This window comes from Nonomuraea sp. NPDC004702, from assembly GCF_053601695.1.
In genome coordinates, this window is the sequence record NZ_JBSGCE010000039.1 from 1 (window position 1) to 56824 (window position 56824).

Genomic DNA, 56824 nt, shown 5'->3' on the forward strand with positions numbered 1-56824 from the left:
CGTACATCTGGAAGGTGGTGTTGCAGGCCCGCATGACCTGTGACGGGGTGCCGTGGCGGTCCTCGGCGGCCGCGGCGAAGCGCTCGTTGACCGAACGGTAGGTCTCCCACATCTCCCGCTCGAACACCGGCGGCGCCACCACGTCGTGGTAGAGCGGCCACAGCGTGGCGTTGGAGAAACCCTCGTAGTAGAGCTCGACCTCGCGGGCCGACAGCGGGATGGGGATGAGGCTCATGCCGTCCTGCTCGAACGGTTCGAGCTTCTCGTCCGGCGCGCCGTGCCAACCGGCCCAGGCGCCGTGGCGGCGCTTCATCACGGGCGCTATGGCCGTCACGAGCCCCCCCGGGCTCCTGCGCCACGAGGCCGTTCCGTCTGGCTCGATCGTGCGATCGACCGGCAAGCGGTTCGCGACGATCAGAAACGAGCTACGGCCGGTCACGCAGTCCTCCTAGGGCTCAGGTCGAGGAGAGCCGCAGGCGCGGCTCACGGCGGCCGCGACCTCGTCCGGCCCCCCGCGGGGAATGATCGCGGCGATGTGGGCATCTGGCCTGATCACCCATGCTTCATCCGGCCGCGCACCGAGTCTTTCGGCGAGCGAGCCGGTCGCATCCATCTCCGTGAGCTCGCGGACGGCGAGCGGTGCCGTAATGACCTTGCCCAGGACCTGCACAAACAAACTCGAATCGCACATATCACCCAACAGAATGAGGAAACCGTCCCGGCAGAACTCGCGCAGTCTGCCCTTCGCCAGCGGCACGTCCGGCAGGATCACTCCGGGGGCCGGATCGCACAGCGCGCCCTTCGGCGGACGCCCCCCGAACGGCCGGCCCGGCTCGGGCGTGGTGAGCGGCGAGTCCACGTACCAGTAGGGCTCGGCGAAGCGCCCGGAGTCCACCTCGGCGACCAGGCCGGCCTCCAGCACCTCCCGCCGCCTGGCCCGGTCCCGGTCCGTCCGCGGCGCGAGGAAGCGCATGGTGGCGGCGGTCACCTCCAGGTTCTCCCGCGCCGCCGCGTGCCGCTCGGCGTGGTACGACTCCAGCAGCTCGGGCCCGGCCCAGCCGTTGAGCGCGAAGGCGAGCTTCCAGGCCGCGTTCTCGGCGTCGGGCACGCCGGAGTTGAGCCCCCGGGCCCCGAAGGGCGCCACCAGATGGGCGCAGTCGCCGGCCAGCAGCACCCGTCCGACCCGCATGCGCGAGGCGATGCGCGAGTGGAACCGGTACGTGCTGTGCCAGATCAGCTCGTACGGCCGATCCCCGATGATTTGCTGGATTTTCTGCGAAATATCGTCTCTTGTTGGGATGAAGTCCGGCGCGATCTGCCAGTCGATCCGGTACGTCCCGTTGGGGCAGGGATGGATGAGGACCTGCCGGCCCGGGTTCCACACGGGGTCGAAGTAGAAGCGCCGCTCGTTCTCCCAGCCGGGCAGATCCGCCCGGATGTCGCAGATCAGGAACTGGTCGTCGAACGCCTCGCCGTCGAAGGAGACGCCGAGCGACCGGCGTACCTGCTGGGCCCGCGCGCCCGCGCAGACCAGCACGTAGGGGGCGCGCAGCAGCCGCTGCCCGCACTGGACCTCCACCCCCGCCGGGTCCTGGACCAGCCCGGTGACCTCGTGGCCCCAGCGCACCTCGATGAGCGGCTGGTCGGCGATGACCTCGTCGAGCAGCTGCTCGGTGCGGGCCTGGGAGATGTTCACGCACGGCGGCAGCGGGCCCTGGCCGTCGAAGGACCAGGAGAACAGCTCGCGGTCGCGGTAGTACGTGCGGGCGGTGGTCCAGGCCAGCCCCTCCTCCGCCACCCGGCCCGCGCCCACCGCGGCCCAGATGTCGAGCACGTCGCGCTGCTGGCAGATCGACTTCGAGCCGCCGCCGTCGCGGGCCTGCCTCCGGTCCAGCACCAGCACCCGGATGCCCCAGCGGGCCAGCAGCAACGCGGCGGTCTGGCCGACCGGTCCCGCGCCGACGACGATGACCTGCGGCACGGACTCCGCGGGCCTCATGACTGGAGCTCGTCCCACACTTCGCGGTCGCGCTCGGCGGTCCAGACGCGCGGCCGTTCGACGCCGTGGAGCTCGTCCCAGAGGCGGGAGACGTTGAAGGGCAGGCAGTGCTCGAAGATGGGCCAGCCGCCGTAGCGCGGCCGCAGGGCCCGGTGGGTGCGCTCGAACGCCTCCTTCAGCCCGCTCGCCGCGCCGACCTCGCGCAGCATCACGGTGAGGAAGTCGCGGCTCTGGGCGATGGCCGCCTCGACCTCGGCCTTGCCGTGGGCCACCGCTCCCCTGCCGCCGACCAGCGTCTCGGCCCCGAACGAGGCGACGCGGTCGAGCGTGCCGGAGGCCCATTCGCGGTGGAAGGCGTCGCCGGTGTAGAGCGCGGCCTGCGACTCGACCAGGTCGCCGGCGAACAGGATGCGCCGGTCGGGCAGCCAGGCCACCAGGTCGCCCTCGGTGTGGCCGCGTCCGCAGTGGGCCAGCACCAGGTCGCCCCTGCCGCCGCCGAGGTCGATGGTGAAGGTGTCGCTGAAGGTGGCGGTGGGCCAGGTCAGGCCGGGGATCGAGCCGGGATCCTTGAACAGGCGGGGCATGCGGGCGTACTCGCTGGCCCAGTCCTGCTCGCCGCGCTCGGCGATCAGCTCGCGGGTCTTGTCGTGGGCCACGACGACGTCCGCGCCGAACGCCGAGGCGCCCAGCACGCGGACCGCGTGGTAGTGCGAGAGCACGAGGTACCTGACCGGTTTGCCGGTGTGCTCGCGCAGCCTGGCCAGCCAGTCGCCGGCGGCCGTGGGCGTGGCCAGGGCCTCGAAGCAGACCAGGAAGTCCTCGCCCTCGATCGCGCCCACGTTGGGGTCGCCCTCGGCGGTGAGCGCGTAGACGCCTTCCGCCAGCACCTCAAGGGACTGCCGCTTCTCACCGAGATCCGCCGACGAGGCGAACGGCTTGATCATCGTCTCTCCTCACGCGCTGAGGCCGACCCGCTGACGAACCAGGACATACCCCACAGACGGCCCTTGCAGCTGCGCTGCGCCGGCCCTCCCTTGACAGTGCTCGGCAGGACGGGGAAGTGTTTACCGAACATTCGGTCAGTAAGCAAGGGAGACCAGTTGGAGAGCGCGCGTCGCATGCTGGACGCCGACACCGCCTCCGCCGCCCTGGGCATCGAGCTGGTGGAGCTGGCCGAGGGGCGCGCGGTGTGCCGGATGGCCGTGACCGGCCAGATGATCAACGGACACGCCATCTGCCACGGCGGCTACGTCTTCCTCCTGGCCGACACCGCCTTCGCCTGCGCGTGCAACACCCGGGGCCCGGTGACCGTGGCGGCCGGGGCCGAGATCACCTTCGTCGCCCCCGCCCACGAGGGCGACGTGCTGGTGGCCGAGGCGGCCGAGCGCACCACCTACGGCCGCAGCGGCATCTACGACATCACCGTGCGCGGGGCCGGCGGCCGGGTGGTCGCGGAGTTCCGCGGGCGCAGCAGGGAGCTGAGATGAGGCCCTTCCCGCCGCCGTCCCCCGAGGAGCTCGACCCGGTCGAGCGCGTCTCCAGGGACGAGCTCATGGCCCTGCAACTGCAGCGCCTGCGCTGGACGCTGTCCCACGCCTACGACAACGTGCCGCTCTACCGGCGCAAGTTCGACGAGCACGGCGTCCGTCCCGGCGACTGCCGGAGCCTGGACGACCTCGCGCTCTTCCCGTTCACCACCAAGGAGGACCTGCGCGAGTCGTACCCGTTCGGCATGTTCGCCGTGCCGCGCGAGCGGGTGGCGCGCGTCCACGCCTCCTCGGGCACGACGGGCAAGCCCACGGTCGTCGGGTACACCAAGGCCGACCTCGACGTCTGGGCGCAGGTGATGGCCCGGTCGATCCGGGCGTCCGGCGGGCGTCCAGGCGACGTGGTGCACGTGGCGTACGGCTACGGGCTGTTCACCGGCGGTCTCGGCGCCCACTACGGGGCCGAGCGGCTGGGCTGCACGGTGGTGCCGGTCTCCGGCGGCATGACGGCCCGGCAGGTCCAGCTCATCACCGACCTGCGGCCCAGGGTCATCATGGTCACGCCGTCGTACCTGCTGGCGCTGCTCGACGAGTTCGCCGCCCAGGGCCTCGACCCGCGCGAGAGCTCGCTGGAGATCGGCATCTTCGGCGCCGAGCCCTGGACCGAGCGCATGCGCGCCGAGATCGAGGAGCGCTTCGACCTGCACGCCGTCGACATCTACGGGCTGTCGGAGGTCATGGGCCCCGGCGTGGCCAACGAGTGCGTCGAGACCAAGGACGGCCTGCACGTCTGGGAGGACCACTTCTATCCCGAGACCGTCGACCCGTTCACCGGCGAGCCCGCCCCCGACGGCGGCGAGCTGGTGTTCACCAGCCTCACCAAGGAGGCCATGCCGGTCATCCGCTACCGGACCCGCGACCTGACCCGGTTGCTGCCCGGCACGGCCAGGCCCGCCTTCCGCCGCATGGAGAAGGTCACCGGCCGCACCGACGACATGATCATCCTGCGCGGCGTGAACGTGTTCCCGACCCAGATCGAGGAGCTCGTGCTGCGCGTGCCCGGCCTGTCGCCGCACTTCCAGCTGCACCTGACCCGGCCGGACCGGCTCGACGTGCTCACCGTCAGGGTCGAGGCGCGGCCGGGCGCGACCGGCCGCGAGGAGGCCGGGCGCGCGCTGCGGCACGCGGTCAAGGCGGGCGTCGGCGTGAGCGTCGAGGTCGAGGTGGTGGACCCCGAGACGCTGGAGCGGTCGGTGGGCAAGCTCAAGCGCGTGGTGGACAGCCGGGACGTCTGACCTCGCGGCCGCCTGGCTACGGCGTCAGCTCGTCACGAGGGTCGGGCGGCGGCAACGACGGGCCCTTGAGGCGCAGGTCGGCGCGGATGGCCTTGCCGAGCTTGCCGGTCGCGCCGCGGTTGAGCGCGCCGCCGGCGACGGCTCCGGTGAGGAAGGGGCCGAACGTGGTCAGATGGCGCCCGAGCGTGCGCATGAGACGGTTGCGAAGAGCGGCCTTCGACGCGGCTCCGAGCGCGAGCGAGACGGACGCGGGGGCGAGGGGGTCGATCCCGCGCTGCTTGGCCCAGGCGGAGGCGAAGGCGAAGGCGCGCTGCGTGCCGTTGCCCTGGACGCGGACGCCGTAGACCTCGTGCAGCTCGGCCAGGAGCTTGACCTCGATCGCGGCGACGACGATAGTCTCCGCGACGAGCTGCGCGGGCGCGGAGAGCAGGAGGGGTGGTGCGGCGAACTGGGCCGCCGCCAGTGCTCCGCCGATGGCTCCGACCGTCATCGTGGCCTTCTGGGCGGTGCGCACCAGGTCGTCGGCGAGCTCCTCGCCGGTGAGGCCGTGATGATGCTCGGACAGCGTCGACAGGTCACGGATGGGGATGCGGGGCGCGATGTTGAGGAAGACGTCGGCCAGCCAGCGGCCGCGGCCGGCGCCGCTCTCGCGGGCCTTCTTCGCCCCTGCGGCCAGGGACCTGGCTAGTCGGCCGAGCAGTCTGCGCCGCTCGGCCGGCTCCAGCTCACCGGGCGCGGTGAGCCGCACAACGAGCTCGCCGACCTCCTTGTCGGGGTCGGCGATCCCGTCGTCCGTCTGTTGCTTGTCCTTCTCGGGCTCGGCCAACGCGATGCCTCCGTCCTCTTGGTCGCGACCGCTCAGGGTAGGCGGGCTCGGTCGTGCCTTGGGTCCCTCACCCTGAGCTCCTTCGCTCCAGCGGTCAGGCGGCGCACTCCCGGCAGATCTGCTGGCCGTTCTTCTCGGAGGCCAGCTGGCTGCGGTGGTGCACCAGGAAGCAGCGCGAGCAGGTGAACTCGTCGGCCTGACGGGGAATCACCCGCAGGGAGAGCTCTTCGTTCGACAGATCCGCGCCGGGCAGCTCCAGCGACTCGGCGAGGTCGGTCTCGTCGATGTCGATGCTGCCGGACGACTTGTCGGTACGCCGTGCCTGGAGTTCTTGGAGGCTGTCCTCCCCCAGGTCGTCGTCTGTCTTTCGCGGGCTGTCGTAGTCGGTAGCCATTGTGCTTACTCCATCCCCCTCATCTATATGTCTTCGCGCTCATCGCGCGTCTTCTAACGTCCGGGAGGCCCATCTTGTGCCCGTTCCGTCGGGGAGATTTTCCATCGGTACCCCGCGCGAACGGACAACGAACCTCCCAACACGACAGGGCCTGCTGCCGACGGCAATGGTTAGCCAAATATGGCGAAACCCACAGCCTTGGCGTCATGCACGACCGTGTTCGACGGCACATCCAACCACATGTACGGCGAGAACGAGACGCCCCCACTACATCAACACGCGGACGAACACCCCTGAACGTCACCCGTCGGCGCCCCATGGACCACTCAAGGACGCTCGGTCAACGCGTCGGAAGCCGAATCGTCACCACAAGTCCTCCGCCATCACGCGGCACCGCGGTCACGTTTCCACCGTGTGCCTGCACCACCGCACGGACGATGGACAGCCCCAGACCCGATCCCTTGGCCGATTCCACGCGGTCGGCGTGGAGCCTCCTGAACGGCTCGAACAGGCTGTTCACCTCGTACGCCGGGACGTGCTGCCCCGTGTTGGCCACCTGAACAACCAGCCCCCCGTCTGCCATTCCCGTCCGGATCCAGACTTTTCCGTTTTCAGGAAGGTTGTACTTCACGGCGTTCTCCAGCAGGTTGCTGACCGACCGCTCCAGAAGCACCGGGTCGCCCACGGTAGGCGCGCTGACCAGTTCGGCCACAACGGTCACGCCGTGTTCGGCGGCGAAGGGCGCGAGCTGTTCCACCGCCGTCTGCGCGACTTCCTGAACGTCGAGCGGTTTGCGCACCGCGAGTTCTCGTTCGCTCCTGGCGAGCAACAGCAGTCCCTCGATGAGCTTCTCGTTACGCGCGTTGACTTCCAGCAGCGTGCGGCCGAGCGCTTTGAGGTCCTCGGACGCCTCCGGATCCGACAACGCGATCTCCAGGACCGTCCGGTTAATCGTCAACGGCGTGCGCAATTCGTGGGAGGCGTTGGCCACGAATCTGCGCTGGGTGTCGAAGGCGATGTTGAGCCGGGTGAGCATGGCGTCGAAGGTGTCGGCCAGCTCCTTCAGCTCGTCGTTGGGGCCGCGCAGGGCGATGCGCTGGTGGGCGAGCGTGCTCTCCGAGAGCTTGCGGGCCGCGCTGGTCATCTGGGTGACCGGCCGCAGCGCCCGGTCGGCCACGAAGTAGCCGATGATGAGCGCGAGGATGCCGACCCCGGCCAGCGCCATGAAGGAGCTGGTGAACAGCGCGTCGCGCGCGCTGCTGACGGCCCGCCCCTTGGCCAGGGTCCACCGGTTCTGCATGATGGCGGCGTCGAGCGGGTCGAGGTCGTCGGTGATCAGGTCGGGCCAGGCGTTCTCGATCGATTTGCCGACGATCGAGTAGACGACGAACAGCAGCACGGCCGCGGCGGCGAACACCAGAGCGCTGTAGGTGAGCGTGAGCCGCCACCGGATGCTCACCTTGGCCGGCAACCCCCTGACCCGTTCCAGGGTGCTGCGGGCGGGCGTCTCGGAGCCGGGCGGGGGCGGGCCGTCCCAGGCCGGCGGCCCGCTCGGGGGTGGCGCCTCCTGCACGCGCGTCGCCTTCCTGGCCGAATGGGGGCTGATCATCGGATGCGTCGGCCCCGCCCCGCGCTCTGGCCGTTCGCTCACAACTTGTACCCAACCCCGGGCACGGTCTCGATCACCTGAGGCTCGCCCAGCTTCTTCCGCAGCGTCATCATGGTCACCCGGACGACGTTGGTGAACGGGTCGATGTTCTCGTCCCACGCCTTGTCCAGCAGGTCCTCCTGGCTGACCACCGCGCCCTCGGCGCGCATCAGCTCCTCCAGGACCGCGAACTCCTTCTTGGTGAGCACGATCTCCTTGCCGTCGCGCTCGACCAGCCGCTTGCCCGGGTCGAGGCGGATCCCGGCCCGCTCCAGCACGGGCGGCAGGGCGGGCGCCGAACGCCGGCCGAGCGCGCGCACCCGGGCCACCAGCTCGATGAACACGAACGGCTTGGCCAGGTAGTCGTCGGCCCCGAGGCCGAGCCCCTCCACCTTGTCGTCCACGTCGCCGGAGGCGGTCAGCATGAGGATCCGCGAGGCCGAGCGCTGCTCGACCAGCCGGCGGCACACCTCGTCGCCGTGCACGACCGGCAGGTCGCGGTCGAGCACGATCACGTCGTAGTCGATGTAGGAGGTGCGCTCAAGGGCGCCGCCGCCGTCGTAAGCGACGTCGACGGCCATGGCCTCACGCCGCAGCCCGGTCGCGATCGCGTCGGCGAGCACCCGCTCATCCTCGACAACCAGCACTCGCACGCCTGGTACACCCTCTTTCCGGTTCCGGTGTCTCATTCTGCCTACAGGCTCGATAAGCGCACGGTAAGGCATGTCCAGGGGTGTGCCGGGCAGGGGCCGCACAAATTCATGTTTCAGAGGGCGATAACCCGGGGTATGCCGTCGGGACACCCATTGCCCGGACATCCAGTGGCAATGGTTCCCTTCGCCCCGCACGGATCGAACCCCTGAGAGAGTAGGTGAGATGGGCGAGTTCACCACCACGATCGAACGCCGCCTCGACCAGGCTTACAAGAGCCTCTCCGAGGCCCGCAGCACCGGCGACGACTACCTCGCCGACACCCTCACCGCCGAGATCGAGGACCTGCGCCGCCTGGCCGACGATCACGGCGTCCCGCTGCCGCGCTAGACATACGCGTGCGACGGCCGGGGCCCGCCGGGCCCCGGCCGTCCTGTCATGCCCGCGGCCCGGTCAGGAGTCGCGTTCGGGGTCCAGCGGCACGAGCAGGTCGTGCAGCTCCTCGAACAGGCCGGGAGCCGCGCACAGCGCGAACTCCGGGCCGACCGGCCGGCCGTGCAGGCCGCCGAGCCGGGCGCCCGCCTCGGTCGCCACCAGCCCTGCCGCGGCGTGGTCCCACGCGTTGGTGCCGCGCTCGTAGTACGCGTCCACCCGGCCCGCCGCCACCGAGCACAGGTCGATGGCGCACGAGCCGCCGCGCCGGATGTCGCGCACCCGCGGCAGCACCGCCGCCACGACCCGTCCCTGCACCTCGCGGCGCGGCGCCGAGTAGCCGAACCCGGTCGCGACCAGCGCCCGGGCCAGCGGCACCCCGCTGTTGCAGCGCAGCCGCGCGCCGCCCAGCCAGGCTCCCTCGCCGAGCGCGGCGCTGAACACCTCGCCCCGCGCCGGCACGTTGACGACCCCCGCCACGATTCGCCCGGCGACCTCGACGGCGATGGACACCGCCCAGTCGGGCAGGCCGTACAGGAAGTTGACGGTGCCGTCGACGGGATCGACGATCCACCGCACGTCGGACGCGCCCGGCGCCTCGCCGCCCTCCTCGCCCAGGAACCGGTCGTCCGGACGGACCGCCAGGACCCGCTCGCGGATCAGCTCCTCCGACGCCTTGTCCAGGATGGTGACGACGTCCGTGGGGCTGGACTTGGTCTCGACGTCCTCCGACATCGTGGGCCGCTTGGCCAGGAGCATGTCCCCGGCCTCGCGGGCGACGTCCTCGGCCAGCCGCAGGAAGTCGGTCATCAGGCCACCGAGTCCGGGCGCTTCCACTCCTCGCCGAGCACGTGCTGGGCGAGGAAGGCGAGCACGGTCTCGTACCAGGCGACGATGTTGCCCGGCTTGAGGATCCAGTGGTTCTCGTCGGGGAAGTACAGGAACTTCGACTCGACGTCGGTGCGCTGCAGGTCCCACCACAGGCGCAGGGACTCGCCGATCGGCACCCGGTAGTCCTTGTCACCGTGGATGACGAGCATCGGGGTGGTGATCTTGCCGAGCCCGAGGTGCGGCGAGAGCTGGTCGTAGCGCTCCGAGCCGGGCTCGCCGAACTCGCGCTGCCAGTACAGCGAGGAGTCGGTGGTGCCGGCGAACTGGTCGAGGTTCCACAGCGCGGCGTGGGTGACGATGGCCTGGTAGCGGTCGGTGTGCCCGGCCAGCCAGTTGGCCATGTAGCCGCCGAACGAGCCGCCCATCGCCGCCACGCGCTCGTCGTCGATGTCGTCCCTGGCCAGGGCGACGTCCACGATGGCGTCGAGGTCGGCCTGGGTGCGCGGGCCCCAGGCGCCCCAGCCGCGGTCGATCATCTCCTGGCCGTAGCCGGTGGACAGGCAGGGGTCGGGCATGAGGACGGCGTACCCGCGCTGCGCCATGATCCACGACTGCCAGCGCCACTGCCAGTCGTTCCAGGACGCGACCGGGCCGCCGTGGATCCACAGCAGGAACGGCGCCGGGTTGTCGGCCGAGGCGCCCTCGGGCAGCACGAGCCAGCCGCGCACGGTCGCGCCGTCGTCGGCGGTGGTCGAGATCTCGGTCAGCGTGCCCGGCACCTCGGGGCGCGGGGCCGGCGAGGGCAGGTCGGCGATCTCGCCGGTGGCCGCGTCGATCCTGGCGGGGGCGGGGGCGAGGGCGATGTTGCTGCGCAGGGCGTAGACGTACGCGCCGTCGGCGCTGGCGTTGACCCCGAGGTAGGCGGCGTCGTCGCCGGTGAGCCTGGTGTGCTCGCCGTCCAGCGGGACGCGGAAGACCGGGCGGCGGCCCTGGTGGTCGGCGACGAGGTAGAGGGCCGAGGAGTCGGGGGCCCAGGCGAGGTCCATCGGGAACAGGTCGGGGGCGTAGGCCCGGCCCTCGCCGGTGGCCAGGTCGGCGATCCACAGCTCCACGCGGACGGAGACGTCCCTGCTCGTGATGCGCTCGCGCGCGCAGGCCACCCGCGTGCCGTCGGGCGAGACGGCGATCGGGCCGCCGAAGTCGTGCGCCTCGTCGGTGAGCAGGGTGCGCCGCTCGCCGGTGGCCACGTCGATGGCGACCAGGTCCGTACGGCTGTCGCCGCCGGACAGGTACCTGCGCCAGGTGACGATCACGGTGGAGCCGTCGGGGGTGAGCTCGAAGGCGGCCTCGCGCAGCGCCTCGCCCGCGTCGGGGGTCAGCTCGCGCACGTCCTCCAGGCGGTCGGCGCCGAGCCGGCCGGTGAACAGCCGGGTGCGGGCCGGGCCGAGGTCGTGGTCCCAGTAGCGGACCGGGTAGCCCTCGTGCAGGATCGCGCTGGTCCCGGCGTCCTTGCGGGCCTTGCGCCGCTCCTCCTCGGTCGACTCGTCGCCGTCGAGCACGTCGGAGGCGAACACCACCACGTCGCCCGCCGTGCGCGCGGCGCCGATGCCGCCGGGGCGGGTGGCGATCTGGCGGGCCTCGCCGCCGGCGCGCGGCAGCAGCCACAGCGCGGGCACCTCGTCGGTCGCGTCCTTGACGGTGGTGTCGGGGCGCGCGGAGGTGAACAGCACGTCCCCGGCGTCGGTGAAGACGGCGGCCGTCTCGCCCTTGGCGGAACGGGTCAGACGGTACGGCTCACCGTCGAGGGGGATCGCCCAGAGCGCGGTGCCGTACGACTTGCCGTCCGGATTGAGGGCCTGCACGGCCGAGATCAGACGGGAGCCGTCAGGCGAGAGCTTCAGGGAGAGGACCCGGGGAATGGCCACATAGTCACGAATGTCATCGAATGCGCTCACTCGATCGAACCTACCTGGTCACCGGCGCTCCGCGGGCGACACCGCGCTCCGCGCCTCCGCACCCTCCCTCGGGCCGGACCGCCCGCTCTCCTGACTAGGCTTGACACGTGGCTGATTACGACGCTCTGCTCGTCCTGTCGTTCGGCGGCCCCGAGGGCCCCGACGACGTGCTGCCGTTCCTGGAGAACGTCGTGCGGGGGCGTGGCGTGCCGCGCGAGCGGCTGCTCGCGGTGGCCGAGCACTACCAGGGGTTCGGCGGCGTCAGCCCGATCAACCGGCAGAACCGCGAGCTGGTCGAGGCGCTGGGCCCGGTCGCGGGCGTGCCGGTCTACTGGGGCAACCGCAACTGGCACCCCTTCGGCGAGGACACCGTGCGGCGGATGGCGGCCGACGGCGTGCGCCGGGCCGCCGTCTTCGCCACCTCGGCGTTCGCCGGATATTCGAGCTGCCGCCAGTACTACGAGGACATCGCCAGGATCTCCGTCGAGGGCGGCCCCGAGCTGATCAAGATGCGGCACTTCGGCGACCATCCGGGGTTCGTCGCGGCGATGGCCGACCACACGCGCCAGGCGCTGGAGCGGCTGGGCCGCCAGGACGCCCGGCTGGTGTTCACCGCCCACAGCATCCCGGTGTCGATGGCCGAGACCGCCGGCCCCTCGGGCGGCCTGTACGAGTCCCAGCTCCGCCGCAGCGCCGAGCTGGTCAACCAGGCGCTGGGCCGCGACGAGCCCTGGCACCTGGTGTGGCAGTCGCGCAGCGGCCCCCCGCAGGTGCCGTGGCTGGAGCCCGACGTGTGCGACTTCCTACGCAAGACGGACGCCGGCTCGGTCGTGCTGGTGCCGATCGGGTTCGTCTCCGACCACATGGAGGTCGTCTACGACCTCGACACCGAGGCCCGGCAGGTGGCCGCCGAGCTGGGCCTGCCGATGGAGCGCGCGGCGACGGCCGGCACCCATCCGGCGTTCGTGCGCATGGTCAGAGAGCTGATGGACGAGCCGGAGCCCGTCGCGTGCCCGCTCACCTGCTGCCCGCGTCCGGTCCGGCCCGGCGGGCGGCCTCAGGCGTAGGTGCGGGCGTACGCCTCGGCGATGCCCATGACCTTGTCCACGTAGTCCCACGAGTGGTTGTAGAACCAGATCGACTTGCGCAGCTTCGCGCCGCCCTTGCCCGCGCCGTTGGCGCACAGGTAGTTGGCGGCGCCGGGCACCGCGTCGTAGGGGCTCCAGATGTCGGCCTTGCCGTCGCCGTCGCCGTCCACGCCGTAGTGCTTCCAGGTGGCGGGCATGAACTGCATCGGCCCCAGGGCGCCCGCGCTGGAGGGGCCGTTGTTGCGGCCGTGGCTGCTCTCGACCTGGCCGATGGCCGCCAGCACCGTCCAGGACAGGCCGGGGCAGCGGGTGGCGGCGGCCTTGTAGAGGTCGAGGTAGCTGTTCGGGCGGCCGACGGTGACCGGCTGCTGTTGTTGTCGCTGCGGTTGCTGCTGCTGTTGCCGCTGGGTGCGGCTGGCCGCGTCGAGCACGACGACCTGCGCGCCCTTGCCGAGCAGCCGCCGCACGCCGGCCTCGGCGATCGTGCCCGGCTTGCCGTGCAGCAGCACCGCGACGCCCTTCGCGAAGCCGAGCGACCGGCCCACTTCCAGGCTGACCAGGCCGTCCACGCCGGAGAGCCCGAGCGTGGCCGAGGCCGCGACCCGGAGTCTCGGGCCGCCGTCCACCTGGTACATCGCGCCGAGGATCATGCCGTACCTGCGCGTCGTGCCGGCCTCGGCGACCAGCTCGCCCCTGGCCAGCGCGCTCCAGACGGCGGGCTGGTCGGCGACGGGCTGGGGCGTCCAGGAGCGGAAGTCGGCCGGGTCGACGGCCAGCAGGTTGAGCGACGTGCCGGCGACCTTGACCGCGCCGGCGTCCACGACGGCGGCCTTCTGCACGTGCTTGAGCGCGCCCAGAGCGAGCCTCGTCCGCCGGGAGACCGTGGCGGGCGCGATCGCCAGCACGCGCGGCGGCGTCACGGTGACGCCCGGCCCGCCCTGGCCGAAATCCTTGACCGGCGCCGTCGTGGGTACGAGCTGGTCGAGGCGGGGAGCGGCCTCCGGAACCGCGCGGGTGATCGGCCTGCGCACCGGCTCCTGGGCCGTTCTGACCAGGTCATCGCCCATGAGCACGACGACTCCCCCGGCCACGGCGGTGACCACGAGCACGCCGAGGACCATGAGCAGGACCGCGCGGAGAGAGGGAAGACCGGACATCAGCCACACGTTAACCCACTCACCGGAAATATCACTTGCCATCCGGACAGACGGTGCGCCATCGTGGGGGCGCCAAGTAAGGGGGAAACAGCGTGGTCGGGCCTTACCGGGGATTGTTCAACGGGCCCGGAGTCAAAGGATTCGTGCTGGCCGGGTTCGTCGGCCGGATGCCGATGTCCATGCTCGGCATCGGCGTCGTGCTGCTGATCTCCACCGCCACCGGGTCCTTCGCCACCGCCGGCGCGGTCGGCGCCACCACCAACGTGGCCTTCGCGATCGCGGCGCCGCTGTCGGGGCGGCTGGTGGACAGGTTCGGCCAGAACCGGGTGATCGCCCCCTTCTCGGTGGTCAACGCGCTGGCGATGGCCGCGCTGATGCTCAGCGCCGCGCTCGGCCTGCCCGAGTGGACGCTGTACGTCTCCGGCCTGCTGATCGGCGCGTCCTCCCTGTCCATCGGGTCGATGGTGCGGGCCCGCTGGTCCACGATCCACGGCGGCACCGGGACGCTGCACACCGCCTTCGCCTTCGAGTCCGTGGCCGACGAGGTCGTCTTCGTCACCGGGCCCGCGCTCGTCACGGTGCTGGCCACCGCGATCAACCCGTACGCGGGGCTGCTGGTGGCGCTGGTGTGCATGCTCGGCGGCTGCCTGGCCCTGGCGGCGCAGCGGCGTACGCAGCCGCCCGTGCAACCGGTCAGGACGGCCGGCGGCACCCCCATCCTGATCCCCGGCATCGCCCTGCTGGCGTGCGTCTACCTCGGGCTCGGCGCGGTGTTCGGCTCGGTGGACCTGATCATGGTCGCCTTCGCCGAGGAGCACGGCGTGAAGGGCGCCTCGGGATTCCTGCTGGCGGCGTTCGCGGGCGGGTCGATGGTGTCGGGGCTGTGGTTCGGCTCGCGGGAGTGGCGGATCTCGCTGCGCGCCCGGTTCATCCGCGCGCTGGGCGTGTTCGTGGTGGGCCTGCTGCCGATCCTGCTCGTGGACGACCCGTGGGTCATGGCCGCCGTGGCGTTCGTGGCCGGTCTGGCCATCTCGCCGACGCTCATCACCGGGTTCTCGCTCACCGAGCGGCTGGTCCCGCCGTCCCTGCTCACCGAGGGCATGGCCTGGATCTCCACCTCGATCGGGTTCGGCGTGGCGATCGGCGCGTGGGCGGGCGGGCAGCTCACCGACGCCTTCGGCGCGTCCAGCGCGTTCGGCTTCGCGGTGTGCGCGGCGCTCCTGGCGGCGGTCGTGGGCGTCGGAGGTTCGGGTTTGCTGAGACTTCCGGAAGCGCCTTCACCCTTGCAGAGCTGATCCGCTACGGTCGGGAGTTATCCCTCGCAACACCCATCACACCGGAAGCTTTGCTATGTCCCGACAAATCACTTCACTTCTAGCTATCGCGGCAGTTTGCGTCACCCTGGCTCCCGCGCCCGCGTTCGCCCAGACGCCGAAGAAGGCCGAGGTCGATTGCGAGCAGGTCAAGTGCATCGCGCTGACCTTCGACGACGGGCCCGGCCAGTACGCGGGCACCCTGCTGGACACCCTCAAGAAGTACGGCGCCAAGGCGACCTTCTTCCTGGAGGGCCAGTACGTGAACAGCCGCCCGGCCTTCGTCAAGCGCATGGTCACCGAGGGCCACGAGGTGGGCAACCACAGCTACAAGCACCCCGACTTCACCAAGATCGACGCCGGGGTCATCAGGAGCGAGATCAAGAAGACCCAGGACGCGGTCAAGAAGGCGGCGGGCGTCGAGCCCAAGCTGCTGCGCCCGCCGTACGGGCTGGCCGACATCCAGGTGTCGGACGTCGCGACCGAGTTCGGCATGCCCATGATCCTGTGGACGGCCGGCTCGCACGACTGGGACACCAAGAACGTCGAGGCCATCAAGAAGAAGACCCTTGAGGTGGCCGAGCGCGACGGCATCATCCTCATGCACGACTGGGTCAAGCAGACCGTGGACGCCATGCCCTCGATCGTCAAGTCGCTGCAGGCCAAGGGGTACCAGCTGGTCACGGTCTCCGACGTGATCAAGCAGCAGAACCTGCAGCCCGGTCAGATTTTCCCGGTTCCCGAAGGCTGGGAGAAGTGAGTATCGTTCACGTTTAATCGGAACGACGCTCGGAGGGGCGCCTCATGGTCTTCACTAACTGGGCCGGGAATCAGACGGGCGCCCCTGCCGAGGTGCGCACCCCCGCGAGCGTGGCGGACGTCGTCCAGGCCGTGCGGGACGCCTCGGCCGCCGGGCGCCGCCTGCGCATGGTCGGCACGGGCCACTCCTTCACCGGGGTGGCCCTCACCGACGGGATCATGCTCCGCCCCGAGGGGCTGAGCGGCATCAGGTCCGCCGGCGACGACCGCGTCACGGTGCTGGCCGGCACGCCGCTCAAGGTGCTAAACGAGCTGCTCGACCAGCGCGGGCTGGCCCTGGCCAACATGGGCGACATCACCGAGCAGACCGTCGCCGGGGCGATCCAGACCGGCACCCACGGCACCGGGCGCGACAGCGGCGGCCTGGCCGACCAGGTCACCGAGCTGGAGCTGGTGCTCGCCGACGGCTCGGTCGCCACGGCCGTGCCCGGCGAGGACCTGTTCGACGCGGCCCGGGTCGGCCTCGGGGCGCTGGGCGTGCTGACGGCCGTGACGTTCCGGGTGGAGCCCGCGTTCCTGCTGCGCAACCGGCGGCGCAGGATGACGCTCACCGACATCCTCGCCTCGCTCGACTCGCTGACCTCGGCCAACGAGCACCTCGACTTCTTCTGGCTGCCGCACACCGACGCCTGCCTGGTCAAGACCAACAACAGGGACGCGGGCCCGGCCAGGCCGCCGAGCCCGTTCAAGCACTGGCTGGACAACGTGTTCCTGGAGAACACCGTCTTCGGCGCCGCCTGCGCCGTCGGCGGGCGGCGTCCGGCGCTGATCCCGCGGATCAACGCGATCAGCGCGGCGGCCCTCGGCGACTCGGAGGCGGTGGACACCTCGTACAAGGTGTTCACCGCCCGCCGGGACGTGCGGTTCCTGGAGATGGAGTACGCCGTGCCGCGCGAGCACCTGGCCCAGGCGCTGCGCGAGACCCGCGACCTGATCGACAGGATGGACTGGAAGATCACCTTCCCCGTCGAGGTGCGCGTCACGCCCCCCAGCGACGCCTGGCTGTCCACCGCGTACGGCCGCGACTCGGCGTACGTCGCCTGCCACATCTACCGGCCCACGCCCAACCCCGCCTACTTCGAGGGCGTGGAGGAGATCATGAACCGGCTGGACGGCCGGCCGCACTGGGGCAAGATGCACACCCGGGACGCCGCGTACCTGCGCAAGGTCTACCCCCGCTTCGACGACTTCGTCGCGCTGCGCGACCGGCTGGACCCGCGCCGGGTGTTCACCAACGACTACCTCGACGTGGTGCTCGGCTAGCGCCCCTCCTGCTGCGCCGGCGGCTCGTCCGGCTGGGTCGTGGCCGGGGGCGCGCTGGACTGCTGCTCGCCGGGGTCGGGACGCTCCTGCTCCTCCTCGCCGGGCCCGGGCGTCTCGGGGACGGGCTCGACCGTGTCCGTGGGCGTGGGCGTCGGCGTGCCGCTCGGACTCGGCTCGCCGGTCCCGGAGGGCGGCGGAGTGCGCGGCGTGTCCGTGGGCGTCGGGGTGGGGGTCGGGGTCGGCGACTGCGTCGGACCGATCGGCCGGTCGTCGCGGTCCTGGCGGTCGTGCCCCTGATCCTTGACGGGGGCGCGCTGCTGCTCCTTCACCGACGTCTGCCCGCCGGTGACCCGCTCGTGCAGCGTCCGGTGGTCGAATGCCTGGAAGGCGAGGATGCCGCCCATGCTGACCGCGAACACCAGCGCGGCCGCGACCGCCATCTTCAGCCACGGCAGCCCGCCGCGCCCGGCGGGCTCGACGACCGGCATGACCAGCGTGTCATGCCCCTGGCCGCCGCCTCCCCGGACGGCGTGCGCGGCGGTCTGCTCCCCTGCGGCCCCGGCGGCGGGCGCGGTGATCTGTTCCCCTGCGGCCCCGGCGGCGTGCGCGGCGGTCCCTTCCCTTGCGGCCCGGGCGGCGTGCGCGGCGGTCTCCTCGCCCGCGGCCGGGGTGGCGTTCGCGGCGGCGGCGAGCAGGCCTTGCCCCTCCTCCTGCTCCTCGCGCCACGCGGACAGCGTGTGCTGCTTGACCCGGTCGCCGGTGCGCTTGAGATAGTGCGTATAGACGGCACTGGCCACCGTGCTCGCGATGCTGACCACGGCGGCGCCGATCACGGTGCCCGCCACCCCGAGGTAGGAGGCGGCCACCGCGGCGGTGACGGCGGCGAGGGCGCTCCCGAGGATCTGTGGCACGCTCAGCTCGAACTTCCGCTGCTCGCCGGTCATCCCCCGGATCAGTCCCCTCTGGTCATGCGTACGGTAAAGAGCTTCCTCGTGAATAGACGCGAGCGCGTGTCCCGTTGTTCCTGTGACCTGCGCGACAGGCATCCTCGTAACTCGTGCCCCGACGATTCGGCCTACCCTCCGTCTACCTCGCCGCGGCCGTGGCGACGGCCGCGACGACCGCTGTCCCGCTCGCCATGACGCCCGCCTCCGGACTCGCCCTGCGCCCCTCGGCCTCCGAGCCCACCCGGCCCTACATCGTCACGGCCCGCAGCCGCGCGGACGCCCGGGACCTCGTCGCGGAGGTGAGATGGCGGGTACGGCGTTACTACACCGAGGCTCTGCCGGGTTTCGCCACCTTCCTCACCGTCGGCGAGCTGGCCGAGCTCAGATCCGATCGCCGGGTCCTGGCCGTCGAGCCCGACCGCGAGATCCACGCCATGCCCGGCGACGCCGCCGCCCCCGACACGGACTCCACCACGGACGCCGACTCGGGCGCGGGCACGACCGTGTTCGTCGTGGACACCGGCGTCGACGTCACCCGGGCCGAGTTCGGCGACCGGGCCTGGCGCGCCTTCGACGCCACCGGCGGCACCGGACGCGACTGCGGCGGGCACGGCACGCGCGTGGCCAGGGCCGTCGCCTCGCGGGCGCCGGAGGCCAGGATCGCCTCGGTGCGGGTGCTCGGCTGCGCGGGGTCGGGCTCGCTGGCCGACGTGCTGGCCGGGCTCGACTGGATCCGGCGGCACGCGCGCGGCCCGTCCGTCGTCACGCTCGCCGCCGACGGGGCCGACTCGCCCGCGCTCGGCGCGGCCGTACGGTCGCTGGTGCGCTCGGGGGTGTTCGTCGTGGGCGCGGCCGACTCGGGCTGGTGCCAGGTTTCCTCCGGCGGGCAGGCGTTCTCGGCGGGCGCCCCGTACCTCGCCGCCGCCGCGGCGCGTCTTCTCGAACGCCGTCCCGACGCCGCCCCCTCCCTTGTCGCGAGTTCGCTGAAGTGCACAACAGCACGCGCCGCGATTCGCCAGAATCCGTCGAGGAGCTCTAACCTCCTCATGCACAGCGGCGGGCGTTAGAGGAAATGGAATCCACAAATGTGACCGGCGTCACATCGCCCCCGGGGCTTCCCAGGAAGGCGATGTTCGGACATGCCGGGTACGGTGCTGGCAGGCAACCGGCACACGCGAGAGACTCAAGGGTCCGGGGGAAGAATGGCGACGCTGACGAAGGGACTCGCATGCAGGAGCTCCGACTCGTCGCGGTGAGTGAGGACGGCACCTATCTCGTGCTGGCTACTGCCGGGCGAGGTACGCGCTTCACCCTTCCCGTGGACGACCGGCTCCGTGCTGCCGTCCGCGGCAACTTCTCCCGTCTCGGCCAGTACGAGATCGAAGTGGAGAGCCCGTTGCGCCCCAAGGAGATCCAGGCACGCATCCGCGCCGGAGAGACAGCGGAAGAGATCGCCGCGACCGCCGGGATCCCGGTCGAACGAGTCCGCTGGTTCGAGGGCCCGGTGCTGCAGGAGCGGGAGTACGTCGCCCAGCAGGCGCAGCGCGTCGCCGTCCGCATGCCCGGGGAGACCGCGCCCGGTCCCACCCTCGGCGAGCTGGTGGCCGAGCGGCTGACCAGGCGCGGCGTGCCCACCGACGAGATCGACTGGGACTCCGCCAAGCGCGACGACGGCCTGTGGCGGGTCAAGCTCGGCTACGTCTGGAACGGTCACACGCGCCACGCCGAATGGCTCTTCGACCCGCGCAAGCGCCACGTCTCACCGCACGACGACGAGGCCATGCGCCTGTCGTCGGCCGACTTCGATCCCGAGCCCGCCGTGGTGGAGGACACCACGGTCACGCCGTTCGCGCCGCGGGTGGCCAAGCTGCAGCCGGTGCCGCCGCTCGCCTCCGACCCGCTGCCGTTCCCCTCGGTCGTGCGCCGCGAGCCGGAGGAACCGGCCGTCGGCTACACCCCGCCGCCCAGGCCCGCCGACACCGGCGGCTACGGCCGCGGCCCCGACCTGCCGGGGCGTGACCTCGCGGGACGTGACGTCTCCGGGCGTGACGTGCCGTTCGAGCGGCCGTCCCCGGGGCGGGAGAGCGCGTCGGACGGCTCGTCGTCCCTGCCCGAGACCAGCCGCGCCCCCTTCCGGGGCGAGGGCTTCCACCCGGACCCGTCCCGTGCCGAGGGGCAGCGCGGGGAGCGTGGGGAGCGCGCTGAGGGCCAGCGTGGGGAGACCGCGGGCCGCGAGACCGGCTTCGGCCGCTCTCCGGACGCCTCCTCCCGCCGCGGCGGCACGTCGCCGTGGCTGCCGGACTTCGGCTCGGGCCGCTCGGGGGAACGCGACGACTCCATCTACGCGCCCGCCACCCCGCCGCCCTCCCGCCCGCTCACCTCCCACCCGTCCCCCACCGAACCCACGACATCCACCCAGCCCCCCGCCGCCTCGGACCTCCGCCCGCAGCCGCCTGCCACCCCGGACCTCCGCCCGCAGCCGCCTGCTTCCTCGGACTTCGGTACGCCGCCACCTGCTGCTTCGGACTTCCGTACGCAGCCGCCTGCGACGCCTGCGCCTGGCACACAACTGCCGGCCGGCCCGTCGCTGGATGGGGAAGCGTCGGTCAGTCCGTCGCCGGGTGCGCAGCCGCCTGCCGCTCCGGAGGCCGGCGTCCAGTCGCCCGCCGCTCCGGAGGCGGGCGCTCAGTCGCCTGCCGCTTCGGAGGCTCTTGGTCGGCAGGCGGCGGTGTCCGCTCCCGGGGTCGCCGCCACGTCGGCGGCTCCTGAAGTCCTGCCGACGTCGGCCGGTCCTGAAGGGCCGGTGACGCCGCCGTCCTCGCCGACGGCCGCCGGGGAGCGCACGGCCCAGCCCGACGCTTCCGTCCCGGCCCAGCCGGCCACCTCGATGCCCGCCACCTCGATGCCCGCCGCCGCGGCGCCCGTCCAGCCGGAGCCCTCCGCCACGGCCGACGTGCAGGAGGCCGCGGCCACCACGGAGGCCCAGCCGACGGGCTCGGCCGTGGACGCTCAGCGCTCCGCGACGCCGGAGGCCGACACCACGTCCGTCTCCGCCACGCCCGAGACCGACACCACCGGTTCTCCCGCGCCCGAAGACGCCGCCACCACCTCCGACACCGGCGACGCCCAGGTCACCACGCCCGAGGCAAACGACTCCACCGCGCCCTCGTCGGACGCCTCGGCGGCCGGTGCGACGGACGTCCCGGACGCCGCTGCGGAGGCTTCCTCCGCCGCATCCACCGAAACGCCCACGGTGGCCACCACCGACTCCACGCCCGCCACCACCGAGGCGACCGCCTCGGACGTGACGTCAAGTGCGCCGACCGCCGCGGAGCCCGCGCCCAAGACGCCCGAACCCACCGAGCCGGAGGACGCGACGACCGCAGCCTCCCAGCCGGAGGACGCGGCAACCGCACCGCAGGCGCAGGCCACCACACCCACGCCGACCACCGAGAGCGCACCGGCAGCCGCCGAGGACGCCCCGGAACCCGCTACGACCGCCGAGTCGGACGCCACAACCGAGGCCGAGCCGGCTCCGACCGAGACGGCGACGCCCGACGCACCCGCCGCCGAGACTTCTGCCGCCCAGGACGCACCGGCCGACGAGCCCTCAGCCGCCACCCCGCAGGACGTGCCGGCCGCCGAGACCGACCAAGAGTCCTCGACCGCTCCGGAGCCGGCTGCCGCGAAGTCCCCGGACGCCGAGCAGGAGCGCCCGGCGACGGCACCGGAGCCCGCCGCCCAGGACGTGCCCGCCCAGGACGTGGCCGTGCCGGAAGCGTCCGAGGAGGTGGCGGAGAAGGTCGAGGAGAAGGCCGAGGTGGCCGAGAAGAAGGCGCCCGCGCCCAGGCCCAAGCCGGGCCCCGGCGCGCCCAAGGGCACCCCGCCGGTCCCGGCCGCGCGTCCCGGCAAGGACGACGCCAAGGGCCCCGGCAAGGACGACGTCCCGGTGCCCTCTCCACCGCCCGCTCCGGCCGCGCGTCAGGCGCGCAAGAACTCGCGTGGCCGCCGAGCCTCCGTGCCGACGTGGGACGAGATCATGTTCGGCGCCCGCCGCCAGGACTGACCCGCACCCGATCAAGCGACCGCAGGCCGCGCCCACCTCGGCAGGAGGGCGCGGCCTCGGTCGTTCAAGAAGGAAGTTCCGCGGTGTTCGGCGGAGGCGTTCAGTCCTGTGGCGGGACGGTGTGGGGCCGCATGAACGGGGCCAGCCACTCCGGCGTCACCTCGGCGGGGAACGCCGCGCCCTGAGCCTCCGAGACGTCCAGCGCGTCGTAGCCGCCCTTGCCCGCTCCGACCCCCGCGATCAGCGTCAGCACCCCGGCCCGCCGTTGGAACCAGGTCTGGCGCAGCCGCCAGCCCACCACGGCCCGGCGTTCGATCACCGCCTCGGCACGGCGCAACGAGCCCGAGCGGACCACCAGCCGGGCGCCGTCGTAGCCGTGCCCCAGGGAGGCGTACCGGTCGAGGCCCAGGAACACTCCAGCGCCCGCCAGGAGCAACGCCAGGACCGTCAGGATCCACCAGAGCATCATTCCTGTGGCCCACGCCCCGGCGGCGCTCAGCGTGGCCAGGAGGAGCCACGGGAAGACGGCGCGGAACAGACGGCGGTTGCGGGCGACCGGCGGATGGGCGCGCAGGGTGGAGCGGAAGGGGCCCACGGCGTCGGCGGTGACGCCGACGGCGACCTGGCGCGGCACGTCGGGCAGCAACTGCCCGCGCGTCTCGGAGTCGCCGAGCCCGGTCACGATCGCCCACACGCGTACGACCCCGGCAAGGCGTTCGGCCAGGCCGTCGACGATCTCGTAACCGCGGACCCGCCGGGACTCCAGCGACACGCTGCGCCGGTTGATCAGTCCGCGTTCGGCCACGAGGTAGCCGTCGCGGCGGGTGAGCCTGAAGTCCCAGTTGAAGACCGCGTACATCACGCCGCCGACGAACGGCATGGCGACGACCAGCAGCAGCGCCACGACGAGCAGCAGGTAGGGGTGCTCCCACAGCCACTCCCCCGCGTTCCAGGCGGCGTCCTGGCCGAAGCCCAGGTCGTCGCCCCACTGGAAGGCCAACCCCACCGCGCCGCCGGCGAGCGCGAACGGCGTGAGCAGGTACGCCCCGGACAACGGCCCGTACAGGAGCCACCGGCGCGGGACGGCGATGATCGGCCGGTTCACGGGCGCGGGGCCGGGCCCCGGGATGTGCTCGGCCTCCCTGACCTGGACGGCACGGCGCAGCAGCACCGCCTTGAGTCGTTCGGCCTCGCCCAGCGTGACGCCGTCGAGCGCGGCCTCCTCGTCGTCGCCGCTCGCGCCCGTGTCGACCTTGAGCACGGCCAGCCCGAGAATGCGGTGCATGGGCGGCGTGGACACGTCGACGCCGCGCACCCGTTCCAACGGGATGGTCCGGATCGAGCGGCTGATGAGCGACCGCTTGGTCTCCAGGCGGTCGCCGACGATCTCGTACGTGAAGGTGGCCCAGCGGATGACCGCGAACACGACGGTGCCGACGACGCCGAACGCCGCCCACGCGTAGGACCTGGCCGAGAAGCCGCCCACGAACAGCACGCCGACCAGGGGCAGCAGCAGCGAGGGCAGCATGCGTACCGGGTCGATGAGCAGCACTTTGGGGCTGAGCCGCCTGGGCGCGGGGGGCGGGGGCGGCGGAGGAGGAGGCAGAGAGGGCGGTGGTGGCGGCGGCTGGGTCACGTGGCGTCGTCCCTGAGCTCTTCGGCGCGGTGGGCGAGCCGTTCGGCGAGCCCGGCCGCCACCTCGAAGTCGAGGCCCTTGATCGTGGACGAGCCCGCGTGCGAGGCGGTGCGGATCTCCAGCGTGGCCAGGCCGAGCAGCCGTTCCATCCACCCCTGGCCCTTGTCGACCGTCTGGATGCGGCTCACCGGCACGAACACCCACTCCCTGGTCAGGAACCCCGACCTGGCGTAGACGACGTCGCCCGACAACTCCCAGCGATGGACGGCGTACCTGATGAACGGCTCCGCCGCCAGGAACGGCGTCAGCACCACCCCGACCACCAGCGGCAACAACCAGGAACGCGCGGCGAACCAGGACGGCACCCACGACCAGCCGCTGCCGCCCACCCACCCGGCCACCACGGCCGAACCGCCCACGAAGAGCACGAATCCGATCGCCGCCTGCAGCAACCACAGGCGGCGGGCCTTGGGCGAGACGCGGTGCGCGGGGTCACGCAGTGGGCCTTTTGACGTCACAAGAACCAGCTTAGGGCGCACGCCCCGAAAGACGATCTGACCCCGACCCCAAGATCTCTTCCATCCCCCGGCACGGCCGCCAAGGCCACCCACGAAAGGCATCCCCACAACCAGGGCCAGCCGGCCCTCGGGGGTCCGGAGCCCAGAACCGGTGGACGGACGAATCGCGGTGCCGGTCGGCAGACCCGAGCCAGGGAGCAGAAGCCAAGGGGCCCGCAAGTCCCGGCCCCGAGGTGCCAAGGGCCGGGGACCAGGGACCCGGAGCCGGGGACCGGGAGCCGGGGGCCGAAGGGCCGGGGGCCGGGGGCCGAGGGGCCGGGGGCCGAAGGGCTGGGGGGCCGGGGGCTGGGGGGCCGGGAACCCGGGGGGCCGGGAACCAGGCTGGGGGGCCGGGCGGCCGGGAACCCGGGGGGGCCGAGAGGCTTCCTCTGCTCGGGGCTTGGGAGCGCAGGGCCCGCACCCGCTGAGAGCACGAGGGCATAGACGACGCTCAGGCTGCTCGGAGGGTCATAGGCCAAGAGCCGAAGGGAGTCCGGCCCGGCCGAGGAGCGCCAGCGCCTGCCACGACGGGCATTGCGCAGGACCCCGCGTGCCCCACGCGGCGGCAGGTAAAGATCGGACGGGCGGCGCGGCGTGTCGGACGGCCGGCCGGGGGCGACGGGTGCATGCTCGGTGGCGGCCGGCCGCAGGCTGTCGTGCTGGGCCACGTCGGCGGCGCCACGTTCGTGCCATCCAGGCCCGGCGGCGCGTTACCGCACCACGCGCGAAACGCCCTCACGAAGCGTGGCAGCCGCCGTCCGCCCCGCAAGCCACAGCAACGTGCCAGCCGCCGTCCGCCCACAAGCCAAAGCGGACGTGCCAGCCGCCGTCCGCCCACAAGCCCGCGCGACGCGGCAGCCACCCCCGCCCCGCAAGCCATAGGCAGCCGCCACCTCCCGCAAGGCGCAGAGACGCTGGGCAGCCGCACCCCGTGCAAAGCACATCTGCCTCGTCCGGCGCATCTGAATTTTGCGTGCCGGGCGCCGTCCGAAACCGTGCCCGTTTTGTCCTGTGAGCTCGCGCGCCGCGATCGCGCCGCCCGCCCCGGGGAACGGGCAGGCCAGGAAGGTCATCAGATGGCCACCCCCGGGCCTCCGCCGACGGCGTCCCTGTGGCCAACTTCACCCCCAGGATCCCCGCATTCTGGCCGGTTTCGGCTCCTTTACCGACGACCGACCATCGGGAAACGGTCTGCGCACCGCCGAGAGCCGCGTAGCATCATCCGGCATGGGGCTGTGTAACACGGCATCACGTGTGAGGCGGGCCGCTGTCAGTGTGACAGTGGTGGCTTTCGCGCTCACCCTGTCAGGTTGCGCCGCCCTGGGCATCGGAAGATCCCAGGCCAAGGAGATCGCGGAGATCAACGTCTCGAGCCCCGAGTTGCGCGACGGCATGCCGCTGCCGAGCGAGTTCTCCTGCCGAGGCCGCCAGGGCAGCCCGCCGCTGCGCTGGTCCAGCGAACCCTTGCCGAAGGCGAAGTCGATCGCGATCGTGGTCGATTCCCATACTCCCTCCGAATCGGCCGTTCACTGGGTGCTCTACAACATCCCGGCGACCACGACCGAGCTGGGGCCGGGCGCCGCCGAGAGTCCTCCCGAGGGCTCCGGCCAGGCCACGGTGACCAGTGGGAAGGCGGGCTACGAACCGCCCTGCAACACTCCGGGCAGCTACCGGTTCACCGTCTACACGCTGAACGACAAGGTCGAGGCGAAGGAGGGCGGCCTCCCCGAGATCTTGAAGGAGATCGCCGACCACACGATCGCCCGGGGCCGGCTGACGGCGGTGAACATCCAGTGACAGGTCGATCACCGCAGGTAGACCGGATGAACCAATTCTTTGCGTAGGGTGTGACAACTCTCATAGTGGTCCGACAGAATCAGATCCAATTGTTAGGCATTGGTGATCAAAGGGGGCAGATCGCGTCGATGGCCGCGCGATCTCACCGATGCCACAGGGAGGCCATGGCTTTGAGGGTGGTGCAATGATCGCGGTCGTCGTGAGCTTGGTCGCTGTCGTGCTCCTCGTGCTCGTCGTCGTGGCACTGGGCATGCGTTCCATGAACCGCCGGGAGAGCTCTCTCCCTCCGGAACGGCTGAAGGAGATGGCCGAGAAGGAGGAGATGACGCACGCCCGGTCCACCGACGAGTTCGCCGCGCACGAACCGCGCATGGCCAATTTCAGCCCTGACTTCTCCCCGATCGACGAGGTGAAGCCGAAGCCCGTGCGCACCGGCCAGCGCGGCAGGCGTGGCGTCGACGAGTGGGGCAACCCGACCACCGACCACGAGGACGAGGAGTTCTGGGCGAACATCCGCAGCGACGCCGAGGAGGGCGGTTTCGGCGCCGGCGGCACCGTGGCGGCCCGGAAGGGCGCCTCCCGTCCCGTCGAGCGTGAGCAGCCCGCCGAGCGCCGTGAGCGTCCCGCGAAGCCCAAGCCCGTGGCCGCCGCGGCCGACCCCAACGCCGCGACCGTCCAGGCCCCGCTGCCCCAGCGCCAGCCCGCCGCAGCCGCGGCCAACCTCGCCGACCTGGTGGAGCCCGCCAAGCGGCCCACCCCCTCCGCCTCCGACATGGCCGACCAGCGCACGGTGACGTTCGCGGCGCCCACGCCCGATGTGCTCAGCCTCCTCGGCGGCGCCCAGCCGGTCGTGCCGGCCTCCCGCCCCGAGCCCCTGCCCGCGAGCGGCGCCCACCCGGCCGTCCCGGCAGCGGGGGGCTCGTTCCCCGCCAACCCGGCCGCCGGCGGCGGCTCCTACGCGGGCGTCACCTCCAGCGGGTCCTTCCCGGTCGCGCCCGTCGCGCCGATCCACGGCGCGCCGACCAGCGACCCGTTCCCCGCGTACAACAACGCCGCCAACAACGCGGCGGACGCTCTTGAGACCACCTGGACGGGCGCGCCCGCCGCGGCCACCTCCGGCTCCTGGCCCGCCGCCTCGCCCGACATCCTCGACGACCCCTCCCCCGCCTCCTACGGCGGCCCGGCGAGCTCCTGGCCCGCCTTCGTGGAGCAGCCCACCGCCACCGCCTCGCCGGCCGCCGCGTTCCCGGCCTCGTACGAGGTGCGCGCCGGCTGGGCCGTGGCCGACGACTCCGGCTCGCCCATCACGGGCCCCTCTCCGGCCACCGGCACGCCGACCGTCCCCGCCCGCGCGGTCTCGGCCTACGACGACGTCCTGTCGGCTCCGCCGGCGCCGCCCGCGCCGTCCTCCATCGCGTACGAGACCGGCGACTTCACCGCCGGGTCCGGCCCTGCCTGGCCCGAGCCGCCGTCCGGCACGGCGAACTGGCCGACGTACGGCGGGCAGTCGCAGGGCGCTGCCGCTCCCGGCCAGGCCGACAACGGCGGCGGCCGTCGCCGGGCCCCCGAGCAGGACTACAACGACTACTACCGGTGATCTCCGGCCCCTTACCGAATGAGTAAAACCCCCGCGACGACCCCCTAAAGCGGGGGTGGCGCACCACTAGGGTTTCCGACATGATCGGCGATACCCTCAGTAGCTGGTTGCGTACGCTACGGCATGATCTACCCGCTTCGCTCGTGGTCTTCCTCGTCGCAGTCCCGTTCTCCCTGGGCATCGCGGCGGCCTCGGGCGCCCCGCCGGCGGCCGGGCTCATCGCCGCCGTCGTGGGCGGGGTCGTGGCCGGGTCGCTGGGCGGGTCGGCCGTTCAGGTGAGCGGGCCCGCGGCAGGGGTGTCCGTGGTGGTCGTCGAGCTGGTGCGGATCCACGGCTGGCGGGCCACGTGCATGATCACACTACTGGCGGGGGTCGTCCAGCTCGTGCTCGGCGTGGTCAAGGCCGCCCGGGTCGTCCCGGCCCTCTCCCCCGCGGTCCTGCGCGGCCTGCTGGCCGCGGTCGGCGTGATCCTCGCGCTCTCCCAGCTCCACGTGGTGCTCGGCGGACAGCCCCAGCTGTCGGCCCTGGCCAACCTCGCCGAGCTGCCCGGCCAGATCGCAGGCCTGCACGGGCACAAGGTCGCGCTGGGCCTGTTCACGATCATGGTGCTGGCGTCGTGGACGCGGCTGCCGGCCCGCGTCAGGGTGGTGCCCGCGCCGCTGGTCGCGCTGCCGGCCACGGCGGGCGTCGCCTGGCTGGCCGGCTGGGACGTCACCCACATCGACCTGGCGGGCAGCTTCTCCGGGTGGGGATTCCCCGTGCTGCCGTCCGCCGACTGGCACACGATCGTGGGCGCGGTGCTGCTCGTCGCGCTGCTGGGCAGCGTCGAGTCGCTGCTGTGCGCGTCCGCCGCCGACGGGACGCACCCCGGCCGCCGCGCCGACCTCGACCAGGAGCTGACCGGCCAGGGCGTGGCCAACATGGTGTCGGGCGCGCTGGGCGGGCTGCCGATCGCCGGCGGCGTCGTCCGTACGGAGGCGAACGTGCGGGCGGGCGGGCGCACCCGGTCGGCGGCGATCCTGCACGGGGTGTGGGTGCTGGGCTTCGCGGTGGGTCTCGGCTGGTCGGTGCGGCTGATCCCGCTGGAGGCGCTGGCGGCGCTGCTGGTGTTCACCGGCGTGCGGATGGTGGGGCTGGCGCGCGTCAGGAAGGGGCGCGGGCACGGCGAGGTGCCGGTCTACGTGGTGACGGCGGCGACCGTGATCGTGCTGGGCCTGGCCGAGGGGGTGCTGGCGGGGGCGGCGCTGGCCGCGCTGCTGGCGCTGCGCCGGCTGACCTGGGTGAGCGTGCGCAGGCGCGAGGAGCCGGACGGCCGGCTGCACGTGACGATCAGCGGCTCGCTGACGTTCCTCGGCGTGCCCAGGCTGACGCACGAGCTGCGGTCGATCCCCGCGGGCACGCCGGTCGACCTCGACCTCACCATCGACTTCATGGACAACGCGGCCTTCGAGGCCATCCACTCCTGGCGGCTGGACCACGAGCAGGCGGGCGGCACGGTCGACCTCGACGAGCCGCACGACGAGTGGTACACGCTGGCGGCCGGCGGGGCCCGCGCGTACCCCGGCAGGTCGCCGGACCGGCGATGGGTGCCGTGGGCGCAGCGGCGGGCCCGCCCGCAGCGCCGCGCCATCCCCGACGACGGCGGCTCGACCCCGGCGACCTGCACCGAGGGGGCGCGCGACTTCCACCGCACCACGGCGCCGCTGGTCCGGCCGATCTTCACCGAGCTCGCGCACAAGCGGCAGCCGACCCACCTGTTCATCACGTGCGCCGACTCCAGGATCGTGCCCAGCCTGATCACGGCGAGCGGTCCCGGCGACCTGTTCACCGTGCGCAACATCGGCAACCTGGTGCCGCGCCGCGGCTCCGAGCCGCACGACGACTCGGTGGTGGCCGCGATCGAGTACGCCACGCAGGTGCTCGGCGTGCGCACGATCACCGTGTGCGGACACTCGGGATGCGGGGCCATGGCCGGGGTGCTCAGCGCCGGGGTGCAGGCCGGCAGCCTGCCGGGGCTGCGGCGGTGGCTGCGGCACGGGAACCACAGCCTGGCCAGGTTCATCGAGACCGAGGGCGACCGGCTGCACAAGGGGGCCCTCGACGTGTTGTGCCGGGTGAACGTCCAGCAGCAGCTGGAGAACCTGCGCACCTACCGGAAGGTGGACGAGCAGGTCAGGGCGGGCAAGCTGGAGCTGGTGGGCCTGTACTTCGACATCGGGTCGGCGCGGGTGCACCTGGTGCCGCCGCTGCGGTCTTCGCTCTCCGTGAAGTTGTGAGCCCGCGCCCCGCCGGCCGCCCAAGATGGGTTCATGAAGATTTTGCTCATCGGCGGCACGGGGTTCCTGGGGCGCGCCATCGCGGAAGAGGCGTTGGCGCGTGGCCATGAGGTCACGACGTTCAACAGAGGGCAGAGCGGCGGCGACGTGCCGGGCGTCGAGGCCGTGCGCGGCGACCGGGAGTCCGTCGCCGACCTGGAGCGGCTGGCCGACGGCCGGTCGTGGGATTTCGTGGTGGACACGTCCGGGTATGTGCCGCGGGTGGTGGGCGAGTCGGTGCGGGCGCTGTCGGGCCGGGCGGCGACGTACGCGTTCATCTCCAGCGTCTCGGCCCTCGACGGGTTCCCCGCCAAGGCCGCGACCGAGGACACCGGCGGATGGCCGTGCGAGCCCGACGCCGGTCCCGACGACGGCGACTACGGCGTGCTGAAGGCCGGGTGCGAGCGGGCGGTCGAGCAGGGTTTCGACGGCAACGCGCTGATCATCCAGCCTGGGCTGATCCTCGGCCCGTACGAGAACGTGGCCCGGCTGCCCTGGTGGCTGACCCGCATCTCGCGGGGCGGCCGGGTGCTGGCGCCCGGCGATCCCGCCGAGCCGATGCAGCTCATCGACGCCCGCGACGTCGCCATCTTCACCCTCGACCAGGCCGAGCGGGGCGTCGCCGGCCGCTTCGCGGTGACCGGCCCGGCGGGCAACACCACCTACGGCGAGTGGCTGGAGCTGTGCAAGCAGGTCACCGGGTCCGACGCGGAGTTCGTCTGGATGGACGCGGAGTTCCTGGTCGCGCAGGGGGCCGGGGCGTTCGTGGAGCTGCCGCTGTGGGGCGGGCCGCCGTCGGAGGAGAACGCCAACTTCTGGAGCGTCCCGACGGGCAAGGCCGAGGCGGCGGGGCTGCGGGCGCGTCCGGTCGCGGAGACCGTGCGTGACACGTGGGCGTGGCTGCGGGAGATCCCGGAGGAGCAGCGTTCCTACGGGCGCAGGATGGTCCACGGGATGGCCCCGGAGAAGGAGGCCGCCATCCTCGCCGCCTGGGACGCCCGCTCCGCCTGACCCCGAAAGCGCCGCCAGGACCCAAGTGGAAGCGCCGTCGAGCCCCGGGCGGAGTAGCGCCGTCCGGGCCTCGGTGGGGACGCCGCCGGGGCCCGGCGGAGACGCCGTCGGGACCCCGCGGAGGCGGGCCGTCGGGGCTCGGCTGAGGCGTCGTCAGGGTGCCGAGGCTGTCAGGCAGCCCCGCAGGCGGCTGGGTTTCCGCCCCTCGCCGCCGGGCGCCTGACACGTCGTCGAAACCTTGTGAGCTGGGAAGACGCATACAGCCCAACTCGACGGGCAGGTGACTGCCGGTGTACGTGAACTCACGGGGGAGGGTTCGACGATGACGTACCAGAGCAGGCCCGTAACGGGCTGGGTGGGCTGGGTATGGTTCGCCGGCATGCTCATGATCATGGCCGGCGTGTTCAACATCATCACCGGTCTCTACGCGGTGATCAACAGCGGGCTGTTCGTCCGCACACCATCCCGCCTGCTGTTCTTCAACGTCGGCACTTGGGGCTGGATTCACCTGTTGTTCGGGGTCGTCCTGCTCCTGACCGGTATCGCGGTGAGCGTGGGGCAGACCTGGGCCCGCGTCGTGGCGGTGGTTCTCGTCATGATCAACGCGATGACGCAGCTGACCTGGATCGCGGTCAACCCGTGGTGGTCGCTCGCGGTCATCGCGGTGGACGTGCTGGTGCTGTACGCCCTGATCGTGCACGGCCGCGAGGCCCAGGAACTGGGAGGTGAGAGACGAGCCGGCCTGTAGGCCGGGTTCTGTCCTTCGCGAACGAAGGGGCGACCATCCATCTAGGGCCGCCGTTGCCGGCGGCCTCAAGCGGTCTACCCGCGCGGCTCGGGCGGGCAGCCCTCGAACGTCGCGCGCGGAACGCTCCGGAGAGCGTCCCTTCTTGACCTTGCTCCGGGTGGGGTTTACCTAGCCGCCCACGTCACCGTGGGCGCTGGTGGTCTCTTACACCACCCTTTCACCCTCACCTCCCACCGAGGCGGGAGGCGGTCTGCTTTCTGTGGCACTGTCCCGCGGGTCACCCCGGGTCGGCGTTACCGACCACCCTGCCCTGTGGAGCCCGGACCTTCCTCGGCGGGCCCGAAGGCCCGACGCGGCCGCCCGGCCGACTCGTCTTCAGGGAGGTTATCAAACCTCAAGCCGTTCCCAACCGAGTCGCAAGATCGATTGGGTGGGATGGGCATGTCACCGCCTGAGGGGGGCGGAGGCAGCAGCGGCCGCGCCGGGATGTTCTGGCGGCTCCCGGCGCGGCCGCGCTCAACGCCCGCAGGCTGGTCGAGGCACGGCTTCGCCACCGCCGCGCTCAACGCGAACGGGTCTCGCCACCGGCCGCGGCCGCGCTCAACGCCCGCAGGCTGCTCGAAGCACGGCTTCGCCACCGCTGCGGTCAACGCGAACGGGTCGTGTCGCCGGGCGTGCTCAACGGAGGTGGGCGGTGTCGTTGAAGGACTTCACCACGGCGGGGCCGTCGGCGTAGTACTCGATCAGCGACAGGCAGGCCAGGTCGAGGTGCATCCGGTAGAGCGCGCCCAGAGGCGCCGTGAGGGCGTCGCGCAGCAACATCTTGATCGGTGTCACGTGGGAGACGACGAGCACGGTCTTGCCCTCGTAGCGCTCCACCAGCCGCTCCCCCGCCGCCTGGACGCGGCGGGCCGCCGTGGCGAAGCTCTCGCCCCCGGGCGGCGCGGCGTCGGGGCCGGCCAGCCAGGCGGCCAGCTCGGCGGGCCACTCACGCTGGACCTCGGTGAACGTGTGCCCCTCCCAGGCGCCGAAGTCGGCTTCCCTGAGGTCTTCGTCGATCTCGACGTCGAGCCCGGTGCGCTGGGCCACGGCCTCGGCCGTCTGCCTGGCCCGCTTGAGCGGCGAGGAGACGATGACGTCCGGCCGGTACGGCTCCCGCGACAACCGGTCGGCAGCCGCCGCCGCCTGGGCCAGCCCGTTGGCGGTGAGCTCGGCGTCGCCGAGGCCGGAGAACCTGCGTTCGACCGACAGCGGCGTCTCGCCGTGCCTGAGCAGCAGCAACGAGGTGGCCACGCGGGTGGGCGGGGCCCAGCCGGTGCCCTTGGAGCGCTGCTGGGCGGCGGCCACGGAGGCCGTGGGGGCCGACAGCTCGGCGATGGCGCCCGCGTCGAGGAGGTCGGTCTGCTCGACGACCGGCGCCGGTGTGCGGGCCGCGGGCACGGCGGCAGCGGGGACGGCCCCCGGCGCGCCGGTGTCGTGGGTGCCGCCCGCCTTCCAGGTCAGGCCCTTGGCGGCGGCGTCCATGGCCTCGTTGGCCAGCCGGTCGGCGTGTTTGTTGTGCTCGCGCGGGATCCAGGTCCACTCGACCACCCGCAGCCGCCTGGCCAGCGCGCCGGCCTCAAGGGCGAGCGGACGCAGCCCCTCGTTCTTGATCTTCCAGCGGCCGGCCATCTGCTCGATGACCAGCTTGGAGTCCATCCGCACGGCCACCTCGGCGCCCTCGCCGCCCACCCCCAGCACGGCGGTCAGCCCGGCGATCAGCCCGCGGTACTCGGCCACGTTGTTGGTCGCGACGCCGATCGCCTCGGCGGCCTCGGCCAGCACCTGGCCGTCGGCGGCGTCCCGGACGACCGCGCCGTAGCCGGCGGGGCCCGGGTTGCCGCGCGAGCCGCCGTCGGCCTCGATGACGTAGGACGTCACAGGCCGGACTCCGGGGTGCGGACCAGGATCCGCCGGCACTCCTCGCAGCGCAGCACCTCGTCGTGGGGGGCGGCCTTGATGGAGTTCATCTCGGCGATGGACAGGGCCACCTTGCAGCCCTGGCAACGACCGCCGTGCAGCATGGCGGCGCCCACGACGTACTGCTCCTTGAGCTTGTCGTAGAGCTTGAGCAGGTCGGCGGGGATCTCGCCGGCGACGGCGGCGCGGCGGCCCCGGACCTCGCCCGCCTCCTTGTCGATCTCGGCCAGCGCGGCGTCACGGCGGTCCTCGGCGGCGGCGCGGGTGGCGGCCACCTCGTCGCGCTGGGCGACCAGGTCGGTGACCTTGCTGTCGGCCGCCTCCCTGCGCTCCATGATCTCCAGCACGACCTCCTCCAGGTCGCCCTGGCGCTTCTGCAGCGAGGCGATCTCGGACTGCAGGCTCGCCAGGTCGCGGGGCGAGGTCACGGCGCCGGAGTCGAGGCGCTTCTGGTCGCGGTCGGCGCGGGTGCGCACGGCGTCGACGTCGTTCTCCGCCTTGGTCTGCTCGCGCGCGAGGTCGCCGGCCTCGGTCTCGGCCTCGATGACCTGGGTGACGAGCCGGGCCAGGCGCTTGGACTGCTCGTCGATCTCGGCCAGCTCGGGCAGGGTGCGCCGGCGGTGCGCCAGCCGGTCGATCACGGAGTCGAGCTCTGCCAGGTCGAGCAGTCGCTTCTGGGCCTCAGGGGCTGCTTTCATGATCAATATCCTCTTGTCCAAGCATCGGTGACCGTGGCGGAGACGCGCGTTTCAACGGTAACGCCACTGGAGCGCAGGATGGACGCCGCGCTGTCGAGCCAGGGCCACTCGGTGGCCCAGTGGGCGGCGTCGATCAGGGCGGGGCCACCGGACTCGACGAACTCACCGGCCGGATGGTGCCGTAGGTCGGCCGTGAGGAACACGTCGACGTCCGCGGACCTGGCCGCGCCGAGCAGCGAGTCGCCCGCGCCGCCGCTGACCGCGACGCGCGAGACCGGCCGGGCCAGGTCGCCCGCCACGCGCAGGCCGCCGGCGGTGCGCGGCAGCCCCTTGGCGGCCTGCGCGGCGAACTCCCCCAGCGTCGTGGGCTCGGGCAGCTCGCCGATGCGGCCCAGGCCGCGCCAGGGGTCGTCGGGGAAGGGCTGGAGCGGTACGAGGTCGCCGGTCAGGCCCACGGCCCTGGCCAGGGCGTCGGAGACGCCGGGATTGGCGGTGTCGGCGTTGGTGTGGGCGGTGTAGAGGGCGACCTCGTGCTTGATCAGACGGTGGATCAGGCGGCCCTTGGGCGTGGTGGCGGCCACGCTGGTGGTGCCGCGCAGGTAGAGCGGGTGATGGGTGACGATCAGGTCGGCGCCCCAGTCGAGGGCCTCCTCGCCCACGACCGCGACCGGATCGACGGCGAACAGCACCTTGTGCACCCGCCGGGCGGGGTCGCCGCAGACCAGCCCCACCGCGTCCCACGACTCGGCCCGGGCGGGCGGGTAGGCCGCCTCGAGCACCTCGATCACCTCAGTCAGCGTCACAGCAGCCACCTGCGCAGACTACCGGCCCGCGGAAGGGTCGCGCGGGGCGTGGCGGAGGGTGTCGCCAGAACGCGGTTCGGCGTACTGTAAGTGGATCCTGACTTCGCGGAGGACGGCATGGCACCCAGCGTCGCGATCATCGGAGCGGGCTTCGGCGGCCTGTGCATGGCGATCCGGCTGCGGCGCGCCGGGATCGGCTCCTTCACGGTCTTCGAGAAGGCCGCCGACCTCGGCGGCACGTGGCGGGACAACAGCTATCCGGGCGCGGGCTGCGACATCCCCTCGCACCTGTACTCGTACTCGTTCGAGAAGTACGCGAGCTGGACCCGCCGCTACCCAGCCCAACCCGAAATCCTCGCCTATCTAGAGCATTGCGCCGATAAATACGACGTCAGGCGAAAAATCCGCTTCGGCGCGGAAGTACGGCGAGCGGCCTTCGACGGCCGCCGCTGGCAGGTCACCAGCACCCACGACGGCGGCGAGCGCACCGAGGCGTTCGACGTGGTCGTCATGAGCGTGGGCCAGCTCAACCGCCCCCACCTGCCCGAGATCCCCGGCATGTCCGACTTCGAGGGCGTCTCCTTCCACTCGGCCCGCTGGAACCACGACCACGACCTCACCGGCCGCCGCGTCGCCGTGATCGGCAGCGGCTCGTCGGCGGCCCAGCTCGTCCCGGCCGTCGCCGAGCGGGCCGCGCACCTCGACGTCTTCCAGCGCACGCCCAACTGGGTGATCCCCAAGCCCGACGCCACCTTCGGCCCGCTCGCCCGGCTGGCCTTCCACTACGTCCCGGGCCTCCAGCGGGCCTACCGCGAGTGGATCTACCGGTACGCCGAGGCCACCCTCTACCCGGCCCTGGCCGAGGGCTGGAGCTCCGGCCTGCTGCGGAAGCGCGCCCTGGCCCACCTGCGCGTCCAGGTCCCCGATCCCGTCCTGCGGGCGAAGCTGACGCCTGGCTATCCGCCCGGTTGCAAGCGCGTCGTCATCGACAGCGCCTTCTACCCGGCGCTGACCAGGCCGGACGTCGACGTCGTCACCGATCCGATCGTCCGGATCGGGCCGAAGGGCGTGGAGACCGCCGAGGGGCTGCGCGAGGCCGACACGATCGTGTACGCCACCGGCTTCCTGAGCACCGAGTTCCTGGCCCCGATGGAGGTCACCGGGCTCGGCGGGCGGTCGCTGGCCGAGCAGTGGCGCGACGGCGCGCACGCCTACCTCGGCATCTCGGTGCCCGGCTTCCCCAGCATGTTCCTGCTCTACGGCCCGAACACGAACCTCGGGCACAACTCGATCATCTACATGATCGAGTGCCAGGTGCGGCACGTCATGGCGTGCCTGGCGCGGGTGGCCGAGCAGGGGCCGATCGAGGTGCGTCCCGAGGCGATGGCCGCCTGGACCAGGCAGCTCGACGCGGCGATGGACCGCATGGTGTGGGGCGAGGGGTGCCGGAGCTGGTACAAGACGGCCGAGGGACGGGTCACCAACAACTGGCCCGGCCCGACGACGCTCTACCGGCGGCTCACCGCCCGGCCGCCGCGCGGGGCGTACCGGAGGGCCGAGGAGATCCCGTCTTCGGTGCGGTGAACAAGATATGGGCAAAAAATCGGACTTGAGGCGCATTGGAGCAGGTCGGGGGCGCGCGGTAACGTCCTTCGCATGACGCTTCCCCTGCACCGGCGTGCCGTCGTGGCCGACACCCACAATGATCTCCTCATGGCGGTCGCCGCCCGGCCGCCCCAGCAGTGGGCCTCCTTCTTCCGCCGGCGGTGGCTGCCGCAGCTCGTCGAGGGCGGGGTCGACCTGCAGATCCTGCCGGTCTTCATCGACGACCAGTACCGGCCCGAGGGCGCGCTGCGGCAGACGCTGCGCATGATCGAGTGCGCCCACGTGATCGCGGAGGGCAACCCCGACGCCGTACGGCTCTGCCTCGACGGCTCGGCGATCGACGCGGCGCTGGCCGAGGGCAAGATCGCCCTGGTGCTCGCGCTGGAGAGCATGCCGGGGCTCGACGAGAGCGTCGAGCTGATCTCGACCGTCCACCGGCTGGGCGTGCGGGTGGCCTCGATCGCCCACTTCGGGCGTACGCCGCTGGCCGACGGCAGCGCCGAGGACGCCACCGGCAGCGGCCTGACCAGCCGCGGCGTGGCCGCCCTGAGCGAGATGGAGCGGCTGGGCATGGTGTTCGACGTCTCGCACCTCGGCGCGTCGGGCGTGGCCCACGTGCTGGAGCTGGCGACCAAGCCGGTCATGGCCACCCACTCCGCGGCCCGCGCGCTGCGCGACCACCACCGCAACCTCACCGACGACCAGCTCCGCGCGGTCGCCGCCACGGGCGGCGTGGTCTGCGTGAACTTCTTCGCCCCCTTCCTGGCCGAGCGTAAGGAGGACATGACGCTCGACCGCCTGCTCGACCACATCGAGCACGTCGCGCAGGTGGCCGGGATCGACCACGTCGGCCTCGGCCCCGACTTCATCCGCGAGGTCATGGACGACCTGACGCCCCCGTGCTGCGAGGGCCTGGAGCCCGACGACCTCGACTCCAGGGCGTCGATCCCCGGCCTGGAGGGTCCCGTCGGGCTGCCCATGGTGACCGAGGGGCTGCTCGCCCGCGGCCTGCCGGAGAAGGACGTCGCCAAGATCATCGGAGGGAACGTCCACCGGTTCCTCGGGGAGCGGCTGGCATGATCGAGGATCTGGAGGAGCTGGTCCTGTGCGAGTCGTTCTCGCGTGACCTCGCGGCCGTGGCCCGCAGCGCCGAGGTCGTGGCCGCGATGGGGGCCCGCCATCTGGGGGCCCGGCCGGAGTTCCTGGTGATCGACGGCGTCACCCATCTGCGCTGGTCGTTCGGCACGCCCAGGGTGCTGCTGCTCGGCCACCACGACACCGTCTGGCCGATCGGCACGCTGGCGACCCACCCCTGGTCGGTCGTCGACGGCGTGGCGCGCGGGCCGGGCGTGTTCGACATGAAGGCCGGGCTGGTGCAGACGTTCCACGCGCTCGCCGGGCTCGGCTCGCTCGACGGCGTCACGCTGTTGATCACCGGTGACGAGGAGCTGGGCTCGATCACGTCCGCGCCGCTGATCACGGACACCGCGCGGGGGCTGGCCGCCGCGTTCGTCATGGAGGCCAGCGCGGACGGCGGCGCGCTGAAGACGTCCCGCAAGGGCACGTCGATGTACACGCTGCGGGTGCGCGGCAAGGCGGCCCACGCCGGGCTGGAGCCGGAGAAGGGCGCGAACGCGGGCGTCGAGCTGGCGCACCAGATCCTGGCCATCGCCGCCCTCGGAGCCGGTGACACGACGGTCACCCCGACCGTGCTGCGCGGCGGGACGACGCTCAACACCGTCCCGGCCGAGGCGACGGTGGGGGTCGACGTGCGGGCGAGCACGGTGGCCGAGCAGCTGCGGGTGGACGCCGCGATGCGGGCGCTGGCGCCCGTGGTGCCCGGCACGCGGCTGGAGGTCGAAGGGGGCCCCAACCGGCCGCCGCTCGAAGCCGCGATGTCGGCCTCGCTCTACGCCCTGGCCCAGGACCTGGCCGGAGGACTGGACGTCGGCCCGCTGACCGCCGCCGCGGTGGGCGGCGCCTCCGACGGGAACTTCACCGCGGGGGCCGGCTGCCCGACGCTCGACGGGCTGGGCGCGGTGGGCGGCGGCGCGCACGCCGACCACGAGCACGTGGTGGTGGCCGAGATGCCGCGCCGCGCAGCCCTCCTCCGCGCCCTGATCGAGGCCGTGCGCTGAAACAACCGGGGCGGGTCGGCGGGGGCGGGTGTGAGCGGCGGGGACAGCATTCTGTCACTCCTTCACCAGTGGTATCGATATGGTGACTGCCTGTAGTCATTTGACGTGCGCCGCCACTCTCGGGGCGCACGTTGACCAGGGAGGTTCCATGAAATCCGTGCTGACCGCCGCTCGCAGGACGGCCGCCCTAGCCCTGTGCGCGTCCGCCGCGCTCGTCGTCCCGTTCGGGGCGAGCCCGGCCGGTGCCGCCGCCGCCGACGAGCCGGGCGTGCTGCTGTACATCACCGTCACGCCCAGCAACGGCGGCGGCGCGTACGCGATGCGGCTCACCTGCGACCCCGACGGCGGCACCCACCCGCGCCCGCGCACGGCCTGCGCCGAGCTGCACGAGGTCGACGGCGTGGTCAAGGACCTCAACGTCGACCCGGGCGCGTGCCCGCGCAACTACTCCCCCGTCTCCGTGCGCGTCAGAGGCCACTGGTACGGCCGCACGACGTCCTACGACAGGAAGTTCGAGAACGACTGCCTGATGGAACGCACGCTCGGGCCGCTGGTGAAGTGATCCCCGGCAGTCCCTGACATGCCCGTCCGCCGAGCGCGGGCGGGCATGCCGCCGTCCGGCGGGCATAGTGGGGGGCATGACGAGCCGGGAGGAGGCCGCCGAGGCGGCGGCCAAGAGTGGTGTGACCATCCGCGAGTTGCACGAGATGGGCGAGTTCGCGCAGGTCTTCCGGCTCTTCGACGAGATCTGGCGGCCCGATCCGGGCAACGCGCCGATCAGCGTCGAGTTGATGGCCGGGTTCGCGCACACCGGCAACTACGTGGCCGGCGCGTACGAGGACGACGTGCTGGTGGGCGCGTCGGTGGGCTTCCGGGCGGCGGACGGCGCGCTGCACTCCCACGTGACGGGCGCCTCGATCGGCCGGGGCATCGGCTACGCGCTCAAGCTGCACCAGCGGGCGTGGTGCCTGGATCGGGGCCTGGACCGCGTCACCTGGACCTTCGATCCGCTCGTCCGCCGCAACGCCCGCTTCAACCTGGTCAAGCTGGGCGCCCGCCCGCAGGAGTACCTGCGCGACTTCTACGGCGTCATGGCCGACGCGATCAACGAGGGCGACTCCTCCGACCGCCTGCTGGCGGTGTGGCCGCTGGACGAGCGCCCGCTCGGGCCACGGGTGGAACCGGCCGAGGGCCGCGTCCGGGTGCTGGCCGAGGACGGCTCCGGCCCGGTCGTGCGGCCGGCCGACGCGGACGTCGTGCTGGTGGGCACGCCGCACGACGTCGAACGGCTGCGCGTGCACGACCCGGCGGCGGCCAGGGCCTGGCGGACGGCGATGCGCGAGGTGCTGGGCGGCCTGATGGAGTCCGGCGGGCGGGTGGACGGGCTCACCGGCCAAGGGGACTACGTGGTGACCCTGACCGGATAGTTCACCGGCGTAAGCGATCTGCGTAAGGTGACGGTACGGGAAGCCGACCAAGGAGATCCGCATGACGGACTTCACCCCCACCGTCCCCGCGCGAGTCCTGCCGTCCGTCGCCGTCCGCGACCTGCCCGACCCTCCCCGCTCGACCTGGCGCGTCATCGGCCCGGGGCTGGTCGGGGCAGGGGTGGGGCTGGCGTCGGGCGAGTTCATCCTCTGGCCCTACATCGCCTCCCAGGTGGGGCTGGTGTTCGTCTGGGGCGCGGCGGTCGGCATCGTCACCCAGTGGTTCCTGAACATGGAGATCGAGCGGTACACGCTGGCCACCGGCGAGACAGCGCTGACCGGGTTCAGCCGGATGTGGCGGCACTGGGGGCTGGTCTTCGTCGTGATGACGCTGGCCTCGAACCTGTGGCCGGGGTGGGTGACCACGTCCGCGACCATGGTGACGTACCTGACCGGGGCCGGGGCGGGCGGGGTGCGCTGGATCGCGATCGGCATGCTCGTCGTGATCGCGCTGGGCCTGACGCTGGCGCCGGTGATCTACACGGTCCTCGAACGGGTGATCTTCGTGAAGATCGCCCTGGTGGCCACGCTGGCGGTGGTCGCCATCCTGTTCGCGATCAACGCCGACAGCTGGGTCGAGCTGGGCAAGGGGCTCACCGTGGGCGCCCGCTTCCCGGCCGGGGAGCTCGGGATCGCCGTGCTCATGGGCGCCGTCGCCTACGCCGGCGCGGGCGGGGGCCAGAACCTGTGCCAGAGCAACTGGATCCGCGACAAGGGCTTCGGCATGGGCGTGTACGTCCCGCGCCTGGTCAGCCCGGTCACCGGCGAGGAGGAGGCGACCGCCTCGACCGGCTTCCAGTTCCCGCCGACCGACGACAACCTGGCACGCTGGCGCCGGTGGTGGCGCTTCGCCAACGCCGAGCAGGGCGCGACGTTCGCGCTGGTGTCGTTCCTGACGATCGGGCTGATGTCGATGCTGGCCTACTCGACCGTCTTCGGCCGGCCGGAGGTGGCGGGCAGGAACGACATCGGCTTCCTGAAGGTCGAGGGCGAGGTGCTGCAGGGCGTGGTCGGCACGTGGTTCGGGATCCTGTTCTGGCTGATCGGCGCGCTGGCCCTGTTCGCCTCGGCGATGGGCATCGTCGACTACACCTCGCGGCTGGCCTCGGACACGATCAAGACGGTCTACCTGCGCGACCGGCCCGTGTCGGTGAACCGGGTGTACTTCGTCACCGTCTGGGCGATGACGCTGGTCGGCATCGCGATCCTGCTGCTCGGGCTCGACCAGCCGCTGATCCTGCTGGTGTTCTCGGCCTGCTTCGCGGCGGTGATGATGTTCGTGTACTCGATCCTGCTGATCGTGCTGAACCGGCGGGCGCTGCCGGAGGCGATCAAGGTCAGGTCGTACCGGCTGGGGGCGCTGGTCTGGTCGGTGCTGTTCTTCGGGACGCTGACCGTGCTGGTGGTCGTCCAGCAGGTGCAGAAGCTGACCGGCTGATCGCCGGGGTTGACCTCAAGTTCGCTTGAGGTAGGAGACTCGGCGGCATGGATGTTGTCGAGGTGACGAAGTTCGGTGGTCCCGAGGTGCTCCGGGTGCGGCGGGTGGACGATCCCGTCGCGGGGCCGGGGCAGGTGGTCGTCGGCGTCTCGGTGGCCGACGTGATGTCGCTGGACGCCCAGTTGCGCGCCGGGTGGGGGCAGGAGTGGTTCCCGAACCGGCCGCCGTTCGTGCCGGGGACCGGGGTGGCCGGACGGGTGGTGTCGGTGGGCGAGGGGGTGGATCCCGGCTGGACGGGGCGTCGGGTCGCGGCCATGGTGTCCGGCGGGTACGCCGAGCAGGTCGTGACCGGCGTGGACACGCTCGTGCCGGTGCCCGACGAGGTGAGCTCGTGGCTGGCGGCGGCGTTGCTGCAGGTGGGCCCGGCGGCGATCAGCCTGGTGGCGGCGGCGGAGCTGAAGCCGGGGGCGCGGGTGCTGGTCACGGGGGCCGGCGGGGCGCTGGGCCTACCGATCGTCCGGCTCGCGCGGGCCGCCGGCGCCCGAGTGACGGCCGCCGCGCACGGCCCGGCCAAGCGGGCGGCGGCGCTGGCGGCGGGCGCGGCCGAGGCGGTCGACTATCCGGCCCTGGCCACCCGTGAGACCGATGGGGGCACCGACCACCCCGCCCTGAACGCCACCGGCCCCCACGAGACGGAAGCGGGCGCGGGAGCTGACGTGACCATGGCCGGCGGGGGCGCGGTGGGGGCGTTCGACGTGGTCTTCGACGGGGTCGGGGGGCGGGTGGGGGCCGAGGCGTTCGCGTCGCTCGGGCCCGGCGGGGTGTTCTTCGCGTACGGGGTGCCGAGCGGTTCGACCGCGCTGGTGGACCCGGCCGAGGCGGCGCGCCGGGAGGTGCGGCTGGTCGGCATGGAACAGGTGCAGTTCGCCCCCGAGGAGTTCCGCCGCCTGGCCGGGCAGGCGCTGCGCATGGCGGCCACCGGCGAGCTGACGACCGTCGTCGGCCTGGCCGTGCCGCTCGACCGCGCCCACGAGGCGCACGCCGCCCTGGAGGCCCGCGAGCTGGTCGGCAAGGCGGTCCTGCTGGTCACCGCCCAGGCCGTGCGCTACCACGAGCACGGCGGCCCCGAGGTGCTGGCGCTGGAGGAGGTGCCGCTGCCCCGGCCCGGGGCCGGGCAGGTACGCGTGGCGGTCCGGGCGGCCGGGGTGAACGCCCTGGACTGGAAATTGCGCACCGGCTTCCGCGGCACGCCGCCCGACGGCCCGCAGGGCACCGGGATCGAGCTGGCCGGGACGGTCGACGCACTCGGCCCCGGGGTGACCGGCCTGGAGGTGGGCCAGGCGGTGTTCGGGCAGGTCCCGTCCGGGGCGGCGGCCACGTACGCGCTGGCCGAGGCCGCCGCGCTGCGTCCCAAGCCGGAGCACCTGTCGTACGCGGAGGCGGCCGCGCTGCCCGTCGCGCTGGAGACCGCCCACCGCGCGCTGGCGGAGCTGGGCCTGCGCGCGGGTGAGACGCTGCTCGTCCACGCGGTCGCGGGCGGCGTCGGCCTGGCCGCCGCGCAGCTCGCGCTGGCCCGGGGCGCCCGCGTGATCGGCACCGCGAGCGAACGCCACCACGCCTTCCTGCGCGACCTCGGCGTCGTGCCGGTCACCTACGGGGACGGGCTGGAGCAGCGCCTCCCCGGCCCCGTGGACCGGGTGCTGGACGCCTCGGGACGCGGCGAGGTCGCGCTGTCGGTCAGGCTCACCGGCGATCCGGCCAAGGTGATCACCATCGCCGACCCGGCGGGCGCGGCCGAGCACGGCGTGCGGTTCTCCACGGGCAAGGGCGGGCCGTTCCCGGCGGACGTGCTGCCGCGCGTCCCGGTCGCGGAGGTGTTCCCGCTGGAGCGGGTGGCCGACGCCCACCGGCGCAGCCAGGACGGCCACTTCCTCGGCAAGCTCGTCCTCGACGCGGAAGCCTCCTTGCCGCGTTAGCGGGCAGACTGGGCGCACGCTGGAAGCCTCCGCCCGCCCGCTCAAGCTGCTCTCGCTGCTCCAGGCGCACCGCGAACGGACGGGCCCGGACCTGGCCACCCGGCTGCGGGTCTCGACCAGGACGATCCGCAACGACGTCGAGCGCTTGCGCACGCTCGGCCACTCCGTGCACGCCACGCCCGGAGTGGCCGGCGGTTACCGGCTCGGCGCGGGGGCGGCGCTGCCGCCGCTGCTGCTCGACGACGAGGAGGCCGTGGCGGTCGCGGTCGCGCTCGGCCGGGCGGCGGTCAGCGGACGGTAGGAGCCCGGTCAGCGGGCGGCGGCAGCATCGGCGGCATGACCAACATGACCTGCGTGGCCGGCGGTAATGACGACTTCCAGCTCGTCACGCACCTCACCGTCACCGGCAGCCAGTTCGAGATCGGCCGGGTGCTCACCGAGGAGGCCCGCCGGCTCGGCTGGTCGCCCAGGACCGCCGACCCGGCGGTGATCAGAGCAAGGATGTCCTGGTTCGAACGGAACTGGCCGCAGCACCACGCCCGCATGGACGGCGCCGCCGCGGCGCTCGGCCTCGACCCCGACCAGGACGAACTGGCCCTCGACGGCTGGAACTACGTGCCCGCGGGCGCCGCCTGCTCGGCCCTGTGGTGCCCGCCGTCCGCCTCCGCCGACGGGCACGGCAGGGTGGGCCGCAACTACGACTTCTTCCTGCACACCACCAGTCAGCTCATGGGCGAGCCGGCGCGCCCCGGCGAGCTGCCCATGGCCGCCCGCCCGTACGTGATCAGCACCGTGCCCGACGACGGGCTCGCCTCGACCGTCATCACCATGAACGGCCTCGACGGCTGCATCGACGGCATCAACGAGGCCGGCCTGGCCGTCATGCTGCTGATCGCCGACGCCGAGACCGCCGCCCCGCCGCGGCTGGACGTCCCGCAGGTCGGGCTCGGCAGCCTGCAACTGCCCCGGTTCCTCATGGACACCTGCGAGACCGCGGCCCAGGCCAGGCAGGCGCTGCTGGGGGCCAAGCAGTACGACCTCGGCCTGCCCCTGCACTACCTGATCGCCGACGCCCACGGCCAGGCGTTCGTGTGGGAGCGCGGCACGGACGGCACCGAGCACGCCGTCGAGTTCGGCGACGGCCCGCTGTGCGTCACCAACCACCTGCTGCACCGCCATCCCGACCCGATGGCCCTGCCCGCCGACACCCCGGCGAGCCTGGGCACCTACGGCCGGCTGCGCACCCTGTACGAGCGCAGCAAGGGCGCCACCATGTCCGCCGAAGACCTGCGGGACAGCCTGCGCGCGGTGCGGCCGGCGGAGGATGCCGCCGGGCCGTTCCGCACGCTGTGGACCACGGTCTTCGACACCGCCGACCGCACCCTCGCCACCCGCTTCTACCTCGGCGACGGCCGCGACTACAGCGAGGAGCTGGTGTTCCCCGCCTCGGCCAGGTAGCCCTCGCGCACCTTCGAGCGCGACAGCTTGCCCGTGGGGGTGCGCGGGAGCCGGTCGCGGTACTCGACGACCTTCGGGTGCTTGAACCGGGCGAGCCGGGGCCCGCAGTGTTCGAGCAGCTCGGCGGTGAGCTCGGGGCCCGGCTCGACGCCCTCGGCGGGCTGGACGAGCGCGACCACGTTGTGGCCCCATTCCTCGTCGGGCACGCCGATGACCGCGACGTCGGCCACCGCGGGGTGCTCCAGCAGCGCGGCCTCGATCTCGGCGGGGTAGATGTTCACCCCGCCGGAGACGATCAGGTCGGTGCGCCGGTCGCACAGGAACAGGAACCCGTCGTCGTCGAGGTAGCCGATGTCGCCGGGGGCGTACCACTCGCCCAGCATGCTGGCGGCGGTCTTGGCCGGATCCTTGCGGTACTCGAAGGAGCCCATCGAGGACTTGACGTAGATCATGCCGGGCTCGCCCGGCGGCAGCTCCTCGCCCTTCTCGTCGCAGATCTTGGCCTCGAACGTCGGCGCCGGGCGGCCCACCGTGCCGGGCCTGGCCAGCCAGTCGTGCGGCTTGACGGAGAAGGCGATCGTGGACTCGGTGGAGCCGTAGTACTCGTACAGCACCGGGCCCCACCAGTCCATGATCGCCTGCTTGACGGCGACCGGGCAGGCCGCGGCCGTGTGGATGACCTGGCGCAGGCTCGACACGTCGTACTTGGCCCGGACGTCCTCGGGGAGCTGGAGCATGCGGTGAAACATGGTCGGCACCATCATGGCGTTGGAGACGTGGTGGCGCTGGATCAGCTCCAGGATGTCGACCGGGTCGAACCTGGGCGTGATCACCACCGTGTGCCCGAGGTGCAGCGCGAACTGGGTGTGCGCGCAGGGCGCCGAGTGGTACATGGGCGAGGTCACCAGGTGCACGGCGTCGCCCGGCGCGAGGTCGACGACCTCGCCGAGGAACCACGTGTACAGCGGCACGAGGGCCTCCGGCTCGGCGTCGGGCAGCGGGCGCTGCACGCCCTTGGGGAAGCCGGTGGTGCCGGAGGTGTACCACATGACCGCCCCGGCCGTACGTCCCTCGGGGGCGTCCGCGGGCTGCCCCTCGGCCAGCCCGGACGTGCCGATCTCGGCGCCCGGCACGGCGTGCGCGGCGTCGGCGACCACGACCTTGGCGTCGCAGTCGGCCAGGATGTAGGACACCTCGGACTCGGTGAGGTGCCAGTTGACCGGCACGTAGTAGAGCCCGATCTGGCCGGTCGCCATGAGCATGACGACGGCGTCGACGCCGTTGGGCAGCACGCCCGCGACCACGTCGCCCTTGCCCAGCCCGCGGGCCCGCAGGCCGTGGGAGACCTGGTTGACCCTGGCGAGCAGCTCGCCGTACGTGGTCCGCGTGCCGTCGGTGTCGATCACGGCCAGGCGGCCGGGGTCGGCGGCGGCGATGGCGTAGAAGCCGGGAAGGCCGCTGATGTCCATCTACAGCTCCAGGAGTTCCGCGAGACGGGCCCGGTGGATGCGGGGCGGGCCGAGCAGCACCTCGTCGGCCTTGGCCCGCTTGTAGAACAGGTGCGCGTCGTGCTCCCAGGTGAAACCTATGCCGCCGTGCAGGAGCAGGTGGTCGCGGGCGACCTCGAAGCAGGCGCGGCCCACGTACGCCTGCGCCAGGGCGGCGGCGCCGGGCAGCTCGGCGGGCGACTCGTCGGCGGCCCAGGCGGCGTACCTGACGATCGACTCGGCCTGTTCGAGCTTGCCGTGCATGTCGGCGAGCTTGTGCTTGACGCCCTGGTAGGAGCCGATGTAGCGGCCGAAGGCGACGCGGATCTTGGCGTAGGCGACGATGGCGTCCAGCGAGGCGCGCAGCACGCCCAGTTGCTCGGCGGCGAGCGCGATGCACAGCCGGTCGCCGATGCCGCTGCCGGCGGGCGGGCGGCCGAGCACGCGGGCGGGGGCGTGCTCCAGGGTCACCCGCGCCTGGCCGCGCGTGAGGTCGAGCGTCTCCAGCGGGGTCCGCGTGACGCCGGGGCCGGCCAGGTCGACGGCCACCAGCAGCACGCCGCCGTCGCCGGGCGCGGGCGCGAGCAGCACGTCCGCCTCCATGCCGGACAGCACCCGGGGCAGGGCGCCGGTGACGGCCGCGCCGTCGAAGGCGAGGTCGCTCTCGGGCTGGACGAGCGTGGCGGCGACGCGGCCCTCGGCGATGCCGCCCAGCAGCTCCTTGTCCGGCGCCTGGGTGAGCGCGAGCGCGGCGAACTGGGTGGCGAGGAAGGGGCCGGGCAGCAGCGCGGCGCCGGTCTCCTCCAGGGCCACCGCGAGGTCGGCGAGCCCGGCCCCGGCGCCGCCGTGCTCCTCGGGGACGACCAGGCCGGACAGGCCGAGCTCGCCGTTGAGCCGGGCGTACACCTGGGGGTCGTAGCCCTCGCGGGCCTTGCGCAGCGGCGAGGCGGCGCGCAGGAAGTCGCGCACGGCCTCGCGGAGCTGCTGCTGTTCCTGGCTGAGTACGAGCTTCACCCCTGCGTCCCCACCTTCAGGTCCTTGAACGGCACGGTCTTGTCCACCCGCGGCTCCGGCGGCAGGCCGAGCACGCGGTCGCCGACGATGTTGCGCATGATCTCGTTGGTGCCGCCGCCCAGTGCCATGCCGGGGGCCAGCGAGATCGACCGGGACAGCGGGTGGTCGCCGACCACGGACTCGGGGCCGACGAGCTGGGTGGCGAGGTCGGCCTGGAACAGGGTCAGCTCGGCCAGCAGCAGCTTGGCGGCGCTGCCGCGGGCGCCGGGGAAGATGCCCGCCCTGGTCTCCTGGGCGAGCCGCTGGTTGAACAGGGCCAGGGCGCGGCTGCGGATGTGCAGCTCGACGAGCTGGTCGCGGACCAGCGGGTCGCTGGTGTCGAGCGTCTCGCGCAGCGCCTCGAAGGTGGCCGGGTTGTCCTTCTGCCCGCCCATGCCGACGCCCGCCGAGATCGACAGCCGCTCGTGCAGCAGAGTGGTGACGGCCACGCTCCAGCCGTCGTCGACCTCGCCGATCCGGTGCTCGTCGGGGATCGTCACGTTGTCGAAGAAGATCTCGTTGAAGTTGGCCCGGCCGGACATGTCCTTGAGCGGCCGGACCGTCACGCCGGGGTGGTGCATGTCCACCACGAACATGGTCAGGCCGCGGTGCTTGGGCACCTCGACGTCGGTGCGGGCCAGCAGCAGGCCCCAGTCGGCGTGGTGGGCGACCGAGGTCCAGACCTTCTGGCCGTTGACGACCCAGGTGTCGCCGTCGCGTACGGCGCGGGTCTGGAGGCTGGCCACGTCGCTACCTGCGCCCGGCTCGGAGAACAGCTGGCACCAGACCTCCTCCCCGCGCAGCAGCGGCCGGACGAACCGCTCGCGCTGCGCGTCGGTCCCCCGGTCCACCAGCGTCGGCCCGGTCATGCCGAGCCCGATGGAGAAGACGTACGTGGGGAGGGTGTAGTCACGCGCCTCGGCGGCGAAGGCGCGCTCCTCGGCCTGTGTCAGCCCCTGGCCGCCCCACTCCCGCGGCCAGGTGATGCCGGAGTAGCCGGCGTCGTACAGCCTGGCCATGAACTCCTTGGCGCGGGCGAGGGCGTCGGCCCCTGACTGATCGTCGGCCGGGACGTTGTCGCGCAGCCACTCCGCGGCGGCACGCCGATACTCTGCAAGGTCCACATCGACTCCTTGGCATCAGTGTTCACTTACTCTAGTCAGGTCGCGGCGGCACGCATAGAGCAATGCTCTGGAGGCCCTTTCGGCTGCATTTGTCGCCGAAACTCCGCTAATTAGGACCACTCCCGCCTCCTGTGATCATCTGGTCGTCGGAGGGTGCGTGCGCATGTTCAGACGCTGGTCCGTGCAACGGCGGCTGACGCTGGCCGCCCTGCTGTGCGCGCTGGCGGGTTACGGCGTCACCGCGCTCCTCGTCACGCCGCTCGTGCACACGCTGGCCACCGGCTTCCTCACCGAGCAGACCGCCGGCGCCGCCCGCCGCATCGCCTTCGTCGTCGAGCGGGACGCGCCCGGCCGCCTGCGGCCCGTGGCCGTCACCGAGGGCACCGACCTCATCCAGGTCGTCGACGCGGACGGCCGGATCCGGCAGGCCAGCCCGCGCCTGACCGGGCAGCCGCCGCTCAGCACCAGCACCGCCACCGGCGCCGACGCCCGGCTCGACACCACGTCCTGCACGAACCGGCTGCGCGGCGTCCACTGCCTGATCACCGTCGGCTTCCGGGCGCACGTCGGCGGCAGACCCTGGATGATCTACGCCTACACCCCCGAGCTCCCCTGGTACATCAGTCCCTGGTACCCGCCGGCCACCGCGCTCGGCGTGCTGCTGCTGGCCGCCGTCACGGCCTGCGTGGCCTGGCTGACCGCGCGCAAGGCGCTGACCCCGGTCTGGGCGATCAGGGACGAGCTGGCCGAGATCACCGCCACCGACCTCGGCCGCCGGGTGCCCAGGGGACGGCACCGGGACGAGCTCGACGACCTCGCCCGTACCGTGAACGAGACCCTCGACCGGCTCGAACGCGCGGTGGAGCAGCAGCGCAGGTTCGCCTCCGACGCCTCCCACGACCTGCGCAGCCCGATCGCGGCGATGCGCACGCAGGTCGAGGAGGCGATGCTCGCCCCCGAGGAGACCGACTGGCCCCGGACCGGCCGGCGCGTGCTTGAGGGCCTCGACCGCCTGCAGAACATCGTCGGCGATCTGCTGACCCTGGCCCGGCTGGAGGCCGGCGCGCCCGGCCGCCGCGAGCCGGTGGACCTGGCCAGGCTGGTGCGCGAGGAGTTGCTCCGCCGTCCGGAGCGCAAAACGGTGGAGACGCGGCTGCGCTCGGGGGTGGTCGTCGAGGGCGACGCGCTGCGGCTGTCCCGCCTGCTGGCGAACCTGCTCGACAACGCCGAGAGGCACGCCGATACCATGATCACTGTGACTGTGGGTGAACACGAGGGACGGGCGGTGCTCGAGGTGCTCGACGACGGCGCCGGCATCGCCCCCGACCAGCGCGAAGCCGTCTTCCGGCGGTTCATCCGCCTGGCCGACTCCCGCCGCCGCGACGCCGGCGGCACCGGGCTCGGCCTGCCCATCGCCCGCGAGATCGCCGAGGCCCACGAGGGCACGCTCACCATCGAGCCCTCCGAACGCGGCGCCCGGTTTGTCCTACAAATACCGTTGATCAGTAGTTAGAGTTACTCGCTGTGACACCCACTTTCAGCCGATTAAGGCGCGAAGACCTCCTCAAGACGGCCTGCGAAGTGATCGCCGAGCAGGGATTCGGTCACACCCGGACCCTCGACATCGCCCGCGCGGCGGGCGTCAGCCAGGCGTTGCTCTTCTACCACTTCGACACCAAGGACAGGCTGTTCGCGCAGGCGTTCGGCTACGCGGCCAGGCTGCATCTGGACGCGCTGTCCGACATCGAGGAATCCCCCGCCGGCCCACTCGAACGGCTGCGCGCCCTGCTGCGGCGCTGCTCGCCGGTGATCCCCTCGGACGAGTGGCGGCTGTGGATCGACGCCTGGGCCGAGGCGATGCGCAGCCCGGAGCTGGCGGAGATCTCCCGCCGGATCGACGCGCGCAGCCGTTCGCTGCTGCGCTCGATCATCGAGGACGGCGTGCGCTCCGGCGCGTTCGCCTGCGGCGATCCGGAGGAGGCGGCCTGGCGGATCTTCGCGCTCATCGACGGCCTGGCGGTCCAGACGCACGTGCATCCCCACATGCTCTCGCGCCGCCGGGCCGCCGTCCTGCTGCGTACGGCGGTCGCCGGAGAGCTGGGGCTGCCCGTCGAGAACCTGTGACCCGGGCCCCTCTTCCACGCCTATTGGATCCTTCGTACAATTAAAAGGGCGAGGAGAGGAGCACCCGCGATGACATCCGCACCGAGCTCTGCCGCCGCCAGGGAGAACGACGAGAGGATCGCCGACCGCACCGCCTACGAGGCCGTCGTCGAACGCCTGTCGAAGGCGTCGGTCGACAGACACTGGGAGCCCTACCGCGACATCCCGTGGGACGCCCCGGAGTTCCGCGTGGACCAGGCCGACCCGCGCTGGGAGCTGCCCGAGGTCGACAAGCTGGGCGGCCACCCGTGGTACCGCAGCCGCTCCCCCGAGGTCCGCGCCAGGATCGGCCTGTGGCGGGTCGCCACCGCCATGAAGATCGGCCTGCAGTTCGAGAACCTGCTCAAGCGCGGCCTGCTCAACTACGCCTGCCGAACGGCTCCCCCGAGTTCCGGTACGTCTACCACGAGACCATCGAAGAGGGACATCACGGGATGATGTTCCAGGAGTTCGTGAACCGCACGAAGCTCCCGATACGCGGCATGCCGCGGCCGCTGTCCCTGGTCGCCCAGATCGCGCCCTGGATCCCGCTGATCTCCACCGAGCTGTTCTTCGTCTTCGTCCTAGGTGGCGAGGACCCGATCGACCACGTGCAGCGTAAGGTGCTGAAGGACGGCCGGGCCCACCATCCGCTGGAAGAGACGATCATGCGCATCCACATCGCGGAGGAGGCCAGGCACATCTCCTTCGCCCGCCACTACCTCCGCGACCGCGTGCCGCGCATGCCCCGCCACCGGAGGATGTTGCTGAGCGTGATCTCGCCGGTCGTGCTCGGCGTGATGGCCCGCATCATGCTCGCGCCGCCCGGCCCGCTGATCAGGCACTTCCGCGTCCCGCCGCAGGTCGTGGCCGAGATCTACCGTGACAACCCGGCCGCCCGGCGGGAGATCCGCGACTCGGTCGGCCGCACGCGCGAGCTGTGCGCCGAGATCGGGCTCGTCAACGTCGTCAGCAGGAAGGTCTGGCAGGCCATGGGGATATGGGCGGAGCCGGGCCGGTGAAGGTCGCGGTGGTGACCGGAGGCGCCTCCGGGATCGGCCTCGCGGTGGCGCGGGAGCTGCGGCGCAGGGGCGTGACGGTGGTGATCGCCGACGTCGACGAGCGGGCGGGCAAGCAGGCCGCCGCCGACTCCGGGCTGGAGTTCGCCCGGCTCGACGTCACCGACGCCGAGGCCGTGGCCGCGCTGGTCACCCGGGTGAAGGCCGAACGCGGGCGGCTCGACTTCCTGTTCAACAACGCCGGCATCGCGGTCGGCGGCCGCACCCGCGAGCTGACGCTCGACCACTGGAACCGGACGATCGACGTGAACCTGCGCGGCGTCGTCCACGGCGTGCACGCGGCCTATCCGATCATGGTGGACCAGGGCTTCGGGCACATCGTCAACACCGCGTCGCTGGCCGGGCTGGTGCCCGCGCCGCTGATGCTGCCGTACACGACGAGCAAGCACGCCGTGGTCGGGCTCTCGCTGGCGCTGCGGGCCGAGGCGGCCGCGTACGGGGTGCGGGTGAGCGTGGTCTGCCCGGGGTTCATCGACACGCCGCTGCTCGACCACGCCAACCCGGGGCTGCCGCAGAACGAGATCGCCGCCCACGCCAGGAGCGCGGCGGTGCGGGCGCAGGGGCGGCTCTATCCCGTCGACGCGCTGGCCGGGGACATCCTGCGCGGGGTGGCCAGGAACAAGGCGCTGATCGTGGCGCCGGCCTCGGGCCGGATCGCCTGGCGCGCCGCCCGGCTGTGGCCGTCGGCGGCGGTGCGGGTGGCGGGCTTCGCGGTCCGGCGGCTCACCCGGCGCTGAGTCCCGTCCGTCCGGGCCACCGGACCGGTCAGGCCGGACGCCGGGCGATGAGGACCTCGGTGGTCGTCGTCAGCTCCCAGCGGCCCGACGGCTCGGCGGCCAGCAGGGCGGCCCTGGCCGCCTCGACGAACGCGGGCAGACGGTCGCCGAGCCTGGCCGGGGCCGTGTAGGAGTAGGAGAGCTGCAGGCCGAGCACGGCGTCGAGGTCGTAGGCGAGGCGGTGCTCGTACCGGCTCGACTCCAGGTCGGCGAAGGGCGAGGCGGCCAGCACGTCGTGGTGGTGCTCGCCGGTCCGCTGGAAGGAGCCGGCGGCCGTCCAGGTGTTCGCCCCGAACTCCTCGCGCACCCGGCGCATGACCGGCTCCCACGGCTCCTCGGCGGGGTCGCGGGTGGGGCCGACGAGAGCGACGACGCCGCCGGGCGGCAGCAGCGCGTCGAGGTCGGCCAGCACCGCGCGGCGGTCCATCCAGTGGAACGACCTGCCCATCACGACGTGACCGAACGGCGGCAGCTCCCGCAGCGTCGTCGAGTCGCCGCGCAGCCAGCGGACGCCGGGCACGCCCGCCGCCAGCCGCCGCCCCTCGGCCAGCATCTCCTCGTCGGGGTCCACGGCCAGCACCTCGCGCACCCGCCCGGCCAGCGGGATCGCGATCGTCCCCGGGCCGCAGCCGAGGTCGAGCACGACGCCGTCCGGACCGAACGCGCGGGCCAGCCGGTCGATGGCCGGATCGCCGTGCCCGGGCCGGTACTTGGCGTAGTAGGGCGCCGCGCCGCCGAAGAGGTCCGTCATGGGTGGGACCATATACGGGTTCGAGACTCGTTCGATGGAAGGTTTTGATCGGTGAGGCGGCTACTCACGGTCCTGTTGCTCGCGTGCGCCGCGGTCGGGTTCGCCCTTCCCGCGCAGGCGCACAACGTGCTGGTCGGCAGCGATCCGAAGGACGGCGCCACGCTGTCCGCCTCGCCCGCGCGGGTGACGCTGGTGTTCGACCAGGCGGTGCGCCAGGGCTACGCGCAGGTGGGCGTGACGGGGGCGGACGGCTCCTCGTGGGCCGACGGCGCGGCGGAGGTGGCCGCCGAGCGGGTCTCCGTCAAGGTCAGGCCGCTGCCCGCGGGCGGCTCGTACGTGGTGGGCTACCGGATCCTGTCCTCCGACGGCCATCCGGTGACCGGGAAGATCAGCTTCACCATGGCCGCCTCCGCCACCGGCGTGTCGGCCGGGCAGGCCGAGCAGGGCGACAGCGCCGAGGCGGCCGAGGCGGCGGCCAACGGCGGGGCCGGCATGGCCGTCGTGTGGATCGTGGCCGCGCTGCTGCTGCTGGCCGCGGGCACCGCCGTCGCCCTCCGCCGCGCCACCCCCGCCACCCCCGCCGGCGCGGCCCCGGCGGCCACCTCGGCCACGTCGGCGACCTCCGCCGCCGCCGAGCCCGCTGAGGGCGCCGCCTCGTCCGAGGGCGGGACGCGGGCGTGACCGCGACCGTCTCCTCCCGTTCCGGGCAGCAGGCGCTTGGCGGACGGCTGGTCGTCGGCGCCTTCGTCGTGTGCGGGATCGTCGCCGCCGTGGCGGCGTCCACGTTCACCGCGCAGGAGTCCGTGCCGGGCATCCCCATGCCGGGGCCGGTCGTGGCCTACGGCCTGCCGGTCGTCCGGGTGCTGCTCGACCTGGCCGCCGTCGCCGTGGTCGGCCTGAGCCTGGTGCCCAAGCTGCTCGGCTTCGACGACCCCGACGCCACCGAGCCGGTGCTGCGCCGGGTGCGTCCGCTCGCCGTGCTGGCGGCCTGGGCGTGGGCGATCTGCGCGCTGCTCACCATCGTGTTCCAGACGGCCGAGCTCAATCCGGGCCGGGTGCCCACGTTCGGCCTGATCGCCTCCTACGTCGAGGAGGTCGGCACCGGGCAGGGGCTGCTGTTCAGCGCGGCGTGCGCGCTGGCGGCGGCGGGCATCGGGCTGATGGCGGTCAGGTTCGGCGAGAAGGTGCCCGCGGAGCTGCGGATCATCGTGGCGCTGTTCGGGCTGCTGCCCATCCCGGTCACCGGGCACGCGGTCAACTCCGTCTGGCACGACCCCATCATGATCTCGATGGAGATCCACGTGATGGGCGCGGCGGCCTGGGCGGGCGGCCTGGCCGCCACGGCCGTGTTCGTCGCCCCCCACCGGGGGCTGCTGGCCGTGGCGCTGCCGAAGTTCTCCAGGATGGCCACCGTCTGCCTGCTCCTGGTCTCGCTGTCCGGGCTGGTCACGGGGCTCGGCACGATGGCCCTCACGCCCGGCGTCGAACTGCCCGGCGCGATCCTGACCAGCCACTACGGCGTGCTCGTGGTGATCAAGACGGCGCTGGTGGCGCTGCTGGTGCCGCTGGCCGCCCACATCCGCTTCCGCCTGCTGCCGGTGATCCGCCGCGGCGGCGCCACCGCCCTGGTGAGCTGGACGGCGGCCGAGGTGGGCGTGATGGGGCTGGCCTACGGGGTGGCGGTCGCGATCACCCGGGCCTCGATCGGCTGAGCCCGCCGGTCGCGCCGCCCGGCGAGCCATTCGGCGGCCAGCCAGGCGACCATCAGGCCGAGCCCGGCCCACAGGGCCGACGACGTGACCAGGGGCGGGGCTCCGTACAGGCCGGCCTGGCCCTTGATCGCGCCGTAGACCGGGCCCAGGGCCGCGTTCTGCGCGACCAGCGCGCCGTAGGCGCCGGCGGTCACCACGGCCGCCCCCACGACGGCGCGCACGGCCGGGACCCGCACCAGGAACGCCAGGTCCACCAGCAGCCCGGCCGCCACGAAGAAGAACGGCACCGCCGACGGCGGGAAGCCGCCGAAGGTGAGCAGCGGCCAGATCAGCGTGCGGAACCCGACGTACGCGCCGGCCACCAGCGTCGCCGCGCCGAACCTGCCGATCAGCAGCCTGGCCGCGACCAGCACCGACAGCCCGCCGACGACGGCGTAGACCGGGTAGAGGTAGTCGGGCACCGGGAGGGTGAACCCGGCCATCATGATCCGGTCGACCGGACGGCCCATCTGGTCGGCGGCGAAGCGCAGCAGGATCGGCTCGGCGTAGGTGGCCTGGTTGTCCCAGGCGCCGAGCGACAGGATGCCGTACTCCTGGTGCTGCTCGGGGAAGTGCACGTTCTCCAGGAAGAACGCGAGGAACGCGCCCAGCACGACCGTGCGCTCCCGGCCGGGGGGCGCGCCCATGAACCAGCCCCTGATCACGCCCATGATCATGAAGAACGTTCCAACGTAGAGCATGATGTGCGACGGGCTCCACGAGGTGATGTCGAGCCCGTTGACGCGGTGGTTGATCAGGTCGAGCGGCACCGCGACGAGGAAGATCCCGGTTCCCCACTGGATGAGCCGCAGCGCCGCCTTGTCGACGCCGTAGCCGGTGTAGCCGTGGACGACGGTCAGCACGACGACGAGGGCGGTGCCGGCGGAGTTGAGCAGGTGGGGCGGGGCGAGGTCGTCGCGCAGCCATTTGAAGTGCCACGAGACGTCCCAGGCCGAGCCGAGGAGCTTGAGCGTGAGCGCCACCAGCCATCCGAAGTAGAGCACCCGGAACAGGTCTTGCGGCGTCTCGCGCCCCGCCTGGCCTCTGGTCCAGTACGGCAAGGCCCATGCTGCGGCCTTCTTGAACGATGCTGGTGACTTCACGGCGCAAATCTTACGGTCATCCGGCCCATCGGTCTCAGATGTCCCATTTGTCTGGATGGGCGGCGGCCTTCAGGCCGGGCGGCGGGTCAGGCGTACCGGGAGGCGTTTGAGGCCGTTCTGGAAGTTGGAGGTGAGGCGTACCGGGGGGCCGGCACGTTCGACGT

Annotated in this window: 48 protein-coding genes, 1 other RNA gene and 4 pseudogenes (1 of these 53 cut by a window edge); 30 read left to right on the forward strand and 23 right to left on the reverse strand. The window is 72.6% G+C overall.

The window, feature by feature from the left end; genetic code table 11:
• From ACWEJ6_RS36260 to ACWEJ6_RS36270, 3 genes are all read right to left on the reverse strand, one after another.
• On the reverse strand, positions 1–439 hold a 439-nt coding region (locus ACWEJ6_RS36260), incomplete at its 3' end, for a trehalose-6-phosphate synthase (RefSeq protein WP_452429679.1).
• Positions 440–448: 9 nt separating this feature from the next.
• Positions 449–1999, reverse strand: coding sequence for an FAD-dependent monooxygenase (locus tag ACWEJ6_RS36265; RefSeq protein WP_452429681.1), 1551 nt, complete (start codon positions 1997–1999; stop codon positions 449–451).
• On the reverse strand, positions 1996–2943 hold the full coding sequence (locus tag ACWEJ6_RS36270) for an MBL fold metallo-hydrolase (protein WP_352359151.1): 948 nt from the start codon (positions 2941–2943) through the stop codon (positions 1996–1998). Before ACWEJ6_RS36270 ends, ACWEJ6_RS36265 begins: the two co-directional genes overlap by 4 nt.
• A gap of 174 nt (positions 2944–3117) precedes the next feature.
• On the opposite strand from ACWEJ6_RS36270, the gene paaI reads away from it, so the two are divergent.
• Together paaI and paaK are read left to right on the forward strand one after the other, a co-directional pair.
• Positions 3118–3486: a hydroxyphenylacetyl-CoA thioesterase PaaI gene (paaI, locus tag ACWEJ6_RS36275; protein ID WP_357965867.1), complete on the forward strand. Its 369-nt coding sequence runs from the start codon at positions 3118–3120 to the stop codon at positions 3484–3486.
• Complete coding sequence (gene paaK, locus ACWEJ6_RS36280; protein ID WP_364328672.1) at positions 3483–4781, forward strand: phenylacetate--CoA ligase PaaK; 1299 nt, start codon at positions 3483–3485, stop codon at positions 4779–4781. Before paaI ends, paaK begins: the two co-directional genes overlap by 4 nt.
• 16 nt (positions 4782–4797) lie before the next feature.
• On the opposite strand, the gene ACWEJ6_RS36285 is transcribed toward paaK, so the two are convergent.
• The 4 genes from ACWEJ6_RS36285 to ACWEJ6_RS36300 all read right to left on the reverse strand — a co-directional run bounded on the left by ACWEJ6_RS36285 (position 4798) and on the right by ACWEJ6_RS36300 (position 8302).
• Complete coding sequence (locus tag ACWEJ6_RS36285) at positions 4798–5607, reverse strand: hypothetical protein (protein ID WP_358284617.1); 810 nt, start codon at positions 5605–5607, stop codon at positions 4798–4800.
• Positions 5608–5701: 94 nt separating this feature from the next.
• A complete protein-coding gene (locus tag ACWEJ6_RS36290; protein ID WP_352324238.1) occupies positions 5702–6001 on the reverse strand; it encodes a DUF4193 domain-containing protein in 300 nt (99 codons plus the stop codon).
• A gap of 340 nt (positions 6002–6341) precedes the next feature.
• A complete protein-coding gene (locus tag ACWEJ6_RS36295; RefSeq protein WP_397163545.1) occupies positions 6342–7610 on the reverse strand; it encodes a sensor histidine kinase in 1269 nt (422 codons plus the stop codon).
• A gap of 38 nt (positions 7611–7648) precedes the next feature.
• Positions 7649–8302, reverse strand: coding sequence for a response regulator transcription factor (locus tag ACWEJ6_RS36300; RefSeq protein ID WP_349451511.1), 654 nt, complete (start codon positions 8300–8302; stop codon positions 7649–7651).
• Positions 8303–8525: 223 nt separating this feature from the next.
• Between ACWEJ6_RS36300 and ACWEJ6_RS36305 the strand changes: the two genes are divergently transcribed.
• Entirely contained in the window at positions 8526–8690 is a 165-nt protein-coding gene (locus tag ACWEJ6_RS36305) for a hypothetical protein (RefSeq protein WP_352324241.1), read from the forward strand.
• Positions 8691–8753: 63 nt separating this feature from the next.
• Here the strand turns inward: ACWEJ6_RS36305 and ACWEJ6_RS36310 are convergent, their stop codons facing one another.
• Together ACWEJ6_RS36310 and ACWEJ6_RS36315 are read right to left on the reverse strand one after the other, a co-directional pair.
• Positions 8754–9542, reverse strand: coding sequence for an inositol monophosphatase family protein (locus ACWEJ6_RS36310; protein WP_452429685.1), 789 nt, complete (start codon positions 9540–9542; stop codon positions 8754–8756).
• Positions 9542–11518: a prolyl oligopeptidase family serine peptidase gene (locus tag ACWEJ6_RS36315; RefSeq protein WP_452429687.1), complete on the reverse strand. Its 1977-nt coding sequence runs from the start codon at positions 11516–11518 to the stop codon at positions 9542–9544. Before ACWEJ6_RS36315 ends, ACWEJ6_RS36310 begins: the two co-directional genes overlap by 1 nt.
• Before the next feature lie 107 nt (positions 11519–11625).
• Between ACWEJ6_RS36315 and ACWEJ6_RS36320 the strand changes: the two genes are divergently transcribed.
• Positions 11626–12585 carry a ferrochelatase gene (locus tag ACWEJ6_RS36320; protein ID WP_397216642.1) on the forward strand — a complete coding sequence of 320 codons (960 nt, stop codon included), beginning with the start codon at positions 11626–11628 and terminating at the stop codon, positions 12583–12585.
• On the opposite strand, the gene ACWEJ6_RS36325 is transcribed toward ACWEJ6_RS36320, so the two are convergent.
• Positions 12576–13763 (reverse strand): lytic transglycosylase domain-containing protein, encoded by a 1188-nt coding sequence (locus ACWEJ6_RS36325; RefSeq protein ID WP_358284604.1) that lies wholly within the window; start codon positions 13761–13763, stop codon positions 12576–12578. The genes ACWEJ6_RS36320 and ACWEJ6_RS36325 overlap by 10 nt on opposite strands.
• A gap of 143 nt (positions 13764–13906) precedes the next feature.
• On the opposite strand from ACWEJ6_RS36325, the gene ACWEJ6_RS36330 reads away from it, so the two are divergent.
• From ACWEJ6_RS36330 to ACWEJ6_RS36340, 3 genes are read left to right on the forward strand one after another with little or no spacing between them, the layout of a single operon-like run.
• Positions 13907–15058: an MFS transporter gene (locus ACWEJ6_RS36330; RefSeq protein WP_452429690.1), complete on the forward strand. Its 1152-nt coding sequence runs from the start codon at positions 13907–13909 to the stop codon at positions 15056–15058.
• A 55-nt stretch (positions 15059–15113) separates the two neighbouring features.
• Complete coding sequence (locus ACWEJ6_RS36335) at positions 15114–15836, forward strand: polysaccharide deacetylase family protein (protein ID WP_449922343.1); 723 nt, start codon at positions 15114–15116, stop codon at positions 15834–15836.
• 44 nt (positions 15837–15880) lie between these two features.
• Positions 15881–17158, forward strand: a complete 1278-nt coding sequence (locus tag ACWEJ6_RS36340) for a D-arabinono-1,4-lactone oxidase (RefSeq protein ID WP_452429692.1) — start codon at positions 15881–15883, stop codon at positions 17156–17158.
• Here the strand turns inward: ACWEJ6_RS36340 and ACWEJ6_RS36345 are convergent.
• Positions 17155–18102: a hypothetical protein gene (locus tag ACWEJ6_RS36345; protein ID WP_452429694.1), complete on the reverse strand. Its 948-nt coding sequence runs from the start codon at positions 18100–18102 to the stop codon at positions 17155–17157. The genes ACWEJ6_RS36340 and ACWEJ6_RS36345 overlap by 4 nt on opposite strands.
• Before the next feature lie 113 nt (positions 18103–18215).
• On the opposite strand from ACWEJ6_RS36345, the gene ACWEJ6_RS36350 reads away from it, so the two are divergent.
• Together ACWEJ6_RS36350 and sepH are read left to right on the forward strand one after the other, a co-directional pair.
• Positions 18216–19172, forward strand: coding sequence for a S8 family serine peptidase (locus ACWEJ6_RS36350; protein WP_452429696.1), 957 nt, complete (start codon positions 18216–18218; stop codon positions 19170–19172).
• A gap of 161 nt (positions 19173–19333) precedes the next feature.
• Positions 19334–22171, forward strand: a complete 2838-nt coding sequence (sepH, locus tag ACWEJ6_RS36355) for a septation protein SepH (protein WP_452429698.1) — start codon at positions 19334–19336, stop codon at positions 22169–22171.
• Positions 22172–22271: 100 nt separating this feature from the next.
• Here the strand turns inward: sepH and ACWEJ6_RS36360 are convergent, their stop codons facing one another.
• On the reverse strand, positions 22272–23723 hold the full coding sequence (locus ACWEJ6_RS36360) for a PH domain-containing protein (RefSeq protein ID WP_452429700.1): 1452 nt from the start codon (positions 23721–23723) through the stop codon (positions 22272–22274).
• 80 nt (positions 23724–23803) lie between these two features.
• Entirely contained in the window at positions 23804–24325 is a 522-nt protein-coding gene (locus ACWEJ6_RS36365) for a PH domain-containing protein (RefSeq protein WP_358284587.1), read from the reverse strand.
• Positions 24326–25591: 1266 nt separating this feature from the next.
• Here ACWEJ6_RS36365 and ACWEJ6_RS36370 point away from each other — a divergent pair.
• From ACWEJ6_RS36370 to ACWEJ6_RS36390, 5 genes and pseudogenes are all read left to right on the forward strand, one after another.
• Positions 25592–26161, forward strand: a complete 570-nt coding sequence (locus tag ACWEJ6_RS36370) for a YbhB/YbcL family Raf kinase inhibitor-like protein (protein WP_452429703.1) — start codon at positions 25592–25594, stop codon at positions 26159–26161.
• A 199-nt stretch (positions 26162–26360) separates the two neighbouring features.
• Positions 26361–27758, forward strand: coding sequence for a hypothetical protein (locus tag ACWEJ6_RS36375; RefSeq protein WP_452429705.1), 1398 nt, complete (start codon positions 26361–26363; stop codon positions 27756–27758).
• 80 nt (positions 27759–27838) lie between these two features.
• Positions 27839–30034, forward strand: coding sequence for a SulP family inorganic anion transporter (locus ACWEJ6_RS36380; protein ID WP_452429707.1), 2196 nt, complete (start codon positions 27839–27841; stop codon positions 30032–30034).
• A gap of 33 nt (positions 30035–30067) precedes the next feature.
• A complete protein-coding gene (locus ACWEJ6_RS36385; protein WP_387663907.1) occupies positions 30068–31084 on the forward strand; it encodes an NAD-dependent epimerase/dehydratase family protein in 1017 nt (338 codons plus the stop codon).
• A gap of 391 nt (positions 31085–31475) precedes the next feature.
• Positions 31476–31730: pseudogene (locus ACWEJ6_RS36390) on the forward strand (DUF7144 family membrane protein); the annotation flags it as partial.
• 83 nt (positions 31731–31813) lie between these two features.
• On the opposite strand, the gene rnpB reads toward ACWEJ6_RS36390, so the two are convergent.
• From rnpB to ACWEJ6_RS36410, 4 genes are all read right to left on the reverse strand, one after another.
• Positions 31814–32204: RNase P RNA component class A (gene rnpB, locus ACWEJ6_RS36395), an RNA gene on the reverse strand.
• Between the two features lie 306 nt (positions 32205–32510).
• On the reverse strand, positions 32511–33752 hold the full coding sequence (locus ACWEJ6_RS36400; protein ID WP_364328728.1) for a bifunctional RNase H/acid phosphatase: 1242 nt from the start codon (positions 33750–33752) through the stop codon (positions 32511–32513).
• Positions 33749–34489 (reverse strand): zinc ribbon domain-containing protein, encoded by a 741-nt coding sequence (locus tag ACWEJ6_RS36405; protein WP_358284573.1) that lies wholly within the window; start codon positions 34487–34489, stop codon positions 33749–33751. Before ACWEJ6_RS36405 ends, ACWEJ6_RS36400 begins: the two co-directional genes overlap by 4 nt.
• Positions 34490–34491: 2 nt before the next feature.
• Complete coding sequence (locus ACWEJ6_RS36410) at positions 34492–35292, reverse strand: Nif3-like dinuclear metal center hexameric protein (RefSeq protein WP_452429710.1); 801 nt, start codon at positions 35290–35292, stop codon at positions 34492–34494.
• 117 nt (positions 35293–35409) lie between these two features.
• Here ACWEJ6_RS36410 and ACWEJ6_RS36415 point away from each other — a divergent pair, with 117 nt between their 5' ends.
• From ACWEJ6_RS36415 to ACWEJ6_RS36460, 10 genes and pseudogenes are all read left to right on the forward strand, one after another.
• Positions 35410–36876 (forward strand): flavin-containing monooxygenase, encoded by a 1467-nt coding sequence (locus tag ACWEJ6_RS36415; protein WP_452429712.1) that lies wholly within the window; start codon positions 35410–35412, stop codon positions 36874–36876.
• 72 nt (positions 36877–36948) lie between these two features.
• Positions 36949–37977 (forward strand): dipeptidase, encoded by a 1029-nt coding sequence (locus ACWEJ6_RS36420; RefSeq protein WP_452429714.1) that lies wholly within the window; start codon positions 36949–36951, stop codon positions 37975–37977.
• The gene (locus ACWEJ6_RS36425; RefSeq protein ID WP_452429716.1) at positions 37974–39035 is read left to right on the forward strand and encodes a M20 family metallopeptidase; all 1062 of its coding nucleotides are present in this window, start codon (positions 37974–37976) and stop codon (positions 39033–39035) included. Before ACWEJ6_RS36420 ends, ACWEJ6_RS36425 begins: the two co-directional genes overlap by 4 nt.
• A gap of 148 nt (positions 39036–39183) precedes the next feature.
• Positions 39184–39597 carry an SSI family serine proteinase inhibitor gene (locus ACWEJ6_RS36430; protein WP_387663894.1) on the forward strand — a complete coding sequence of 138 codons (414 nt, stop codon included), beginning with the start codon at positions 39184–39186 and terminating at the stop codon, positions 39595–39597.
• Positions 39598–39673: 76 nt separating this feature from the next.
• A complete protein-coding gene (locus ACWEJ6_RS36435) occupies positions 39674–40462 on the forward strand; it encodes a GNAT family N-acetyltransferase (protein WP_387663892.1) in 789 nt (262 codons plus the stop codon).
• Positions 40463–40523: 61 nt separating this feature from the next.
• A complete protein-coding gene (locus ACWEJ6_RS36440; protein WP_452429719.1) occupies positions 40524–41960 on the forward strand; it encodes an Nramp family divalent metal transporter in 1437 nt (478 codons plus the stop codon).
• 47 nt (positions 41961–42007) lie between these two features.
• Positions 42008–43030: pseudogene (locus ACWEJ6_RS36445) on the forward strand (zinc-binding dehydrogenase); the annotation flags it as partial.
• Between the two features lie 12 nt (positions 43031–43042).
• A complete protein-coding gene (locus ACWEJ6_RS36450) occupies positions 43043–43936 on the forward strand; it encodes an NADP-dependent oxidoreductase (protein ID WP_452429789.1) in 894 nt (297 codons plus the stop codon).
• A gap of 19 nt (positions 43937–43955) precedes the next feature.
• A pseudogene (locus ACWEJ6_RS36455) lies at positions 43956–44231 on the forward strand (helix-turn-helix transcriptional regulator); the annotation flags it as partial.
• A gap of 41 nt (positions 44232–44272) precedes the next feature.
• On the forward strand, positions 44273–45394 hold the full coding sequence (locus tag ACWEJ6_RS36460; protein ID WP_452429721.1) for a C45 family autoproteolytic acyltransferase/hydolase: 1122 nt from the start codon (positions 44273–44275) through the stop codon (positions 45392–45394).
• On the opposite strand, the gene ACWEJ6_RS36465 is transcribed toward ACWEJ6_RS36460, so the two are convergent.
• Genes ACWEJ6_RS36465 through ACWEJ6_RS36475 form a run of 3 tightly spaced genes read right to left on the reverse strand, consistent with a single transcriptional unit; the run spans position 45355 to position 49058 of the window.
• Positions 45355–46863, reverse strand: a complete 1509-nt coding sequence (locus ACWEJ6_RS36465; protein ID WP_452429723.1) for an AMP-binding protein — start codon at positions 46861–46863, stop codon at positions 45355–45357. The genes ACWEJ6_RS36460 and ACWEJ6_RS36465 overlap by 40 nt on opposite strands.
• Complete coding sequence (locus ACWEJ6_RS36470; RefSeq protein ID WP_452429725.1) at positions 46864–47895, reverse strand: acyl-CoA dehydrogenase family protein; 1032 nt, start codon at positions 47893–47895, stop codon at positions 46864–46866.
• The gene (locus ACWEJ6_RS36475) at positions 47892–49058 is read right to left on the reverse strand and encodes an acyl-CoA dehydrogenase family protein (protein ID WP_397163464.1); all 1167 of its coding nucleotides are present in this window, start codon (positions 49056–49058) and stop codon (positions 47892–47894) included. Before ACWEJ6_RS36475 ends, ACWEJ6_RS36470 begins: the two co-directional genes overlap by 4 nt.
• A gap of 163 nt (positions 49059–49221) precedes the next feature.
• On the opposite strand from ACWEJ6_RS36475, the gene ACWEJ6_RS36480 reads away from it, so the two are divergent.
• From ACWEJ6_RS36480 to ACWEJ6_RS36495, 4 genes and pseudogenes are all read left to right on the forward strand, one after another.
• Positions 49222–50571, forward strand: a complete 1350-nt coding sequence (locus ACWEJ6_RS36480; protein WP_452429728.1) for a HAMP domain-containing sensor histidine kinase — start codon at positions 49222–49224, stop codon at positions 50569–50571.
• 11 nt (positions 50572–50582) lie between these two features.
• Complete coding sequence (locus ACWEJ6_RS36485; RefSeq protein ID WP_387663878.1) at positions 50583–51182, forward strand: TetR/AcrR family transcriptional regulator; 600 nt, start codon at positions 50583–50585, stop codon at positions 51180–51182.
• Between the two features lie 69 nt (positions 51183–51251).
• Positions 51252–52222, forward strand: a pseudogene (locus ACWEJ6_RS36490) (AurF N-oxygenase family protein).
• Complete coding sequence (locus ACWEJ6_RS36495; protein ID WP_452429731.1) at positions 52219–53016, forward strand: SDR family NAD(P)-dependent oxidoreductase; 798 nt, start codon at positions 52219–52221, stop codon at positions 53014–53016. The pseudogene ACWEJ6_RS36490 and the gene ACWEJ6_RS36495 overlap by 4 nt, the downstream one beginning before the upstream one ends.
• A gap of 28 nt (positions 53017–53044) precedes the next feature.
• Here the strand turns inward: ACWEJ6_RS36495 and ACWEJ6_RS36500 are convergent, their stop codons facing one another.
• Positions 53045–53806: a class I SAM-dependent methyltransferase gene (locus tag ACWEJ6_RS36500; RefSeq protein ID WP_452429733.1), complete on the reverse strand. Its 762-nt coding sequence runs from the start codon at positions 53804–53806 to the stop codon at positions 53045–53047.
• Between the two features lie 51 nt (positions 53807–53857).
• Here ACWEJ6_RS36500 and ACWEJ6_RS36505 point away from each other — a divergent pair, with 51 nt between their 5' ends.
• Both ACWEJ6_RS36505 and ACWEJ6_RS36510 read left to right on the forward strand, forming a co-directional pair.
• Positions 53858–54487 (forward strand): copper resistance CopC family protein, encoded by a 630-nt coding sequence (locus ACWEJ6_RS36505; protein ID WP_452429735.1) that lies wholly within the window; start codon positions 53858–53860, stop codon positions 54485–54487.
• Entirely contained in the window at positions 54484–55518 is a 1035-nt protein-coding gene (locus ACWEJ6_RS36510; RefSeq protein WP_387663868.1) for a CopD family protein, read from the forward strand. The genes ACWEJ6_RS36505 and ACWEJ6_RS36510 overlap by 4 nt, the downstream gene beginning before the upstream one ends.
• On the opposite strand, the gene ACWEJ6_RS36515 is transcribed toward ACWEJ6_RS36510, so the two are convergent.
• A complete protein-coding gene (locus tag ACWEJ6_RS36515; protein WP_452429737.1) occupies positions 55476–56660 on the reverse strand; it encodes a hypothetical protein in 1185 nt (394 codons plus the stop codon). The genes ACWEJ6_RS36510 and ACWEJ6_RS36515 overlap by 43 nt on opposite strands.
• Before the next feature lie 69 nt (positions 56661–56729).
• Positions 56730–56824 carry the final stretch of a cytochrome P450 gene (locus ACWEJ6_RS36520; protein WP_452429739.1) on the reverse strand. It continues 1189 nt past the right edge of the window, so the window shows 95 of its 1284 coding nt (coding positions 1190–1284); the start codon falls outside the window, past its right edge; the stop codon is at positions 56730–56732.

What these genes read in the sequence shown, in the direction of transcription:
- ACWEJ6_RS36270 (WP_352359151.1), bottom strand. Translation starts at nt 2,943, where the DNA reads ATGATCAAGCCGTTCGCCTCGTCGGCGGATCTCGGTGAGAAGCGGCAG.
- ACWEJ6_RS36290 (WP_352324238.1), bottom strand. Translation starts at nt 6,001, where the DNA reads ATGGCTACCGACTACGACAGCCCGCGAAAGACAGACGACGACCTGGGG.
- ACWEJ6_RS36385 (WP_387663907.1), top strand. Translation starts at nt 30,068, where the DNA reads ATGAAGATTTTGCTCATCGGCGGCACGGGGTTCCTGGGGCGCGCCATC.
- ACWEJ6_RS36335 (WP_449922343.1), top strand. Translation starts at nt 15,114, where the DNA reads ATGTCCCGACAAATCACTTCACTTCTAGCTATCGCGGCAGTTTGCGTC.
- ACWEJ6_RS36465 (WP_452429723.1), bottom strand. Translation starts at nt 46,863, where the DNA reads ATGGACATCAGCGGCCTTCCCGGCTTCTACGCCATCGCCGCCGCCGAC.
- ACWEJ6_RS36305 (WP_352324241.1), top strand. Translation starts at nt 8,526, where the DNA reads ATGGGCGAGTTCACCACCACGATCGAACGCCGCCTCGACCAGGCTTAC.
- ACWEJ6_RS36340 (WP_452429692.1), top strand. Translation starts at nt 15,881, where the DNA reads ATGGTCTTCACTAACTGGGCCGGGAATCAGACGGGCGCCCCTGCCGAG.
- ACWEJ6_RS36265 (WP_452429681.1), bottom strand. Translation starts at nt 1,999, where the DNA reads ATGAGGCCCGCGGAGTCCGTGCCGCAGGTCATCGTCGTCGGCGCGGGA.
- ACWEJ6_RS36460 (WP_452429721.1), top strand. Translation starts at nt 44,273, where the DNA reads ATGACCAACATGACCTGCGTGGCCGGCGGTAATGACGACTTCCAGCTC.
- ACWEJ6_RS36435 (WP_387663892.1), top strand. Translation starts at nt 39,674, where the DNA reads ATGACGAGCCGGGAGGAGGCCGCCGAGGCGGCGGCCAAGAGTGGTGTG.
- ACWEJ6_RS36345 (WP_452429694.1), bottom strand. Translation starts at nt 18,102, where the DNA reads ATGACCGGCGAGCAGCGGAAGTTCGAGCTGAGCGTGCCACAGATCCTC.
- sepH (WP_452429698.1), top strand. Translation starts at nt 19,334, where the DNA reads ATGCAGGAGCTCCGACTCGTCGCGGTGAGTGAGGACGGCACCTATCTC.
- ACWEJ6_RS36310 (WP_452429685.1), bottom strand. Translation starts at nt 9,542, where the DNA reads ATGACCGACTTCCTGCGGCTGGCCGAGGACGTCGCCCGCGAGGCCGGG.
- ACWEJ6_RS36370 (WP_452429703.1), top strand. Translation starts at nt 25,592, where the DNA reads ATGGGGCTGTGTAACACGGCATCACGTGTGAGGCGGGCCGCTGTCAGT.
- ACWEJ6_RS36415 (WP_452429712.1), top strand. Translation starts at nt 35,410, where the DNA reads ATGGCACCCAGCGTCGCGATCATCGGAGCGGGCTTCGGCGGCCTGTGC.
- ACWEJ6_RS36425 (WP_452429716.1), top strand. Translation starts at nt 37,974, where the DNA reads ATGATCGAGGATCTGGAGGAGCTGGTCCTGTGCGAGTCGTTCTCGCGT.
- ACWEJ6_RS36440 (WP_452429719.1), top strand. Translation starts at nt 40,524, where the DNA reads ATGACGGACTTCACCCCCACCGTCCCCGCGCGAGTCCTGCCGTCCGTC.
- paaK (WP_364328672.1), top strand. Translation starts at nt 3,483, where the DNA reads ATGAGGCCCTTCCCGCCGCCGTCCCCCGAGGAGCTCGACCCGGTCGAG.
- paaI (WP_357965867.1), top strand. Translation starts at nt 3,118, where the DNA reads ATGCTGGACGCCGACACCGCCTCCGCCGCCCTGGGCATCGAGCTGGTG.
- ACWEJ6_RS36325 (WP_358284604.1), bottom strand. Translation starts at nt 13,763, where the DNA reads ATGTCCGGTCTTCCCTCTCTCCGCGCGGTCCTGCTCATGGTCCTCGGC.
- ACWEJ6_RS36420 (WP_452429714.1), top strand. Translation starts at nt 36,949, where the DNA reads ATGACGCTTCCCCTGCACCGGCGTGCCGTCGTGGCCGACACCCACAAT.
- ACWEJ6_RS36480 (WP_452429728.1), top strand. Translation starts at nt 49,222, where the DNA reads ATGTTCAGACGCTGGTCCGTGCAACGGCGGCTGACGCTGGCCGCCCTG.
- ACWEJ6_RS36430 (WP_387663894.1), top strand. Translation starts at nt 39,184, where the DNA reads ATGAAATCCGTGCTGACCGCCGCTCGCAGGACGGCCGCCCTAGCCCTG.
- ACWEJ6_RS36380 (WP_452429707.1), top strand. Translation starts at nt 27,839, where the DNA reads ATGATCGGCGATACCCTCAGTAGCTGGTTGCGTACGCTACGGCATGAT.
- ACWEJ6_RS36405 (WP_358284573.1), bottom strand. Translation starts at nt 34,489, where the DNA reads ATGAAAGCAGCCCCTGAGGCCCAGAAGCGACTGCTCGACCTGGCAGAG.
- ACWEJ6_RS36500 (WP_452429733.1), bottom strand. Translation starts at nt 53,806, where the DNA reads ATGACGGACCTCTTCGGCGGCGCGGCGCCCTACTACGCCAAGTACCGG.
- ACWEJ6_RS36295 (WP_397163545.1), bottom strand. Translation starts at nt 7,610, where the DNA reads ATGATCAGCCCCCATTCGGCCAGGAAGGCGACGCGCGTGCAGGAGGCG.